This is a genomic window from Mesorhizobium sp. M1396, assembly GCF_040317725.1.
Lineage (GTDB): Bacteria > Pseudomonadota > Alphaproteobacteria > Rhizobiales > Rhizobiaceae > Mesorhizobium.
Map to the genome: position 1 here is coordinate 1 of NZ_JAMYLA010000037.1, position 57,671 is coordinate 57,671.

The following is a 57,671-nucleotide window of genomic DNA, read 5'->3' on the forward strand; positions in this document are numbered from 1 at the left end:
CCATGATGGATCGCCCGGGTGGCAAATCCGGGGCTGGTGCGGTTGAGCGACCCCGTGGGAGCATCGGTTTCGGATTGATGGGAGCGGGTCATTCGGCCTCTGAGATCTTTCTTGGTTCCGAAAAGATTGACGGCAAACTGGCTAATGTGAAATATCCAGTTGGCGATGAAAGAGATGGTCCAGTCTTCAAGTGCCGGTTCTGCAGCGCGCTCGCATGCGTTGGGTGCACGCCAGATATACGAGGCCCTTCGCGAGCAAATCCTCGGCGGCGTCTACGAAACCGGCAGTCAGCTGCCATCCTCCCGGGCCCTGGCAAATGATCTCGGCGTTTCGCGAACCACGGTCACGGTCGCCTACGAGCAACTGGCTGCGGAAGGTTTCATCGAAGTCCGTCAAGGCGCACGACCTCGCGTTGCGTCTTCGTTGATCGGCCATGGGACGGGGCGCACTCACGCGCAACGGGTCGGCCCGATCCACCTGTCCGCATATGGCGAGCGGCTGCGCGCGACGTCACCCTGGCCAGATTATCTGCCGACTGGGCTGAAGGTCGATTTCCGCTATGGCGACCTGGCACCGTCGGATTTCCCTTCATTGGTCTGGAAACGCGCGATGAACGAGGCGATGGGGCAGCGCCCGCTGCGTCTTGCCTATGACGATCCTCGCGGCTCGCGCCGGCTTCGCCAGGCGCTTCAGGGCTATCTCTGGCGCGCCCGGACCCTGAGCTGCGACCTCAACCAGATCATAGTTGTGAACGGTTCGCAGCAGGGCCTTGATCTGTGCGCGCGCCTGCTTCTCGATCCCGCCGACCGTTTCGTCATCGAGGATCCGTGCTACAGGATGGCGCGTCAGGTCTTTGCCAGTACGGGAGCCTCACCCATCCCGGTCATCGTCGACGAAGACGGGATGAGGACCGAGTTGCTGGCGGGGATCGGGGCACGACTGGCTTATGTGACGCCATCGCATCAGTTTCCGCTGGGTGGCGTCATGCCGATCGCGCGCCGCCACCAACTCTTGGAATGGGCGCGGCACAACAATGCCTATGTGATCGAGGACGACTACGACAGCGAATATCGCTACGACATCAATCCGGTCCCTCCGCTGCACAGTCTCGAGGACCACGGGGCTGTCATCTACCTCGGCACGATCTCCAAAACGCTCTCGCCGATGCTGCGCATCGGCTACCTCGTCGTCCCGCCCGAATTGCAGGAGGTCTTCGCAACCGCCAAACAATTCGCAGACCGGCATTCGCCGGTCGCTGAACAGGAAGCGCTGGCATCGTTGATCGAGAGCGGCGGCTACGAAAGCCATGTGCGCCGTGTGCGCAGGCTGAACGGCGAGCGTCGGGAAACGTTGTTGGGTGCCTTGCAGCACAGCTTCGGGGATCGCATCACTGTCCAGGGAGCAGATGCGGGACTGCACGTCGCGGTTTGGTTCAATGGCCTGCCACGATCGCGGGAAACGGCCTTGGTCGAATCCGCCCGCGACGCTGGCCTGGGGCTACACCTGATCTCGCCGCTCTACGAACGGCCATCGGACGAAGGCCGCACCGATCGCATCGGACTTGTCATGGGCTATGCCGCCTTGAGCATTCGGCAGATCGGGAAGGGCGTTGAGGTCCTGCGAGAGGTTGTCAAGCAGGTGCAAGACGCGATGCCGGTGCGGAACAACTGAGACGGGACGACCCCCGAAAGCTGGCGCTGAAAACGGTCCGAGGGCCCCCCGTATTCTTTCCAAACAGCCAACTGGACCGGGAAAATGCCATGCAACTGGCGCTGTTGATCAGGCCAGTTTTGCAGCAGGTTTTCACGAGACGAATTTCCGAGAGCGATGATGACCTGGCGAGGAAAGCTGCTTCACGTCCATATCGCGCCTGCCGCCTCCTATGAAATGGAGGAGCTGGCGCAGGCGCAGCTTATTGCCGGCCAAGGCATTGTCGGAGACCGCCACTACCTGGGGATGGGGACCTATTCCGCGCGTCCCGACGTTCGCGAAGTGACGCTGATCGAAGCTGAAGTTCTGGAAGCCATCGCGCAGGGCGAACCCAGGATACCGGGCTTCAAGGCCAAGCTGGCGCCCGAAGATCACCGGCGCAATCTGACGACACGAGGCGCTCCGCTAGGCCATCTTGTCGGCAAACGCTTCCGGGTCGGGGAAACGATCCTCAGGGCCGCCCGGATGAATGTGCCGTGCAAGTATATCGAGGAGTTGCTCGGGCTTCCGGGTCTCTACGAGGGGCTTCTGAATCGCTCCGGCCTGAACTGCACAATCGAGGTCGGGGGCGTGATCCGCCCCGGTGATCTGATCTTGCCCATCGACGAGTGAAACGCCATGGCCTCGCCGCGTATTATCATGAAGCTGACCGTGACCGCCGTCCGCAAGGAGCCGGGCGACGTGCTGGTCATCGACCTGACACACCCACGCAAACCTGTGCTGCCGGCGTTCGAAGCGGGTTCTCACGTCGACGTCCCTCTGCCTGAAGGGAAGGTGCGTCAGTATTCACTTTGCGGCGACCCGACCGAGCTTGGCCGCTACACCATCGCGGTGAAGCGCGAGAATGACGGCCGTGGCGGCTCGGCGTGGATCCACGAAACCATTGCCGTCGGCTCCACACTGCCTGTCTCCGCGCACGCAACCATTTTGCGCTCAAGCCAGGCGAGGGGCCGACTTTGCTGCTGGCAGGGGGGATCGGGATCACCCCGATTCTGGCCATGGCGCGCGCGCTCACCCGGCAGGCCAAGCCCTTCGAGTTGCACTATTTCACCCGCGGCCGGGCGCTCACGCCACTCTTAGAGGTAATCGAGGACGATCTTCCTGGCGATAATGTTCGGTTCCATTTCGACGACGAGCCGGCGACCCGCCAGGACATCGCCGCGCTGCTGGCGAACCGTTCGGCCGAGGCTCAGGTTTACTATTGCGGACCGCCTGGCTTCATGGCGGTTGTGGGGCGCGCGGCCGAACACTGGCCCGAGGGTACTGTTCATTTCGAAACTTTCCAGCCTCCCGAGTTTGATGGCGCGCCACCGGAACCATTCGTCATAGAACTGGGTGAGGGCAGGATGGTCGAGGTTTCGGCGCAGACCACGGCGCTCGAGGCCCTGCGCGCGGCCGGTGTGCCCTTGCTGGCCTCATGCGAGAACGGGGTTTGCGGGAGCTGCGAGTGCGGGATGTTCAGTGGACAGCCAATCCATCGGGATTCCGTCCTGTCCAAGGAGGCACGCGGCCACCGCTTCATCCCCTGCGTGTCGCGCGCGACAGGTGTGTTGAAGCTCGATCTTTGACGACCCGGGATGCTCGGTCCGGCCGCTGATTTTCGGGGAGTTCGATGACGCCGAAACTTGCATATCTGGACGAGATCGAGCGTCAAGACGCTTCGGGTCGAGCATTTCGGCCAGACCGGCCAGATCTCTACCGCCCCACGGCCTCGATGCGAATGCCATCGTGCATGCCGCCCAGGCGGTCAGTGCCGGCCTCCAGATCCGATATCTGAAGGCGCTTCCTTGGCGGTTGCAGGATCAGGGTGCCAGTGTGAGTAGCCGTGCAAGGCGCCATTATCCCGAAGGCCTTCGTGCTGGTAGGTCAAGTTTCCTCGCTGCGTTCGAGCACAGCCATGGAAAATGAAACGGCATGATCGTCGGCAGCCGCATACGAATGCCGGCTGATCGGTGAGGAGCCGCGCAGCTTCGCCGGCTTGCAAGACAATGGTCTCGGAGCCGACAGTGATCTTGAGGCTTCCCTGCAAGACCGAAACAAGTTCGCGAGCGCCGCGGCTGTGGGCGTCCGACCAATGGACATCGCCGGGCGCAATGGTCCAGGACCACATCTCGAACATCGTTCGGCCTGATGTTGATGCCACGAGTTTCGCCTCGCTCCCTTGCGGCGTTTTCCAAAGCGTTGCTGGATTGGTCCGTTTCGATCGGATCGTCTGTGCTGTCTTGCGAAGATTCACTCAACAAGTCCGTGACGGACAAAGAGAACGCGAGAGCCAGTCGACACAGGACTCCGATGCTCGGATTTGCCTTTCCCTGCTCAATGGCCACGACAGTGCCCTTCGATAGGCCCGCGCGCTTTGCAAGTGCATCAAGACTCATATTCTTCAGTCGCCGCAGATGCTGCACTTTGGACGAGAGCGCTGTCGCTATGGCTGCCGCGTCGCCAGGGCCAAGGCATCGGATGATGCGGCGCTGATCGCACATCAGGATTTGACGATCCGCAAGCTACAGCGGGCGCTGCATGGTCAGAGTTCTGAACGTTCCGCCCGCCTGCACGACAGATGGAACTCATCTTCGAGGAACTCGAGAGCACAGCGACGGAAGACGAGGTCCCGGCGAACAGGCCGCGGCCCGGACCACCGAGATGGCCTGGACTCGGCCGAACAGGCCGATGTAAGAGCTGCCGCATGAACGTCCGCGCCTTTGACAAGCCGGCGAGCTTCAAGAAGGAAGCGGCGGCATGTTCTGCATGGCGCAAACCCTACGCGGCGATGGCGCCGCTCCCGTTCAAACCCGTGGGGCTGGGACTGCCATGTTACAGTCCCAGCCGTCTCTTCAGTTCGGCGTTCTCCGCGCGCAGGCGTTCCGCAAGCAGGCTCTTCAACCGCTTGTTTTCTTCCTCCAGCGCCAGAAGATCTTTGAGATCGTCACTCGCCGGCGCGGCAACCGCGGCCTTCTTCTTCCATTGATAGTAGGTCTGCTCCGATGTGCCGGCCTGCTTCACGGCGCTTTTTAGAGTGGCGCCGCCACTGAGCAACTTTTCGATTTGACGGAGCTTTTGAGCGCGCTCCTCTTCGGAGTACATTTTGCGGCCGAGCCGCACTGCACCGACGCTCTTATTGGCCTCGGATGAAGCGCCGTCCTTACGGGCCGACATCAAATCCGCCTTTGTGTTTCGCTGCGGGCGGCCCTTCTTCTTCGTCCCTAGAGCCTCGATCTTCGCAGCGCCTTTCGTAGCGGCGTTTAACGGTTCAGTATGCTCGGTCTCTGTCATGTGATGCTCCACTTTTGCCTGGTCCAAACGTTCAGCATTAAAAGTCACGATATTGGAATCAACAAACTGACGGTTTGACGTGTCCATCTCCTCGAGTTGCCGTGTTGTCTCGGCGAAAGCAGCTGAGAGATCCATGTCGCCCCAAAGGGAATTGTCACGTTTTTGATAGGCGCGCCTTTGCTTGACTTCCACAATAAACGGTCGGGGTTGCCGCCTCATAGTTTCTTCCTTGATTGCATGCCACTTGAACAGGGAAACCACTGCTGAAGAGAGCAGCACCGTGCGGGCGCTTCCCAGTATTGGTACAGAGCTTTACCCAAGGGAGCGATTTTTGCCGAAAACGTTCGATCAGGCTTTTGGCTTCCGATTGCCCGATTTCTGCACCGGCGGTCCTTTTGCAGCTTGCTGGGGTTTTCGCCCTAAGCCCGCCTTTTTTGCCAAAGACGAGCGAGTTGCCGCGTAATTCGGCGCCACCATTGGGTAGTCGGATGGCAGTCCCCATTTCGCACGATAATCGGCAGGCGTCATACCATAGCTCCTAGCCAGGTGACGCTTGAGAGACTTGAACTTCTTGCCGTCTTCCAGCGAGATGATAAAATCCGGCGTGACCGATTTTCTGATCGGAACCGCGGGCTTCAACGGCTCTGCCTCTGGTTGGGATTGGGCACCAGACGGCAACGAGTGCAACGACCGGTATACATGATCAATCACAGAGGGAAGTTCTCCCATAGGAACCGGATTGTTGGATACGTATGCCGAAACAATTTCGGCGGTTAGCTCTACAAACGCGTTGCTCGTTTCACCCTCAGCCAACGTTTTCCCTCCTAGTCAGACAAATCGCACAAATGCCAAGAATAGAGTAGCCCCGCGATGTCTGCAATCGCACCCCATACCGGGCAAATAGCCGGGCGCCCATGACTCCAGTGCACGCAATCGCCACCTCGCGCGTGCTGACCGCCGAACAACGTTGTGGTCCGATCACACGGCTCAGCTGCTGATGGCGTGCGTCTCTGGCGCTTCTGGCCTATACCGAGGCACTCCGCTTCGCGCCAAGGCCAGCCCCGCGGCAGTTTGACAACGCAGCCATCGGCGCGGTAGCACCGTCCAAGGCCAAGAGTCGCAGGGCAGACCGCACCCCCTCGGGCTGCGCGACCCAGACCAACTGACGCCAACCGGCACACACATCGCGCATCGGCACCGTTGATGCGACATCGGCTTTGTTGCGAGCGCGATATCTAACTTTGTTGTGACGCAGCTGGGCGCAAGCGCACCGCTGTCAGCAGGTGAGTGAGCGAAAGAACTACGTGGTGGAGGTGAGAAGTCATGCGTCGAGATTCCCGCCCCTTTACGGCAGCCACACTGATCCCGCTTCAAAATCCGGTCTTTCGTTCGATCTGGACAGCCACGCAGATATCCAGCCTTGGCTGGCTCGTGCAAAGCGTTGCCATAAGCTGGCTCATGGCAACGATTTCGGCCTCCGATCTGATGGTTGCGCTCGTACAGGCGGCATCGACGCTGCCCGCCTTCTTCTTGTCGATTGTTGCTGGAGCGATTGCAGACAGCTTCAGCCGCCGCGGGGTAATGCTTGCCGGCCATTGCCTGATTGCGACGGCATCCGCGGCGCTGGCGCTCTCTGTGGGGCTGGGCTTTGTCAGTCCATGGCTGATCCTGGGACTTAGTTTCCTGGCCGGGTGCGGCTTTGCCTTGAATGATCCAGCCTGGCACGCCTCCGTCGGCGATATTCTGGAAAAGCGCGAGATACCCGCTGCGGTGACGCTGATGTCGGTGGGGTACAACGTCGTTCGAAGCATAGGACCGGCGCTGGGCGGTGTGATTTTGGCGCTGCTGGGCCCCCTTTCAGCTTTTGTCTTCGCGGCGCTGAGCGATCTGGTCCCGTTGAGCGCAGTACTCCGCTCCAAATGGCAAGTTCGCTCTTCGCCTCTTCCGCGCGAGCGGATGACGACGGCCATTCATGATGGCATGCGCTTCACCGCGATTTCCTCGGAGATCAGAGTGGCGATTGTGCGTGCAACCCTGTTCGGGCTGTCCAGCATCTCAATTCTTGCACTGCTCCCCCTCCTGGTTCGCGACCAACTGGCAGGGGGGCCAATCGTTTACGGCATCCTGCTGGCCGGCTTCGGGACAGGCGCCTTGATCGCCGGCATTGGAAATAGCTACTTGAGAAGCATCACGTCCCAAAATCGATTGATCACGCTCGCATCCGTTGCTTGCGCAACGTGCTGCCTTTTGATGGCCCTCACATCGTCGGTGGCTGTGGCAGCGATCGCGCTTGCAATCGGTGGCGCAGGCTGGGTTGTCACCTGGACCGGAACCGACGTGTGTGTGCAGTTGGCAAGCCCAAGGTGGGTCGTTGGTCGCACTCTGTCGATCTACTACGCTTTGACTTACGGCGGCATGGCAGCGGGCAGCTGGATCTGGGGTACTGTCGCGCAGAACTATTCCCTGACCTGGGCTTTGGAAGGTGCTGCAGGCGCACTGCTGCTGGTTGCAGCAGCGGGAAAGCTATTGCCGATACAGCTATGGGAAGAATCGGATCAAGGGGCCTTCGACTTCACGCCGCCAGATCTGGCCCTCGATCTGAAGCCCAGGAGCGGCCCAATTGTGGTCAAGGTGGAGTACTCGATCCCCGAGGAGAACATCGAGGAATTTCTGCGCTGCATGCGCGAAAGGCGGCGCGTTCAGAGCCGTGCCGGTGCGCGGGACTGGACCCTCCAGCGCGACCTTCAGAAGCCCATGCTTTGGACCGAGACGTTCCGCACGCCGACATGGACGGACTATCTTCGCCTAAACCATAGGCTAACGGTGACTGACAGGGAGGTAAGCGAGCGCCTTGCCGCTCTGCAGGTCGATGGTTGTCTCCCTCGTCTGGCACTCTCGATCGAGCGGTCGACGAGACCGGCCCCGGGCAGCCAAATCCAGCCCGTGCCCTTTGTGTCCCGTCCGTAACGCCTCCGCAGTTGGAAGCTGGTCGTCAGTCCTGAGCGGTCCATCACCTTCGCTTTGTTTTGCGAGGAAGCGATGGCGGTGGGATGGACAACTAACATTGAGGGAAGAGCGAATTCGCGTTGCCGCCGGAACGTCCGGATTGACCGCCGACACCGCAAAGGGCGCTCGGCCGGCCGGAGCGAGGTCTAGGCAGCAAGCATTCCCAGTGGGTCGGGCTGTTTGGCTCTCGCATCCAGGAAAAAAGTCGGCGCCGCAAAAACTTGGTTGCCAGTCAAATTTTTGTTCTCTCGACGCTTCACGGATTAGGATTGGATGCTTCGCTGTTGGGCGTGATGGGAGGTAGGCTGGGGATGGCGCTGCCCGAGCGACCCAAAAAACTTCACACGATGCAGGTAAGGCAGGGGACCACGTCGAACGTGTCGGCGGCAGGCTGGCTGGCGTTGCTCACGACTGAGCGGAAAGAAACATGCTGAAAATGACGCGTGCCGAGCTTCATTTGCTGGTTTGGTCGAAACCAATGGTCGAGATCGCAAGACTACACGGCGTCAGGGACCAGCACGTCGCGCAGGCCTGCGAAGCCCATGACATCGTCCGGCCGCGTGCCGGCCATTGGCAAAGAGTACAGCACGGCAAGACGGTGGAAGCCGTCGCGCTCGACAACAAGAACAATTCTCCAGAGGCGATGGTCATTATCGATCCGGCGGTCGGGAGGCCCGGCCGGCTTAAGCGGAGCGTCGACGATGAGGCATCTAAGAGATAACCGGCATGATCCGCTCAAGGGTGGCGCTGGAACTGCCACCCGAAAATGGCATCTTGGCCCAGGAATCGAGCCGCCATCGCGGACTTTGCACGAATGCAGAGCAGGAAGCGTTTCAAGTCCGGACGGCGAAGTGCGGAGCAGGTAAGCTCCGGCCGGTTCAGGAAAGTACGACATAGATGATCACGATCCTTGGGGCGCCTGGAAGACATTTCGCGCGACGCAACGATTCACCTTGCTCCAATCCATTTCATCGTTGATTGTCTGACTTTAGGCGCCGTAATTCGGAGAGCTTAGAGCGTTCGACTAGTTCGATCAGACGTCAAGACGATTTCTGTAGGACTAGGACCGTCGGAATTATGTCTGCGTAATATTCAAAAAACTGTCTATCTGCAAGAGGATGCTTGGGCAATACAAAGAGATACTTTTATCAACGGTCGAAAGTCGCGTAATATCTGTTATGGAACTTGCCGGCAGTTCCAGAAGTGTTGCAATTTAGGCCGCGAGCGTATCTGCGCATCGGCCTCCTTTTTCCGGCGCAAAACTGGTTCGGTCAACGCGTTCGCATCGTTGAATGAGGTGGTTGCGGGCCGCGAAGCGGAGCTCCTCAATAGAGGAGCGTAGCGGCCCGTAATCACCGCCAGGCTGGGGAAATTGCAACGAAGGTATGTTTTTCGTTGCAGTTTGAAGTTACCTTCGAGTCATGCCGTGTTTGAAGCTGCGCCATCCATCGATGCCTCGGGTCGTTGGTCGTGTCCCATCAGGTGGTGTAGCTCGGCGGTAGCGAAGCCGCTCACGAGCGCGCCGTTAGTAGCGCTGTAGCGAGCGAGCGGCGTGTGGGTGGTCATCGGCGCTTTCCGGTAGGGTTTGGTTGTTGACGCCAACCCATTTCGGAAGGACCACCGATGACCGACGACATGATGAACCTGCGCACGCTCGTGGAGAAGACCCCGGATGCCGATCTGCTGCGGGAGGTGATCGGCTTTGCCGCCGAGCGACTGATGGAAATGGAGGTGGGCGCGGCCACCGGCGCCAGCTATGGCGAGAAGAACCCGCTGCGGCTCGCCCAGCGCAATGGCTACCGCGACCGGGACTGGGAGACGCGGGCCGGCACGGTCGAGCTGCGCATCCCGAAGCTCAGGAAGGGAAGCTACTTCCCAGGTTTCCTCGAACCGCGCCGCATGGCCGAGAAGGCGCTAACCGCCGTCATCCAGGAAGCTTATGTGCAAGGCATCTCGACCCGGTCGGTTGACGACCTGGTCAAGGCCATGGGTATGAGCGGCATATCCAAGAGCCAGGTCTCGCGGCTGTGCGAGGAGATCGACGGGAAGGTGAAGGCCTTCCTCGAGCGGCCGATCGAGGGCGATTGGCCATACCTGTGGATCGACGCCACTTACCTGAAGGTCTGCCGCGGTGGGCGGATCGTCTCGGTCGCCGTTATCATCGCCGTCGGCGTCAACGCGGACGGCCGGCGCGAGGTACTGGGCATGGAGATTGGCACCTCGGAGGCCGAGCCGATCTGGACAGAGTTCCTGCGCAAGCTGACACGTCGCGGCCTGCGCGGCGTCAAGCTCGTCGTCTCCGATGCTCACGAAGGCCTCAAGGCGGCCGTCACCAAGGTGCTGTGCGCGACATGGCAGAGGTGCCGCGTCCACTTCATGAGGAACGTGCTGGCCCATGCCGGCAAGAGCGGCCGCAGGGTCGTCTCAGCCTTCATCGCCACCGCTTTCGCCCAGGAAACGCCCGAGGCCGCGTCCGTACAATGGCGCGCCGTCGCCGACCAGATCCGGCCGAAGGTGCCGAAGCTGGCGACAATCATGGAGACGCCGAGCCCGACGTGCTGGCCTACATGACCTTCCCCAAGGAACATCGCGCCAAGCTCCACTCGACGAATCCGATCGAACGTCTCAACGGCGAGATCAAGCGGCGCACCGAGGTCGTCGGAATCTTCCCGAACGACGATGCGGTCGTGCGCCTCGTCGGCGCAATCCTGCTCGAACAGAACGATGAATGGGCAGTGCAGCGGGCCAGATATATGACTCTGGAAACGATCAGCCAGATGAGCGATAATCCCCTGATCAGCCTGCCAGCCGTGGCGCGCTGATCAGCCCGGCCCATGCCGGAGAGCACGGCGACTAATGCCGCCAGCTACACCACGCCGCGGGAGTACGTCATGCCAAGCTGATGATTGCTTGTGGGTGCAAGTCCCATCCGGCCAAAGCCGTAGCAGGCAAGCCGGGACCGAGTCTTGCGGGCGTCGCGGCAACGCGGGGTCTGAAGTGTAGACAGGAGCCATGCGGGGTGCGGGAATGAGCCTCGAAAGGTGGATGTTCGCGGAGGCCGAGTGTGTTCCCTATTCACGAAGGCAATATGAGCATCGTCGCTACGCGAGACGATGCCGCTCCGCCGGGGTCGATGGCCGGATCACGCATGGAAGGTAATCATCGGAACATGAGAGGCCCGACCGGGTCCGCTGGATTGATCTCCAGCGGGGGACAGCAGCAAGGTACTGCCAGAGCTGCCGTCTGAGCTGAGGTCGGGAGTCGGACTGGTTCATAGTACCCGTGAAGCCGTCGAAGGAAACGAGGCGAGTGGAGGGAAGGGACCAGCCTGAGGGGAGCCTGCGCGAGGAGGCCAAGGTCCGGACACAGAGCCGGGTTGCCTTGCCGCTGAACCTCGAGCGGGTGAACGCGGCGGCCAAGCAGGCTGCCCAAACCCGGTTCACGGCCCTGCTGCATCACGTCGACGAAGAAGCCCTTTACCGGGCGTTTCGGCGACAGAAGCGACAGGTGAGTGCTGGGGTCGATGGGATGACCGTGGCGAAATACGAAGAGGGTCTGACGGATAACATCCGTGATCTCTGCGAACGGGTCCACACCGATCGCTACCGGCCACAGCCGGTGCGGCGGGTTGTGATTTTTCATGGAATGAGGACCCTGTTTGAGGGGTGATTTTCGTCCAAACGGGACCCCTTAACGAAGGGGTCATCAAGATGCCTCCGGTTTGGTCGGAGGCATTTGTGTTTTGGATGTTGGTTGTGGAGACGATTGCAAAGATACGCCGGCTGTCGCTGGTGCAGGGAAAGTCGATCAAGGCGACCTGCCGGGAGCTGAAGATCTCCCGGAAGGTGGTGCGCAAGGTTTTGCGTTCCGAGGAGACAGAGTTCCGTTACGAGCGCAAGCATCAGCCTTATCCCCGGATGGGCGCCTGGCGTGACGAGTTGGATCGGCTGCTGTCGGCGAATGCGGCCAAGTCTCAGCGGGAGCGGCTGACACTGATCCGCATCTTTGAGGAGCTTCGCGGCCTCGGCTATGACGGCAGCTACAGTTCGGTGTGGCGGCATGCTCAGAGTTGGGAGGCGAATCGCGGCAGCGCCGCGGCCGAAGCCTACATTCCGTTGAGCTTTGCGCCGGGCGAGGCCTACCAGTTCGACTGGAGCCACGAGATCGTTCTGCTCGACGGCGTGACGGTAACGGTGAAGGTGGCGCACATGCGGCTTTGCCACAGCCGTATGTTCTTCGTGCGGGCCTATCCGCGCGAAACGCAGGAGATGGTGTTCGACGCCCATGACCGGGCGTTCAGCTTCTTCCGCGGCGCCTGCACGCGCGGCATCTACGACAACATGAAGACGGCTGTGGACGCGATCTTCATCGGCAGGGACCGCCGCTACAATCGCCGCTTTGCGCAGATGTGCGGGCATTACCTTGTCGAGCCGGAGGCCTGCACGCCGGCGGCCGGCTGGGAGAAGGGGCAAGTCGAGAACCAGGTCGGGCTGGTGCGCGAGCGCTTCTTCACGCCGAGGCTGCGCTTCAAGACGCTGGAGGATCTCAACGGCTGGCTGGCCGACAAATGCGTTGCCTATGCCAAGGCGCATCGGCATCCCGAGCAGGGCGAGCGCACGGTCTGGGAGGTGTTCGAGGAAGAACGCGCCAGCTTCATTCCCTATGCCGGTCGCTTCGACGGCTTCCACTGCATTCCCGCGTCGGTGTCGAAGACCTGCACGGTGCGCTTCGACAACAACAAATACTCGGTGCTGTCGAGTGCCGTCGGCCGGCCGGTTGAGATCCATGCTTATGCCGACCGGATCATTATCCGCCAGGACGGCGTGGTCGTGGGCGAGCATGCCCGCTGCTTCGGCCGCAACGAGGTCATCTACGATCCCTGGCACTACGTGCCGGTGCTGGCCCGCAAGCCGGGCGGATTGCGCAACGGCGCGCCGTTCCTTGGCTGGGTCCTGCCGTCGGCAATGGAGAAGGTGCGCCGCAAGCTCAAGGCGGTTGATGACGGGGATCGGCAGATGGTGTCGATCCTCACCTGCGTGCTGACCGACGGATTGAGCGCGGTCGAGGCCGCCTGCCAGGAAGCCATCGAGCACGGCGTCTCGTCGTCGGCGGTGATCCTCAACATCCTGGCCCGCAGCCGCGATCCGGCGCCGGGCACGATCCTTTCCATTCCCCAGGCGCTGAAGCTGGCTCACGAGCCGATCGCCGACTGCGCCCGCTATGACAGCCTCAGGAGGACGAACAGCCATGGAACGCACCGAAGTACTGGAACTGATGGGGGCGCTGAAACTCTTCGGGATGCGCGCGGCCTATGACGAGATCATGGGCGTCGCCATTAAGCGGCAGCACGAACCGCCGAAAATCGTCGGCGATCTGTTGCAGGCCGAGATATCGGAGAAGCAGGCCCGCTCCATCAAGTACCAGCTCACCGTCGCCAAGCTTCCGCTGGCCAAGGATATCGAGGACTTCGATTTTGCCGGCACGCCTGTCAACGAGAGCCTGATCCGCGACCTCGCCGCCGGCGCTTTCGTCGCCGATCAGCGCAATGTCGTCCTGGTCGGCGGGACAGGCACCGGCAAGTCGCATCTCGCGATCGCCATTGCCCGTTCTCTCATCCGCAACGGCGCACGCGGGCGCTTCTTCAATGTCGTCGACCTCGTCAACAGGCTCGAGACCGAAACCCGCTCCGGCCGCCAGGGCCGCATTGCCGATCACCTGACCCGGCTCGACTTCGTCGTGCTCGATGAGCTCGGCTATCTGCCCTTCGCTCTGGCCGGCGGGCAATTGCTCTTCCATCTGGTCTCGAAGCTTTACGAACGCACCAGTGTCATCATCACCACCAATCTCGCCTTCGGGGAATGGCCGAGCGTCTTCGGCGACGCCAAGATGACAACCGCGCTGCTCGACCGTCTCACCCATCACTGCGAGATCGCCGAGACTGGCAACGAATCCTGGCGCTTCAAGAGCCGATCTCAAAGCTAAGGCCGAAAGCCAATCAGCCGCGCCCGATCAGGCTGTGCAACCCCGACCAGCTCCGCCTGATCGGGCACTTACCGGCGTGCCCTTCACCGCCCCAAAACCGGGGTCCCTTTTGGGGTCTGACGCACTCTCGATGAAGTTCGGGATCATACGGCACCGATCAGCCTGGCTTGCAGGAGATCGAGCTTTCCGCGTCCATACATCTGCCGTTTCACAAGCTTGAGCTTGGTGATCTGTCCCTCTGTTTGACCGTTGGACCATGGTTCGGTGATCGCGGCGCGGACGGCGGCATGGTCGCGAATGATGCCCTTGGCGAAAGATGCGATGAGGCTTTTGCCGGCGTCGGCGATCCACGGCTCGAGATCATCGGCAAGCTTCTTGCAGATCATGGAATGGAAACCGGCGATCAGATTGCGTGCTTCCACCAGCAGGGGCACGCCCGCCTCGATGGCGGCGATCATGACCGTGTCGGCTTTGCTCAGATGATCACGGGCCGTCGTCATCAGCCGCGCGATCGTTCTGGCTGACGGCACCTTGTGGAGTTGCTGATCGGATGCCTGCTCGGCACGACGCCGTCGCCTTGCCCATTCGCTGACGACGCCCAGGCGTCCCCGAAAGCCTTTTGTCTTCAGCCGCCGCCAGAGCTCGCTTGCATTGTGGCAGCCCGATATCCATTGCCCATCCAGGAACGGCAACCATGCCTCGAGCGAACTCTGCCGGACGCGGAAAATATCGGTTCGCTGGCCACGGATCACTTGGCGTACGAGTTTGCGACTGTGACCGGTGCGGCGCACGATCTCCTTGATGGGGATGCCTTCGCCGGCAAGTTTCATGATTGCCGCGTTTGTCTCCTCACGCCGTAGATAGCCTTCGTATTGCAGCTTCTCTACGTAGGTGAGCAAGTCGGGATTGATCGTCGTAGCGCCGATCGCAGTTCGGATTGTCCGCATCGACTTGCGAACGGCGTCGAGGAAAGCCGCGCTCGCATTCTCCATGAGATGCCAGCGGTCGGGGACCTGAACCGCATTCGGCAATGCCTTGGCGGTGGCTTCGCCGTAGCCGCCGCCGCGGTCGCGCGAGACGGTTTCGATCTCAGGGTGATCGGCAAGCCAAGCCTCGACGGTGGCAACTTCTCGGTCGGGCAACAACGTCACGATCCGCCGTCGCTCCAGATCGCAGACGATCGTGCCGTAGCGATGGTTACGGCGATAGGCCCAGTCGTCAATGCCGACAATCTTGATAGGGTCTGTTCGTAAACAGGCCCGTCGCCGCACTACCCGCAGCAATGTGTCATTGCTGACCGGAACCATCAGCCGCTTTGCAAAACTAGCCGCCGGCCGGCCGCCGAGCGCCAGTCCAAGATGATGAACGATACACTCCAATCGCGAGGTCAGGCGCGATCGCTCGGTGACAACACTGTCGTCAAAGCGCTCGGCGAAGATTCGTCGTCGGCACAACGTTGCATCGCAGACGAAGCGCCGCGCGACGAGGCGGAGCTCTACCTTCGTCCCGGTACAGGGAAGATCGGACATGCGTCGAACATAGCGGCTGTGGACCCGGCTCGACACTCTGCGGCAAAGAGGGCAAGGCCGCGCCGGCGTCCCTGACCGCGCGGTAATGACGATCACTCCTTCGTTCTCAGCGATGGCCTCGACGACCAATCCCGCCGGGATCAAGGACGACAAACGCAAATTTCTTACCATGGTGCTGATTCCCCTCAGAAAACAGCACCACGCCGCCATGCAAAATCATCAAATGTGAGTCAGACCCCCTTTTGCGCGAAAAAGCAGGGTCCCGATTCCGTGGTCATTGACAGTCTGAGAAGCGCGGGTAGCTATTATCCCGCGCTTCTCAGGGGCTCACTTTCACGGCGATCCCGTTGGCACAAAAAGTCCGCGTTTGTACACCTGCAGTCCCACGCTTGTGGTGAGCCGCCGGACGTTCGGGTTATCCTCCAATAGCCGTTGCGTTAGTTCGTCGTACGCCTCGATGTCAGGCGCTATCACAGTAAGAATGACATCGGCCGCGCCTGTAACGTAGATAGCCTGCTGGATTGCCTCTTCTCGTTCCAGCCATTGTTTGAGCCGCACGAGAAGCTCTTTGCGCTCACGTTCGACTTCGAGTGCCGCCACGAACGTAAGGGGAAAGCCCAGCTTTTTTGCGTCTACGACCGCGACTTGTCTCTCAATGACACCCTCAGTCCTCATCCTCCGTACCCGACGTTGCACAGAAGATGCCGACAGCCCGGTCTCGAACGCGATTTGCTCGACAGGTCTTAGGCAGTCCCGCTGAATTATGTTCAGGATTTGGCGGTCTTCCTTGTCTAGCTTGCTGCTATTTTCTCGAGCCATCGTCTTCCCCTCACTGCTTGCCGAGAACGACGGCGTGTAACATTTATCGGCGACGTAAGCCCGATGATAGTGGGAGATCAGCGTTGTCGCGGCCGCCTATTACTGCTCTTCGTTCAAGCGAAGGATCGAGCATACATTCTCTGCAGCACCCATAAAGCCTTGTCCCAAATCTCTATTGAGACGCTACGATTGGCTCAGCAAAGAATTGCGCTGGGAAGTCAGGCAAAGCGCGGTCGTACCTCCCTTGAGGCATGCCTAGCCGCAACCCTACGACCCAAGGTCACAGTGTTGCGTCGTTGTTGTGGACATGTCGATGGACGACGGCCGCATGTCTGGTATCCACATCGAGACTGCCATGACGCCACGCCGGAAGGCCATGGCAGGACTATCTTGCAACGGGCGGCGTGCTTCGCGACAATCCCTGACGTGATAAAGCGGACATAAGCGACCAACACCGTCCTTTCCGGCGGCCAGCCCAACACCACATCCTGGCCTTCGGCCAACCTCTCGATGCCAGTGTTCTGCACATACCTTCAACGTCTGGCCGGCGCGCTCGACGAAGTACGTGCTTTTATTGCCGGCGAAGATGCGCTTGGAAACCTGGCCCTTCAGCATGTTGGCATTGGCCGCATCCGGGACATCGGCGTCGGTGGCAATCCGAATGCGCTCCGGCCTAACGGCAGAGCTCGCCTTGGCCCCTGCGGCAAGCGTCGGGCCCACGCCGGCAGTTATCGCCGTGCCATCGGGCAGCCTGATGCCATTGCCCGTCGGGTGACGCGAAAGATGTTGGCTTCACCAAGGAAGGTGACAGCGGACTCGCTTTTCCGCCGGTCGTAGATTTCCTCCGGCGGCCTTCCTGCACCAACCGGCCGTCGCGCAAGATGCCTAAGCGGTCGCTCATCGTCAGCGCTTCCTCTTGGTCGGGGGTGACGAAGATGGTGATGATGCCGATCTCGCGCTGGATGCGCTTGAGCGCGATCTGCATGTCGACACGCAGCGGCCTTGTCCAGCGCGTCCAATGGCTTATCGAGCAACAGAACACGCGGCTTGGTGACGATCGCACGGGCGAGAGCCACACGCTGCCGCCGGCCGGATGATGACGATTTAATCGAACTTGTTGGCTACCTTAGAGCGCGCTTCGCCCCTGGTGAGCCTGCGTGGGATGCCATACCAGACGCGCTCGATACCATCCGCTCGGTTCAGCATTGATCCAAGATGTCGCACTGCACTTAAATGTGAGATTGCGCCCACCTCGCCAAACCGCTGCACCTAATCATGAGATTCAATGCCCCCTGAGTCTCAATTCACCTGCAGCGGTTGAGAGTTTCTCGAAACCGAGATGCCGGCGTCGATTACAGCGAACCGCGTATAGTGGGCTCCAAGCGTTTGGCGCTTGAGTTCGGAGGCTAACGCCGGACCTGCCTGATAGACGATTGAGACGCCTGCGAGGAGCGCCATGCGAAGCCCAATAGGCAAGATCGGTCTTGCAATCGTAGGTCTTGGGAGTCCCTGTTCGGCTACAAGTTCATCGAAACTCGGAACGACGGCGCCAAGGACGGTGCAGTGGCCAATCGATGCCTGATGACGGGATGGCTTCGGGCATCGTCTGATGAGGAGTAAACGGACTATGTCGATTGGCGACACCCTACCGACCAATGGTACCGTTAGCGACCGATCGATGAGGCGCTCCCCGTGGACGGCATTTACCCAAAGATCCTCGAACGGCGATGACGTGCTTGTGAGGGCAGATGCCCCCACCCTCGTCTCTTGCAGCCGTTGTCTACAAACGGGACAAGTTATCCGCCAACCCTCGATCCAGCTTCTTTGTACCGCAGTGGCGGCTCCTCGCGATCTGTTTTGCTCACAGCAGTGGATGCAGCATTGAATGGCACGTGGCGCGACGAACCGCGCTGCAGATTTCGGGTACCCGGACGTGGTCATTGCCAAGATTGTCGAAGCTTGGGTTCGAAACAGCCTCGCAATGTGAACGGCGACGGTTGGCCCCACGTTTGTATCGGTTTGCCGCAATGATGTTGCCTCCGGAACGGCATGGCGAAGCATCGTGAACGGTGCGACGCCATAGAAATCGCCATGGCGCGTCGCCTGTGGTGCTCCAAGTGTAGCGAGGATCTCGGCATATAAACGGCGCTCACCTGGCTTGCCGGTCATCTCGATTGCCAGAACCGGCATAGCCTGAACGCCGGTCGTCGGATCAAAATAGGAGGGGTTATTGTCGCAGAATTTTTCCATGATCATCGTCTTGCCCATGCCACTGTCGCCGTAGATGGCGACTGAGGGCATGCGCGTGCCGCGCGGATGGCCGACCAGCAGGTTGAGACGATCGAGTGCCTGCTTGGCGCGCGGATAAAATATCCATCGGCGAGCCTGAATCGCGCGAACTCGGACAATATCGGGCTCGCCGAGGAGCTCTTTGGCCGCCTGCGTCAGATGGATGTTATCCGTGCTCAAAGGGGCTCAATCCAGATCTTCGACGGAGGGAACAGGTTTGCTTGAATCGACGCCCCGAAGCGAGCCCACTTCATCGTCATCCACATTCGTTTTCGCAAGCCGCTGGCGCCCTTGTGTCTTGTGTTTCGCCTGCTCGATCAGTTCTCGCTGTGAGAGCGCAGTGCGAATAAGCACGTGCATCTCAATTTCGCGTTTGCCCTGAGCGTTGAGTTTGCGCCGGGCAGCCTGCGCCTCCCAGAGCGTAATCGGCGCGAGTGTCACATCGGCTAGCGAGCCTCAACAAAGCTGCCTGAGGGACGCTTAACAAAGACGCGCGACAAATCGCGGGGGTCGTATTTCACAATCAGGCGGGCCCTGGTTCGCCCAATGTCCGCGGCCAGAGCAGGCGACCAGTAGCGGATGTTAAAAAGATGGATGCCTGTCGGGCGCAATGTTCGCTCTGCCTCCGGCAGGAAGGAAATCCAGAACTGCATACGATCGTTCGGCAGGCGCAACACCAACTCGCTCTCCTGCTGTCGCCAGACCGCAATCGGTGGCCGACGGAGTGCGCCATGGATAGCATGATGGTATTGCCCAACGATCTCGAGTGCGATGTAGCGCTCAAGCTCTCGAAGCGTCAGTGTCGCATGGCGTTTGGCATCATACTCGCGCCGTTCCTCGATGTTGCTTGAGGTCGATCCTGGCAGCAGGTGAACCGCGCCCATCTGCGTTCCGATCAACCGTTCGATGTGGCCGCCGAAATGGGGCGTTCCCGGCGGACGCCAATCAATCTTTATGCCGTTGTCCCGGCAAGCACGTTCGAATGCATGACTTCGAAAGTCCGCGCCGTTGTCAACATGTATCGTTCCCGGCAAACCGGCCACGGGCCACGCTTCATGGATACCCCTCTCCTGCAACCATTGGGTTTTGTCGAATACCGAGTGTAGTATGCCCAGGCTTGTCGATAATCGCGACGGCGCCTCCATGGTCAGGTAGAGGCCCGTCACCATCCGAGAAAAGATGTCCAACGCCAGTGTCAGCCAGGGCCGTCCAAGCGGCAGACGCGTTTCTTCGTTGACAACGAATACGTCAACTTTGGTATGATCGATTTGCACAAGTTCAAGCGGCCGCGCCGCCGATAGGGCACCTGGCGTGGCTGTTGTAGCTTTGACGACCTCGATCTCGCCGCGCTTACGCCCCCTCACCTGTAGATCGATCCCTTCAACCCGCGATTTGATAGTGCGCCAGTTTGGCGGAGCAAGGCCGGCTGCTGCGCAGGCTATTTGGACCCGCCGAACCAACTGCGCGAAAGAAGGGCGTGTCGGCTTGAGATAAAAGCTTTCAATCGTTCGTCGCACGAGGGCTTCTCGATCTTTGTCGAGGGCGCGATGTCCCTGGCGCCGACCGCGCTTGCGGTCCATCAGTGAACTTACAGTGCCACCTGCTCGAAACAGCTTGATCATCCTGTAGAGAGTGGCCCGGCTGAGGTCCAGTTCCCAAGCCAGATCCGCTACAGCCTGACCGCTCAGACCTTTTGGATACCGCTCCACGAGTTTGCGGATTGCGTCTTCGCGGCGGCAAGCCTCGTTCCAACGCGCTCGCTCCCCATGATCATTGCTGTCGTCGCCCATGCTGCCTGCGAACAATTCAAACTAACGTTAGACCGTCAGAATCTCACATTAACTGCAGCGAGCCAAGCGCGAATCTCAAATTAAACGCAAATTCTCAATTTAAGTACAAGGCTAAGGGCTTGCGATCATTAGGCGAGCAGTCTCACCTTTAAATACAGCGCGACAATGGGACCAGAGCACGAAACACAGGACTCTCACTCAAACCGGAGGAGATCAGGGTCTCAGGTCAAAAACTGTCCGGGAATTAGCGGAATCACTGTCCCGCAATTACTGAAATCGCTGTCCGCGAATTAGCGGAATGGATGCCGCGAATTTCTGAAACACGCAAACCGCGAGCGTCGCATCGTCCGTCTCCTTGATCGACGGACTCTATCCAAACCTGGAGGAAGTTCAGGGTTCTCAGGTCACATATGACCCTCGCGGGCGACGGATGGGTAGAGTTCGCAATCTCCGCGGAACCGATCGCATCACCTGTGGCGCACTAATAGCAGCCGGGTACCAAAGCCACGTTGAGTTGCCTCGATATCACTCATTGCGAACTATCCGCCCAACAGAACTTTATACAACTCCGCGTCAGGCAACTGCGCCAATCGTCAACTTGCATAGGTCCGTAATGTCGTAGATTGGAAGCTTTGTGCTACGGCGTAGAGCACCAGTGACGACCGGAAACCCAGTGCACTCAAAGAGTAGCGCTCCGATCTCAGGATGCTCAGCGCGGAGTCGAGTGATGCAAGCCGCTACCTCCCGCTCGATCTGATCGAGACTGACTCGGACTAACGGGCGCGCAACCGCGTTACGCACGTACTCACCGCCTTCGATCCCGCCTACAACGACTCTTGCTCGATGTGCAGGATTGTCGATACCGAACAGGTCTTCACTGCAGTGCTTTGAGTCAGCCGTTATGACGGCAAGCTTTTGGGCAGGCGCCAGTTGTTGCAACAATGCCGGAATAAAGAGGAGGCTTGACATCGCCACGGGCACGTTCACTGCCGCGGACACTGCCGCCTGATGCCTGATCAAAAAACCACAGTCCCCCACAATCAAGCCAGCGCCGCGTTCGACCAATCGCCGGGCTGCTCGAACACAAGCTTCCTCTAGCGAGGGATCCCCGGCGATCACTACCTCCGCAAATGCACCTTCAACGATCTCAGTAAGAATTGGTCGGCCGAAGGTGGCCGGGTTCAGGAGGGAGTGGTCCCTAGGAGCGTGTAAGCAACCACTAAGTGCCTGCCCTTCGTCAAGCTCGAGAATTCCAATAGCGGTAAGTGTTTGCAATGTCATGACTTAATTGTCCAACCTATTTGGCGAATAGCTTGCGCGGCGTCATCGTCAAAGGCTCATGGCCTTGTTCGGTCACAGCAAAGCTCTGCGTAATTGTAACGCCGGCATCGTCGAGCCACAGGCCGGTCATCAGGTGAAATACCATACCTGGTTGAAGAACCGTTCTGTCGTCCTTTCGGATACTGGCTGTACGCTCTCCGCCCGATGGAGGAAATCCGATGCCCGTAGGATACCCGATTCTGCCTTCCCTTTCGATTCCATGGCGAGCGAGGGCTTCATGAAATGCGATGAACACCTCTGAACAGGTTCGCCCGGGTCGAACACTTTCAAGGCAGACGTTCAGGCCCTCTACGGCGATTTTTGACAGGTCTATAAATGCGGCTGAGGGCGTGCCAACAACAATCGTGCGGGCGAGGAAGACCGTGTAGCGGTGTCGGCATCCTGACAGCTCAAGATTAATCACGGTCGAATTCTGCACCGGCTGATCTGTCCAAACGGCATGCGGAGCAACAGAGCGCTCACCTATGCACAGAACTGGAGGGTAGCAAGGATAGTCACCTCCGAACTCAGGTGTGCCAGATATTTGTTGCTGATAGACAGCGGCAGCGATATCGCACTCGCGCACACCCACCTCAACCATATCATTCACACGCCGCATTGTCGCATCGGCGATCTGGCCAGCTTGACGCATGATCGCCAGTTCGGCCGGACTCTTGACGAGCCTGATCCACCCAACGAGCAGATCGGCATCCACAAACTCGGCGAGCGGGAGCGCCCGGACAAGATCTGCGTGTGCGCGAGCGGAGTAGTAGTATCCGCCCATCTCTACGCCGACGCGGGCCTTTTCGCCGCCAATTTCCTTAACAATGTCGGCCATAATGTCGTACGCCGAAAGCACGGGAGAATGCACATGCGACTCGGGATACGCTCTAATGTTGTCATCGGCAAGGTAGGTGGTCATTATCGCGGAGATTCGGTCCATCAATCGACCCACCCAAATAGGTTCCTTGCGGTCGAGCGCCACAATCACCATTTGCGGAGTATAGTATGAATCTGAATTGTAGCCCGTGAGATAATTCTGGTTCGGCGGTTCTGATAAAAGTAGGACATCGATCCCCCGTTTTGCCATTTCCTGTTTGACAGCCGCCAGACGAGCCTGGAACTCAGCAACCGTGAAATGCAGTTCTTTCATCATGTCGATCTTCCGTTAAATGTTATTGGTAAAGCGGCGCAATTGATTGAGGCTAACACCAACTGCACTAAGGGCGCTCTTTGTTGTCCGTTGTGGCTATCAATCGAAACCCATCGACGCTGAGCTCACCGACTTGCTCTAGCAACCTTGGCCATGCAGAAAGGCCTTCCGCCAACGAGGCCAACCGGAAGAATTCGTTGGGCGCATGGATATCCTCGTCCGGAAGGGCAAAGCCGAACATCAGCGTTTGAACCCCGAGCAACTCTTGAAAGATCACGGTGATGGGGATGGTCGCGCCTAGTCGCACGAGTACCGGCTCTTGTCCGGTCGCCTCAAACAAGACTCTCTTAGCGGCAAGCACGAGGGGGTGCCCAGTGGGCAGGTCGAAGGCGCGGCACCCAGTTCCCGGGTCATCGATCGAGAGTTCAACATCCGGGGGGCAAACAGCACGCAGATGAGCCTTAAGCGCGTTTAAAACTTCATCGGGGTTTTGTCCCGGCACGGTTCTCAACGACAGTTTGGCGTGGGCTGTACTTGGGATCACTGTTTTGTAGCCGACCCCGGTGTGACCTCCCCACATCCCGTTTACGTCCAAGGCCGGTCGAAGCGTTAGCTGTTCACGCATCGAAAGGCCCTGTTCCCCGTGGGCGCGCGCGCCAACACCCTTGACGAAAGCGGCCTCGTCGAAGAGAAATCTGGCCGTCTCCGCTCGGGCGTTCACAGAAACAGGCGGGAGGGCCGCCAGCAATCCCGGGATCGCGATCGCGCCATCCTCGTCATGTAACGAAGCGATTACCCTCGCCATCTCATGTGCGGCGTTCCGGATCGCGCCGCCGTACCGACCAGAATGAACGTCCTTATCGGCCGTTCGAAGCGAGATCTCAAACTCTACAATTCCGCGCGCGCCGACATTAATCGTCGGGATTTCGGAATGCGCTCGCGAGCCATCAGCGGATATCATTCCATCAGCCTGCAGCAAGTCGCCGTACCGTTCCACAATCGCCCGCAAACTTGGACTATTGGTTTCCTCTTCTCCCTCCAAAAATACTTTGATGTTCACGGGGCAGACGCCCCGGATTTTCAGAAAGGCAGCGATGGTTTCGAGCGCGATGACAGTCGAGCCCTTTACGTCCGATGCGCCGCGCGCGTAGAGCCGTCCCTCGCGGACGGTTGGTTCGAAAGGTGGAGTTACCCAAGCGTCTAGCGGGTCGGGGGGCTGAACATCATAATGTCCATAGATAAGCAAGGTAGGTTTTCCCAGCGCACCGTTCCAAGCTCCGTAAACGGCTGGGTGACCACCGCCATCGAGAAGCTGGACATCGCTGAGGCCAATGCGCTCGAGCCAGTTCACAAGAAACGTTTGCGCGTCGCGCATCCCTCCTATGAACGCCGGGTCCGTGCTTACACTTGGTATCCGTAAGAAGTCGCAAAGGTTATCCACAATCTCGCCCTGCCGGCCGAGCAGGTCATGAACGACTGCATCTATATGCATTGTAGTCTCCACGTACTGTCACGCAGCAAACGCAATTTGCCACAACGATACTCATTTCTAATGTCAATCTTAAGCGCAGCCAATAACCAATACTCAGGTGAACCACAAACTATCAGTGTTTCAAGATCTGGCTGAGGAACAGTTTGGTTCTTGGGTGCTGAGGGTTGGTGAAGAAGTCGTTTGGGGCGCCCACTTCGACGATTAGGCCGGCGTCCATGAAGATGACGCGGTCGGCAACGGATCGTGCGAAGCCCATCTCGTGGGTGACGCAAACCATTGTCATGCCGTCGCGCGCGAGACTGGTCATGGTTTCGAGCACTTCCGACACCATTTCCGGATCGAGCGAAGAGGTGGGTTCATCGAAGAGCATGACGGCAGGCTCCATGCAGAGGGAACGGGCAATTGCGACGCGCTGCTGCTGTCCTCCGGAGAGCTGACCCGGATATTTGTTCGCCTGCTCCGGTATGCGCACGCGCTCGAGGAATTTGAGCGCGAGCCTCTTTGCCTCGGTCTCTGGCACGCCCTTGATCCACATCGGAGCGGCCATGCAGTTCATCAGCACGGTCATGTGCGGGAAGAGATTGAAATGCTGGAACACCATGCCGACATTCTTGCGAACTGCAGCCAGGTCGCGCATCTTGCCGTGCAACCTGATCCCGTTAACGGTGATCTCGCCCTCCTGGTGTGCCTCAAGCCGGTTGAAGCAGCGGATCAGCGTCGACTTTCCCGATCCGGAGGGGCCGCAGATAACGACGCGTTCACCCTTTCGGACAGTGAGGCTGACGTCCGTCAATGCCCTGAAGCCGCCATACCACTTTGAGACGTTCCTGGCTTCGATGACTCTGTCGTTCAATTTGGCCTGCCTCCGGCTCGATGATTTTCTATCAGGACTTGACCCTGGAAGCAGCCCATCGAGGGGCGCTTTTAGAGAGCTTTGCCTGCCGCGCTCTACTTGGTGTATGCTGTCGACGGTCATCGTACCTTGCTCCTGGCAAAATAACGCTCAATCTTGGATTGGATCAACTCGAGGCAGACGGACAGTATCCAATAGATAATTGCCGCCGCTACCAGCATCTCCATGTGATGGAAGGTTGCTTGGCCAAGTGTGCGAGCAAGGAATGTCAATTCCCACACGCCGAGAACCGAGACCAGCGAGCTATCCTTCAGCATCCCGATGAAAGTGTTTCCCATAGGCGGGATGATCACAGGAAGCGCCTGGGGCATGATGATCTTGCGCATCGTAAGCCCAAAGCCAAACCCTAACGATCGCGATGCTTCCCATTGGCCGCGGTCGATGCTTTGGATTCCGGCGCGGAAGATTTCCGTCATGTATGCGCCAACGCACAGCGAAAGCGCTAAAATGCCTGATGGCACGGCATTCATTATAATGCCCAACTGCGGTAGCCCGAGATAGATTAGGTAAATCTGCATCAGAAGAGGCAGACCGCGAAAAAACGAGGTGTAAAAGGTGGCGATCCCGTAGGCAAAACCATTGCTTGACAGTTTCGCTATGGCAGCAATTATTCCGATGGTCGACGCAAAGACGAGCGAAATGGCTGAAATATAGAGAGTGGTCACAACTCCTTGCGTGATAAGGAATGGAAGATTCTGCAAAATAAAAGGCAGACTCAAGTTAAAAACAGCGAAGAAGGCGAGAAACAGAAGCAGCAGCTCTGCCCATACGATGGCGATTTGCACTTTCAGATGAGCAAAGCCGATCAGTGCAATGTTCAGACAGAAAATCATCGCGATCACAAACGCGATCGCGAAACGGCCGTAAAGGCCGCTCTCCAGCGGATCGCCGATGACTGGCCGCATAAGCTCGCCCATGGTCGTGCCAGTGAGGTTGACCATAAAACAAATCGAAAGCACGACTACAAAGACCGAGGCGATGAACAACGGCTTGTGGACGAGCACCTCTGATTCAACTGTATCCGCATAGAGCATCGACAACCCTTTCGAAAAGAAAGCGGTCCGGGCAAGGCCCGGACCGCTCCAGCTTCGCGACCTTTACTTGGCGGAGCGATCCACCCCGAACCACTTAATCGACAGCTTGGAGAGCGAGCCATCGTCCTTCATGCCCTGGACAATGGCGGCAATCTTGTCGCTAAATTCCTTGTCGCCCGGTGCAATTGCAATAGCTGCCGGCGTGTCAAATGCGACGCCGATCTCCTTAAGTGGGTAACCAGCCTTGATCGCATCCTGCACAAGCGAACCGTCACCAAGGACTGCATCAAGACGAACACCATCGCCGAGCCGAAGATCATCGAACGCCACATTGCTGCTCGCATAGGTCTTCACCTCCCCCGCCTTGAATTGGTATTCAACTGGCCTAGCGCCGATCCAATCCGCAGCCAGTTTGTGATTGGCATATTGCTCCGCCGCTGTGCCTGAACCAACGCCGACCACCTTGCCTTCCAGTTCGGAAAGCTTGGTTACTTTGCTATCCTTGTGAACGGCGCCCAGCACCTCATCGTTAATGTAAACGGCCGGGAAATCAAATTTTTCAGCTCGGGCTTTGGTCGGGGTCATCCACGTGGTCATGTCCCAGCGGCCCTCCCACTTGCCTGCCGCAACCACGTCCCAGCTGGGCGTCACGAATTTTGCTTGCACCCCCAAGCCCTTCGCAATGCTCTTCACCACCTCGATGTCGTATCCATCGAGTTCGTGCTTGTCATTCAAGAACGCCATCTTCCCCCAGTCAGTCCCGACCGCCGCGGTCAGTGTCTTGGTTTGGAGTACTTTATCGAGTACGGCCCCAGCATTGGCCGTAGCCGGAAGAGCCACGGAGGCAACTGCGAGCGAGGCGGTCGCCGCTATAGTCGTTATCAGCTTGTTCATTTGACGTTCCCCTATGTTGTTGGGCCTGGTCTGGCGCGGGCCCATTCCCGCACCCGAAAAGTGGATATGAAGACCAGTCTGATTCACAGCAAAGTGTACCTCATCGTGACCTGATATGCAACATATGTTTTCCATATGACGTATGTGGCGCAAATGGATCATACCGATATGTCTTGACGGGATGGAAGGTGCTACGGGGGGCAAGGCATTATGCGGCGAAAAGATCCGCTTCAAATACGAGGTAATAACTCTCCTATCCGTCGAACCGAGCGAGACGACGGGCTGAACTACGAGTTGCGTCATCTTCAACGTCTGTCGCAGTGCTTGTGGCCTTCGCTTGGTTGGCGCAGGCTATCTCGATCCATCAACGCTGTAGTCAAGTGCGGCATCCAGGGCATCGCCGAGACGTTCCACAATCGTATGGATCTGGCCTGCATTCGCGATGAATGGGGGCGCCAGAAGGATATGGTCATGTTGTTCAGATGGGGGAATTGCTCAACCGTCAGCTTCGAGAGCGCTTCCACAATCATCAACATGTCGGCGATATCCGCGGGCGCGGCTTTTTCCGTGGCATAGAAATCGTTGCTGATCGTGGGCACAAATCCGCCGTTAGACCCTTCGCGTAAGGTTCACGCAGCCGTGAAACGAGAGGCCATGGCCCGTGGACTGATGGTGTATCCGATGGGCGGTACGATTGATGGCGTGCAAGGTGATTGTCGAGAAGCTGATGCTCTCGGATCACGTCCTGCACGGCAAGAGCGGCCGCCGCAGCCGTCGGCTGCCCCATGTAGGTGTGGCCATGCTGGAAAAAGCCTGATCCGGCAGCGAAGGCGCATAGATACGGTGTCCGAACAGCACGGCACCGATCGACTGATAGCCTCCACCCAGCCCCTTAGCAATTGCGACAATATCCGGCACTATGCCTTCCTGTTCAAAGGCATGAAGAGACCCAGTCCGACCCATGCCGCACATGACCTCGTCCAGGATCAACAGAACGCCGTAGCGGTCACAAATCTCCCGGATTTTTTTAAAATAGCCCTCTACCGGCGGGACTGCCCCGGCCGTCGCGCCGACGACCGTTTCCGCGACAAACGCAATCACTTCAAGTCCGAGCTCGAGAAGTTTTGCCTCGAGTTCGTTGGCGACGCGCTCTCCGTACTGATACTCGCTTTCAGCGGCCAAGCGACCACGATAGGCATAGCTCGGCGTAATGTGGTGGGTTTCGATAAGCAGCTGTTTGAACTGGCTCGGCGCCGTTCATTGCCACCGGTCGCCAGCGCTCCCAGTGTATTGCCATGGCAGCTTTGGCGGCGGGCGATGATGTGCCGGCGCCGACCTTCTCCCCTCTCTACGAAGTACTGGCGCGCCATTTTCAGTGCCGCCTCCACAGCCTCTGATCTCCCGCTGACGAGATAGACCAAGTCGATGCATCCGGCGAATCGGCGACGAGGCGATCCGCCAGCCGTTCGGCGATTTCCGAGGTGAAGAACCCCGTATGAGCGTAGGCGAGCTTGTCGAGTTGGGCGTGCAACACCGCCAGCACCTCCGGATGACCATGACGCAGGCATGACACCGCGTCACCACCGGACGCGTCGATATATGTGCCATCGGCGTCGAACAACTCGATTCCACGCCCGCCGATAGCCACCGGCAGGGAGGCGTCAGTCGAGCGGTGCAAAATTCTGCTCATAATAGTCTCGTGTCTGAGTGTATGGCCGGAAGCCAGACGGCCCTGCAAAAACCAAGGCCTAGCCCAACGCTGTTGGTGTCAGTAGCAAAATCGAGGCAGGTTGCAACGTATGGTTCACTCTCGATTTACATGCTCCAAGCGGATCGTAGATTGCCGATGAAGCCATTTGACAAGGGAAGTCACCGCCCTTGAAATTGAGCGGGGCGCTTCTCAAGGAAGGCTTCCACCGCTTCAACATGGTCCTGTGTGTTGTGGCAAATGCCCTGAAATACCGCGCAGAGATCGAGGAAATCGGGGAGGTCCAATCGCCGCGCTGCCTTCAGCAGCCGTTTTGCGAGTCGAAGTGCCTGGGGAGGTTTTCCTGCAATGTTTGCAGCAAGCTGCAGCGCTCGCGACTGCAATTCGGACGCTGCCGCGATCTCAATCACGATTCCTAGTCGTAGAGCCTCCTCAGCGCGCACCAGACGCCCGGTGAAGATCAGCTCCGCCGCCCTTTGGGGGCCGAGCAGATCCTGCAGGAACCAGGCACCGCCATCTCCCGGTACGATGCCAAGATTGATGAACGTGGAGCCGAATTCCGCGTGCTCTGCTGCAATACGGATGTCGCACATGGTCGCCAGATCGAAACCAGCACCGATTGCCGCGCCGTTGACCGCAGAAATGACGGGTACCTCCAGCCGATGCATGGCAAGCGCAATTCGTTGGATGCCACTGCGATAGCGTTCCTGCACCTCAAACACATCGCCGGCGAAGCTTCCTCTACGGTCCCGCATGTCCTTGACGTTGCCGCCGGCGGAAAACGCCTTGCCAGCCCCCGTTATGACCAGAACCGAGACGGCCGCACCGCCATTGATCCAGTCAACCGTCCGCACGATGTCGTCTATCAGACCCGTCCCGGTCAGTTCGTTGCGGACGTCGTCGCGGTCAAGCACGAGCATGGCGACGCGGTCGCTAACCTCGAGTTTCGAGTCGATGAGCTTCGGCAGATCGGTCATGCCTCGATGCCTTCCTTCAGTAACGACCGCGCTCCGGAGGACTCGGTGAGAAGGATGCGGACATCGAGGACGGCCAGACCCTCGGGATAGGCAAGGACGGGATTGAGGTCGAGCTCGTCGATATCAGGGAACGCGTCAACGAAATCCGAAATACTCACCATCAAGTCTGCAAGCGCGTCTCGATCAACCGGCGCTCCCCCGCGAACGCCATCGAGAATCGCTTGCGTCTTGATTTCGTCCAGCATCGTAAAGGCATCGTTTCGTGAGATCGGAAGTGCACGGAACACCACATCCCTAAGAACTTCGACAAGGACTCCGCCCAGTCCGAACATCACGATGGGACCGTATGTGGCATCTCGCACGACGCCGACGATGACCTCGACGCCCCCCTTGGCTGCCATCGGAGTGACGAGGACGCCTGCAATGTTTGGATTGGTTACCGCAGCCTTGGCATTGGCGACGATCTCAAGAAAGCCACTGCGCACCGATGCGACGTCGAGGACGTTGAGATGGACGCCGCCCGCCTCCGTCTTGTGCAGGATGTCGCGACATACGATTTTCATAGCGACGGGCTTTGTGCCGAGACGGCGAAAAGCCTCTTCGGCCTCTTTTTCATCCCCAGTCAGCAAAGCCGGAGCGAGATCCAGACCGAAGTCGCGCAAGCTGGCTCGCCCTTCGTGCTCCAAAACTACCCGCCTGCCCTCGGCTCTGCATCGTGCTAGAACCTGCTCAAAGATTCTCCCGTGCTGAGCTGGCTTTGGCGGCGACAATGCGAAGGTGCGGTCCACCTCACCGCGCTCTGACAAAGCCTGCATACATCGCACAGCCGTTTCCAGGGAGCTGTGCACTGGGATACCAGCGCGGCGCATCTCCAGGAGCGCTAACGGCCGCTGATCTGCATGCAGCGCACTGTAGAGGCTGTGAACGACCACCGGCTTGCCGAACCGACGTGGCATTGCGCCGATGACGTTCGTGGCATCGATTTCTGCGGCGAGCAGGTCTTGTGAGAAACGGACCGCGTAGCCGCCGTAGAGACCGGATATCAGAAGTCCATCCACCATCGGATCCTGCAACAGAATCTCCGCGCAAGCGGCGAACACCGACGGATCCGTGTCCGTGGCCCCAGCCACGTCAACTGGATTGATGACCGACGCGGCCGAAGGGAGCATCATCGCAAGCCGCCGTCGCGTTTCTTCACTCAAGGGAGCTAGCAACAGTCCTCGTTCCGATAAGGCGTCGGCGGCAATTGTTGCGTGACCTCCGCCATCCGCCAGAATGGCGAGGCGGCGCGAACGCAGAGGCGGCAACAGCGACAGCGCTTCCGCGATCGGCAGGATCTCGTCGGACCGGTGTGCAAGGATTGCGCCGGCTTGCCTCAGAACCCCCTCACTGACCGCATATTCGCCAGCCAAAGCGCCGGTATGAGACTTCGCGGAACTGCGCCCAGCACTTGTCCGACCCGATTTGTAAATGACGACTGGTTTCTCTAGCGAGATTCGCCTCAAGGCGTTCAAAAAGCGACGACCATCTTTTAGTCCTTCAACGTAGGCGATCACCACGTCGGTGTCGGGATCGGCCGCAAAGTAGTCGAGGTACTCGTCAAACCGGATATCGGCCTCGTTACCTACCCCCACATAGGTGCTCAAACCCACATGCCCGTTGGCTTGAGCTTCCGTGACGAGCGACAGAGCCATATTGCCGGATTGGGACAAAAGGCCAACACTACCTTTCCGCAAGTCCGAAAAGCCGACGAGATTGCAGATTTTATGAGTATTGAACATACCCGAGGTGTTCGGCCCGATGATTCTAACACCGCCAGCCCGCGCAGCGGCTAGCATTGCATCCTGGAGCCGCCTACCATCGCCTCCGGCCTCCGCAAAGCCACCCGCAAGAACCACGGCGCCACGCACTCCTTTTGCGGCGCATTCGGCGATGACTGAAGCAACCGTCGCGGCGGGAGTACAGACCAGCGCAAGGTCGACGGGCCCCGGCAAGCTGCCCAAATCGGGCAGACACCTAATGCCGCAGACTTCACTCTCGTTTGGATTAATTGGGTAGATCGCTCCGGCATAGCCGTCATCCAGGAGTTTTCTTAGCGACCGATACCCCCTCTTTGCTCGGTTATTTGATGCGCCGATGATCGCAATGGAGTCGGGGGACAGAATATTGAGGAGTTCATTCGACGCCATGTTATTCCCCCCGAAAGGTCGGCGAACGCTTCTCGGCGAAGGCGTCGACGCCCTCCTGCCAATCGCGCGTCGTCGAACAAAACATCATGCCCTCAAGCTCAGCAGTAAGAGCAGAGTCGAACGTCCCGTGAGCAGCTGACGCCAACTGCTCTTTGGCAAGCTGCATCGAGAATGGCGCCTTCTTTGACAGTTCGCTCGCCAAAGTGCGAATGCCTTCAACGAACTCCTCGTCGGGGATACAGCGTGAGGCCAGCCCAATCTGGACCGCTTCCGCTCCGTCGATCTGCCGGCCGAAGAAGATCAGCTCACGCGCTTTTGCGAGGCCGACAAGTCGTGGGAGGATATTCGTAACCCCACCCCCGAGGAACGCGCCAAGGCCAATTTCGGGAAATCCGATCCGCGCCGATGCGGCCATGACCATAAAATCACAAGCGAGAGCCATCTCGGCGCCGGCGCCGAGGGCATAGCCGTTCACGGCGGCAATAACCGGCTTCGGATGTGAGACAAGACGTCTACACACCCTTTGTTCGCTCATCAGATATTGTCGCCTATCAAAGGACGTGCGACCAGCCTTGTGCTCCTTCAAGTCGGCGCCCACACAAAACGCCCGGCCTTCTCCGGTCAGGACAATGACGCGTACGTTTTTATCTCTTTCAGCCTGATCGAGAGCTGCCAAGACTTCGTCGTATAGTTTCTGAACCACTGCGTTCAGGCGGTGCGGACGATTCAGACGAATTTCGGCGACATTATCCTGGATTTCATAGGCAACCGTTTCAAACATCATTTCCTTCCTGTTATCCGCTGGACGGGGTGGTCGTGGTTGCGGGCACGATAACAGAGGCAATTTGATTTGCAACATATGTTTCAACATTGCAAAAGTGAGTTGCATGGATCATATTGGATTACAGAGGGTCGAGACGCCGGCGGGGAGGTGAGTCTTTAGCGCCAACTCGGGCGAGGAGACACAATTGGCTCGGAGGGGTGAAGAATGATCGAAATTGAATGGCCGACCGCAATTTGCGTTGCGCCCAATGGCGGCCGGCTAACCAAGGTTGACCATCCTTCGCTGCCGCTTGGATCGGCCGATCTGGCGCGGGACGGCCCGAGAGTGCCTCGATGCGGGAGCATGCCTTATTCATGTCCATGTGCGCGATCAGGATGGCCGTCATGTCCTCGATGCGTCTGCATTTCGAGATGTCATTGATGCGATCGGCCGGGCCGCTGGCGATAAAATGATCGTTCAGGTTACTAGCGAATCGCTTGGTCGCTACGCATCGCAGGAACAGATTGCGGTGATAAAGGAAACTCGGCCGGAGGCCGTTTCGCTGGCGCTGCGCGAACTAGTGCCAACGGAAGCTCATGAGACCGAGTTCGCGTCGTTCTTGTCTTGGCTCCAGGCCGAATCGATTGTGCCGCAGATAATCCTCTATGATGCAGACGAGACATTGCGCCTGGAGGAGTATCACCGCCGTGGTCTTGTTCCATGGAGCCAGTTCCGGTTCTTTTTGTGCTCGGACGTTACACCCTGGGCCAGAAATCGCATCCTGCGGACCTGTTGCCGTTCATCGACGCGAGCAAGCCCCGTTTTGCTCATTGGAGCGTTTGCGCCTTTGGCGAGCGCGAAGCCGCCTGCGTGACCGCGGCTGCCCTTCTCGGGGGCATGTTCGCGTCGGCTTTGAGAACAATCGCCAGCTCGCTGACGGGGCAATGGCCAAGTCCAACGCCGAGTTGGTCGCAGCTGTATCGAGAAGTCTGCTAGGACTTGGCCTCCGTAGAGCCAACGCAGCCGAACTGCGTCACGCCTGGCAACTGTAATTTTCCTCTTCTAGGGAAAGGCCGATCGAACGACAGCGCCTTCGACGCGTTCCTTACGCTCATCGAAAAGCGATTGCGGGGCATGGGCGGGCAAGATGCAACATATGTTGCGCATACAATAACGCTGCGCTAGGTAGGAGCCATGGCTGACGGACCTCTTTCGGAACGATTGATCGACGGCTTCGACACAATGTCGGAGCAGTTCCAATTGGCGGCGCGCTATATTATCGACCAACCGCACGACGTCGCGCTGTTGTCAATGCGCGACCAGGCGCGTGTGGCCGGGGTTCAGCCGGCTACCATGACGCGACTGGCCAAGCATCTTGGCCTCGCAGGTTACGACGAGCTTCGCGAAATCTATGCTGAGGCCGTTCGCGGCGGCGACGTCGGATTCGCCGGAAAGGCCGACGTACAAGCGATCGCGCAAAGGCGTAAAGGCGATCATGGCCTTGCGCGCGAAATTCTCCGGGCTCAAGCGGCTGAGATTGTCCATCTGGCCGAGTCTCAGCTTGATGCAATAGTATCAACGGCAAGACGCCTTGCATCCGCCAAGTGCGTATTCTGCATTGGATTGAGATCGAGCCACGCAACTGCTTGGCATCTGCATTATATTCTTTCGATGATTCGGGAAAAGTCGGTCATGCTTGATGCGGTCGGCGGCACCGGTTCTGACGCATTGGCCCATGCCTCCCGCAACGACGTGCTCTTCGCGACAAGCGTATTCCCGTACACTCGCGCCACGGTTGAGATTGCCGAATATGCACATCAACATCGCATTCCTATCGTCGCCATCACCGACAGCGAGGTTGCCCCGCTCGCTCGAGTGGCCGATGATGTCGTTCTTGTCCAGACGAAGAGTCCTTCGTTTTTCCACTCGATGACACCGGCGTTTGCAGTCGCTGAAGTGTTAGGCGCCTTAATCGCCGGACAGGGTGCGGAGGCCGCGCGTGAGTCTCTGCTCCGCTTCGATGCTCATCTTGCCGATTTCAGTACACACTTGAAATCGAGAACTTGGGACCGAAAAATCCGCCCGTCTCCTTCTGCCTCTTCAACGACAAAGAAAATGGATGGCAAGGGGCGCAAAGCGGTTCTGCCGAATCAGGACTGATGTCCATTTTTCAGAGCGTCTAACTAAGGTGATGCGGATGGCCCTGCCAGTCGAGTGGCCTGCCCTTCGCCAACGTCATAGAGTCCATCCTCGATCTCAAGCGGCAGCGAAATGCAGTTGTCTGGTGACAACTATCAGACGCCGGAAATCTGCCACTGCGGGGCCGACATCGTCGGCGACAGTCTGGCGCTTGCGCGCAGGGCGAAAGAACCAATGCCGATGTGAGCGTGCTCGCCGGGATGCATTTCATCGCCGACGCCGAAGCTGCTCAACCCGGAAACGACGGTGCTTACCCCGGATCTCGAGGCCGGCTGCTCGCTGGCCAAATCGATCACAGCACAGGATATCCGCCTGATGCGACGGAGGTGCCGATCGTAACATAGGTCAATACCGCGGCGGCCGTGAAGGCCGTTCCGCATCTGCTGCACTTCCAGGATCGCCACGGCCCTTGTTGAGCCGTTCGGCGTGCCGCGCGTCATCAAGCTGCCGGACGAATATCTGGCGAAGACCGCCACTGCGAAGACCAACATCGAGATCATCGCGTGGAAAGGCTATGGCGAAGAGCACGAACGCTTCAGCGGTGCAGATATCTGTGAACTGGCGGCGTGACACATATCCCGGGCGTCGTCGTCATTGCCCACCCCGAAGGCCCGCAGAGATGTCACCAAATTCTGCGGCTCGACCGCAGCCATGCATAGGCCTGGTTCTCCCATCCGCATCTTCCAACTTAGGCTTTCAAACCCCCGATACCCTAAGTTAGGAAATGAAACGATTGACTCATTTCGTTGGTCGATGTATCAAGTGAGGCATTAAGGTCAATGGAGGATAGGGGCCCGAATAGAGGGAGGGGATCGGCTCGCCCTCCTTCAAGGCGCGGGCGTTCTGTTTTTGGTTCTGTGCGCCTTGTGTCCTTTCGTAGCCCCGCAGGGACACGGAGGAGCCACAACATGAAAATCGATTTCTCCCGCAGCAGTCTGAAGGGTGCCTCTTGCGGCGCGCCCGCTCGGCCCTTGTCTCCCTGGGCGCGAGCGCCCCCTCGGGCTGGGTAATCTAATAGTGAACAGCGACCACGGAGAGCAGAGGCCTCATATGTCCCGAAATCCCATCTCTCGCGTCCGCGCCAAGGGCGACGCCTTCTTGATCGGCTTCGCGCTCGGTCAGGCCAGCGCCTCTAGCTTTCGCGAGCGCGCCATGCGCACCGAGCAGTTCCGAGCCCTAGACGCCCGCTGGCGGGGATCGGACTATCTGAATACACTAGAATCCGCCGCCCGCGCGGCCTATCCGCGCTTTGTGCGCGAGATCGAGGGAATCGCTGCGGGACTTGGGCAGGATTTCGAAACGGTCTTCCTGTGGAACTGCCGGGGCGACTTTCCCGAAGACCCGGGGATGAAAGCCGCTGCCGCCACAGGCTGTACCTCGCTCCTGATTCCGGCGGTAGGTGACGGCCCGGCGGTAATCGCCCATAACGAGGACGACGCGGCGGAGCTTCTCGGCGCCTGTCTCTGGGTCGAGGTCGAGGCCGACGAGGGCCGGGTCTGGAGCAGCTTCATGGATCCCGGCATGCTGCCGGGGCACACATTTGGCCTGAACGAGGCAGGGCTCGTCCAGACTATCAACAACATCACACCCAATGATCTTCAGCCTGGCGTGCCGCGGCAGATCATCTGCCGCGCAATCCTCGACGCGGGAGGGCTGGACGAAGCAGTCGAAATCTTGAAGCGCACGGACCGCGCCAGCGGCTTCCACCACAATCTCGGTGAGGCGAAGTCGCGCCGGCTCGCCTCTGTCGAGGCGCCGGCCTCAAGCTGCGCCGTTCGGGAGGCCGCCTCGCCCCGAGCCCACGCTAACCACCTTCTGTGCCGGGAATTCGATGGTCTGGGGCAGACCATCAGCCGCTCTTCGCGCGACCGGCAGGAGGCGGCGGACCGGATGATCGCGGAAGGCGCGCTTGCGGGGGGCGCGGAGGCGGTGCTCTTCGATGAGACCACCCCAATCTACAAGAACCGTCAAGACCAAGACTCCTGGACCCTCGCCACGAGCGTCTTCGCGCTTTTCCCTGACCGCGTCGAATGGCGCGTGCACGCCGCGCCGGACGCGCGCGACACGCTAAGCGGAAGGATGCGCGTCGTCTAATGCGGCGCGCCCGATCGTCGAGCCCGTAACATCTTCGTTTTGGAGTCTAAATCCTCGCCACGAAGAACCCGTCTACGTTTCGACCGATTCAAGCTTGCGGAAGGAGGGTGGCGCTTCGGCGTGTTTCTGACACATTTGCTTGTTGGGTTGCTCTTCTCCATTGGGAGACACGGCGGGTTCTCCTGGGATGTTGGGGGGCAGATCTTCATCCAACTGCTCTTTCCCTTCGCACTCGGCCAACTCTTTGAACCCGGATCGGCAACTGTATACGCTCAAAGAAGAAACTGCTGACGCCTGCTGATTGTAAGACCGTATGTCCGCCTCTGCTGGTGAGGTGGCTCGCCCTATACTGCGCACATCACAGAAGGACGAGCCGTGCCATATTATCGGGAAGCATTTGTCGGAATAGATGTCGCGAAGCTTAGGAACACGCCATCGCGATTGCGGATGCTGGCCGGGAGGGAGAGGTTTGTTTCTTCGGCGAGGTCGACGCATCGGATACGAGCACGCGCCGAGTTGTCCAGCGGATCGCCACCAAGTTCGACCAGGTGTATTTCTGTTACGAGGCCGGCCCGACCGGCCGGCTGATCCGTTCGCTCCGCCATGAATGCATGGTGGTCGCCCCGTCGCTGATCCCCAGGAAGCCTGGAGATCGGGTGAAGACGAACCGCTTGGACGCCCTTGCGCTGGCTCGACTGCTGCGCGCCAGCGAACTGACGGCAGTGTGGATCCCAGATGAAGGTCGCGAAGCCATGCGGGATCTCGTCCGCGCCCGGGCGGCCGCAGTCGAGACGCTTCGGGTCCACCGGCATGTGAGCGCTTCATGCTCAAGCACGGACAACCGCGTCCATCTCCCGCAACATCGTGTTGAATATGTCGACGTCGAGTTCCACCAGCTTGTTGGAGGCGAACCAGTGGTGCGGTCGAGGTACAGAATATAACGCAGACTGCCGAGTCGGCCATCCGCCGATCCTCGTCGGAATATCCTCGATAGACCCCGTTAAACCTCGAAAAGCTTCCGCGGCATATTGGTCAATACTTCGACGCCGGATTCAATTACGCGGAATGTCTCGCTAATGACATATCCAAAATCCTCTTCCATCCAGTTACCCAGCATCAGATGGAATGTCATGTTAGGCTTGAGTTCTGTCTTGTCAACATCGTTGAGGCTAGCGGTTTGTTCTGCCCAATCAATGCCTACGGAGTAGCCACATCGGGTGTCTTTCTTTAGACCCAGCTTCTCAATCGTGCGATAGAACGCTCCAGCGACGTCGCTGCAGGTGGCCCCAGGCCGGACTGTGTTCAGCGCGGCCTCCAGACCGGCAAGGTGTGCTTCGTGTCGGCGAAGCAGACGATCGGAGGGGGAGCCAACTGAAAAGGTGCGCATGAGCGGAACGACGTAGCCATGGCGGACGCCGGAAACTTCAAGATTGATTTGCGAACCATCGCGAATAGTGTCCTCGCTCCAGGGAATGTGGGCCGCACCCGTGCGAGGCGAGGAGCAGAAGAAGAGAGGAGCGGTCGGCGGGAAGCCCGTGCCGGGGTGCCCTTTCGCACCACGCACTTGCGTCGCTACGATATCAGCAACAATGTCAGTTTCACGCGCACCAGGCCGCATCACTTCTATTGCACGCATTATCGCAGCATCGGCGATAGCCGCAGCTTCCTTCATAACAGATATCTCGAAATTCGACTTAATGAGCCGGACCCAGTTTACCGCTTTCTTGGAATCCACTATCCTTGCTTGCGGCAGTCGCCTCTTGAACTTCTCTGCCGTTTCAGCGGGTATTTGATTTAATTCTAGGCCCACGACACCATTTGCCAGCCCAGCTTCATGGAGAAAGTCAATCACCGCGTCGTAGCCATCAATGTCAGGGGTGGCCACGCGATTTTCTGGAGAAACGATCAGGTTGTCGCGCTCCAGGTAAGTCTGATAGATGGCTGCTGCAAAATCCGCTCGTCGCACGATGAATGTCGGTCCTTCTTTGTGAATCGAAATCACAAGGCATTGTGGTCCGGTATGCCGGACGATGGAACCCGTAAGATAAGCAATGTTGGCCAGGCTGGATACTACCAACGTCTCGATGTTCTGACGCATCAATTCCGATTTTACTGCGGCAAGCCTTCGAAGGTACTCTGTTCGCGGAAATACCTGCGGTCCTTTGCTTAGTGGCATAGTCATAGCTCCGTATAATACGTTGGTTCTACTCGGCGAAGTCCTTAACTGGCAAAGTCGGTTTGAGTGGCGGTAAGGGTCAAGGCGGTTAGATATTCACATCCCTAGGGAGTTTGCGATACAACCGTGTTCCGAGCGGCCTCAAACCACCGGACAATGCGCGCCGCCAAGTCCATGCTGGCGGGGTAACCGCGCACGCCATGCCCCTCCTGCGGATAGATCACAAGCGCCGATTTGACGCCGTGCTCACGCAGCGCATTATGGAACTCCACCGTCTGGTTGGGCGGCGTGCACCGATCAAGCGCTCCCCCGATGTTGAGGCAGGGCGTGATGACCTTGTGGGCGTGCATGATCGCACTACGTTCGAAATAGCGGCCATTGGGGTTGTCGTATTTATCCGCGAGAAAGAGTGCGTCGAAATCAGGTATGTTGGAAACTAGATGCTGGCTCACCAGATTGGCGTGCGTCGCGATCGACACCGCGGCGGCGAACCGTTTGTCCTGGGTGATCAGCCACGAGGTCATGTTCCCGCCGTAGCTGGTGCCGGTGACACCGATGCATGCCGGGTCGGCGATACCACGCTCCACCAGATGATCCAGGCCTGACAGCAGGTCGTAGGTGTCTTTTCCGTTCAAGTCCCCCTTAACTTTACGAGCAAATTCTAATCCGCGGCCGGAACTGCCCCGCGGATTCGGCAGCAGGATCGCATAGCCCCGTTTTAGCAGCATGAGGTAGGCGAGGCCGGTTCCAGTCTTGCCAAACCATTGCGGTCGTGAAGACGAGACAGGTCCCCCATGGACATGCATGACTAGCGGAAACGGACCGCTCCCATTGGGTAAAAGCAGCCAGCCCTGAATCTCCAGCCCGTCCGGCGCCAGCCAACTTATTGGCTCCGCCGTGTTAATTCGATTACGAATCTCATCACAGTGTCGGCCGGCTAGAGAGCGCACAACGCTGTATGACCGATCTTTGATTGCAGCGATTTCGGGCGGATACTTGTAGCCTTCAGCGATCAGCACACAATCGCCAACACCCTCCCCAAGGGGGGCCGCAGGAGAGAATCGCCCGATAGCCAATTCGGTACTTGACCAGCTTTCGGTTAGGTTATCCTTAGCGGTGTCGTATTCCAGCACCACTGTCTCGAATCCCCGATGTGCGCCCAGAAATACCCGTTCTGGGCTGCGCCAACGGGTATGCGTTACGTCGGCGCCGTTCGTCGGGATGCGCCTTACCCGGCCAGTCTGGACCTCGATGATTCGCAACTCGCCCACCACGGACGAACGATCACTGCACACCGCTTCGACGACAGCGATCTTTGTGCCGGCGGGATCGGCTGACGGCCAGCCCAACTGGTCGCCGGATTCGTAAATCCGTCTCGTGCGACCCGTCTCCTTGTCGATGATGTCAAGGGTGGCAGAATACCACGCTCCTTCGTCCGCATCTGGAGATGTAACCGCGACAATCGAGTCCGGCCCGCACCAGTTCGCTTCCCACACGTTGATATCCGGGGTGGGAATCCGCCTGACGCAATCATCGCGCAGATCGTAGATCCAGACGCTGCGGCGTCTAAACTCCTCGTCGCCGACCTCAACCTGGGGCATCCAGGGCTGTGCTGGCACTTCACTCTGCTTGCTTGTGACAGCTCCATGGTTGCCGGAAGTATCTGCCCCATGCCCTGCAACGCCGAGCAGGATCTGGCTGCCGTCTACCGACCACTGTAGGTATTCTATCCATCCGTCCACGCGAGGCGCCGCCCGTCCCGCGCGTCCGTCCACGTCAAGCAGATAGAGCTGGAAGTCTCCTTTATTCGCGCGGTCGGAGACGAAGGCGATACTCTTGCCGTCAGGCGAAAACCTGCAGCCATGATCTGCATTCGGGCCGAACGTCAGCGGCCTGGTCGTGCCGTCCCGAAGATCGACGAGGCAGATGCGCCTACGGGGTTCCTCCTCCAGGTTATCCATGACAACCCCGGTGATTACGGCCAACAAGCCGTCGGACGAGACATCGATTTCTAGCGCGTCAACGATTAGCCCGGCGCCCGGCTGATACAGACGCCGGACGATCTCTTCCGCCTCGTGGAACTCAGGGATGCCACGTAGATCGCGTTTCATCTTTGTCATTTCAAATTTTTCTTTCGGATCTTGCGGCCGCCCTGGTCACCTCCAAAGTCACGAAGATCCGAGGCGATAAACCATGGCTTCCGGAAGAAAATGAATTCAATTGGGTCTGCATAAGAGCATGGCTGCCCTCGCTAAAAAGCGGCCTGAGCCTAGCCCAGGCCGCGGCAGACCCCCTATTGGTCGACGGTGTAATCCACCCCGTACCACTTGATCGACAGTTTGGAGAGAGTACCGTCATCATTCATGTCCTTGATGGCGGCGGCAATCTTGGAGCTAAATTCTTTGTCACCAGGCTCTATTGCAACGGCTCCCGGCGAGGAGTAGAGGTTGCCGCCGAGAAGCTTCAATGGATAGCCAGCCTCAATGGCATTGAGCGCTATAGTTTTGTCAGTGACGACCGCATCGAGACGAACGCCATTGCCGAGCCGGAGGTCGTCAAACGCAACGTTAGTGCTTTCGTAAGTTTTCACCTCTCCCGGCGTGAATTGATATTGTATTGGTTTAGCACCCTTCCAATCCGGGGTCAGTTTATGACTAACATAAAACGCTGAATCAGTGTTTGCCGCAACACCGACTACCTTGCCATCTAGATCCGAAAGCGTGGTCGCCTTGCTATCCTTATGAACGACCGCGACGGTCGGCGCCCAGAAATACTCGACCGGGAAGTCAAATTTTTCGGCGCGTGCGTTAGTCGGCGTCATTTGGATTGTCATGTCCCACCGGCCTTCCCATTTGCCGGCGGCTATGACATCCCAACTCGGCGTAACGAACTGGACCTGCGCGCCTAAACGTTGCGCGATACCCTTAGAAACCTCGACACCAAAACCATCAAGCTCGTGTTTGTCGTTCAAAAATGACAATTTTCCCCAGTCTGTGCCGATCGCTACTTTCAGCGTCTTTGTGGCGAGCACTTTGTCGAGTACGGGGCCGGCATTTGCCGACGCCGGATGAGCCAAGGACGCTGCTGCGAGCGATGCTGCCGCTGCGAAGATCGACATAAGCTTGATCATTGGACGTTCCCTTACTTTGATGACCATGGTCTGGCGCGAGCCCATTCCCGCACCTGAAGCGTGGATATGGCGAACAGTCCCCTGAACGACGCCTGATCCGTAGCAAGGGTTATCCCACGTTGGCTGAAGTTGCAACAGATGTATTCCAACTTTGATTCGTGATGCAACTGGATCATATTGGGCCGAAAGCCCAGTCAGCTGCTCCTAGTTCGTGCTGAAGGTAGAAGCTCGTCTGCCAGATCGGTGACCACCTCATCATCCGCGGCGTAGCCGAACTCTTCCAACACCGGAGCGAGTTTTTTCTCAGTAAGCAATGCGTCCCCGGGCCGGGCTGCCAGCCGGCGCCAGGCAATCAGCAAAAGCCGGCGGGACCGACGGACAAAAAATCACCCGGTCGTGTGTGCAGCACGGCGTCACGCAGCGCGCCTCCATCCTCGACGCGGCCGGCGTGCTTTGCCGTTGCCGCGCAGCGCCAGTCGCTGCCGCCAGGCGCCGGCCCGCCCCTCCTGCTGGCCGGCGCCGGCAGCGATTGCAATATCCTCGAGCTCTTTTCCCGCAAGGCTTTGCGCATCGGGGACGGCGCGGCGCAGCCAGGCCGGCACCCTTGCCATTGGCGCGGTCGAAGCGGCGCCGGCAAGCGTGGCGAAGTGGCGCGGTGAGGGTTTGGGGCGCAGGATCATCGCAAGCACGATGAGTCATGGCGGCGCTTTTGGCAATTGTTGTGCGAAATAACCGCCGCGCCTGTCGCAGACATACAACGAGTGATAATGTTGCATTATCGTTCGTTTTGGTTTCTTCATGAGAAATGGCCATTGTCGCTCGTCCTGGATGGGTGGAAAAGCCCGCATTTTCGCGGTTTCAGGCGTCGTTCTCGCCCTTATCCGGTGGATTCTCACCCTAATTGAGTGGACAGATCGGCCAGGATCGGCGGATTCGGAACGGTTTTCATGAGACTGCGTGCCATGCGACATGGCCGTGTTGCTGCTAACTAATTGAATTGCCTCGCTTCTACTGGCTGATGCCAGTGCCAAATCCGCTGTGTCGCGTAGTCTCACTATTTCCGACTCGGAATCACGTAGTCCTCTCATCAAATCTGCTCCGCCCGCCGGGTGAAACAGGACCAGATCCGCGTTTCTGGTCCTCCGACGCCGATCTTTCGCAATGTCCGTGGCTCCAAACCCCGGGTTTTACCCATTCTCGGCCATAGCGGCCTCGTGGGCGCGATTTGGCCCCCTTTCGAGTCCACGGGCACCTCCGGAGGCCTCGATCACGCTCTACGGGCCTGTAAATCGGTCGATAAAACACGCCTGCAAAGGTTCCTTTTCTGACACATTGCAACTTTGTAAAAATCGACCCAAAATGCGCCGCAAATGGCCAATCCGCGCACCACACCTCCTCCCCGCCCACGCCGCCTGATCGGCTATGCACGGATTTCCACCGAAGACCAGCTCAACGACGCCCAGGTCGACGAGCTCAAGGCCACCGGCTGTCATGTGGTTCACCAGGAGCATGGTTCCGGCGCCTCGCGCTCCCGGCCGGTGCTGGCGAAGCTGATGCGTGAGATCGCCGCCGGCGACGTTCTCGTCGTCGTGCGGCTCGATCGCCTCGCCCGCTCGGTCAGCCATCTGCTGGAGGTCATCGAGCAGCTCGAGGCGCGCGGCGCGCACTTTCGCTCGCTGCGCGATCCGATCGACACGTCGACACCGCAAGGCATGTTCTCGCTGCAGGTGCTCGGCGCCGTCGCGCAGCTCGAGCGTGCCCTGATCGCTGAACGCACCAAGGCGGGGATGAAGGCGGCCAAGGCGCGCGGCAGGCTGGCCGGCAACCCCGGGCTTCGCGAACGCCGTCCCGACGCTGTCCGGGCGATCGCGGCGGCGCGCCAGCGCGCCTATCTCGACGATCTCATCACCTCGGCCCAGACCTGGTTGCCGACCGTGCGCCGCTTGCGGCCGCAGCACAGCTGGGACGATGTGGCGCGGGTTCTGAACCGAAAAGGGCACAGCTGGACGATCGAGCGGCTGCGCCGCGCCGTGCATCGGCTGGTTTGCGAACGCATCGCCGAGCCGGCCCTCATCAAACGAGCCGCTCGCCGGCCGCCGGAGGACCGGCTGATGACGCTCGTCGCCGGCATCGCGCTTGCCGATCCGGATCTCACGCTGCTCGAGATCGGTGCCCAGCTGGAACGGATGCACGAACGCACGCCGCGTGGCGGTCGCCAATGGCAGCCATCGTCGGTCAAGGCGCTGCTGGATCGCGCCCGGCGGCTCGGCCTCGTGGTGCCCGATCCAGCGCCTCAGCCATGAGGCGCGTTAGCGTTCGTTCTCGCGCAACCGAGCCGGCGCCCTGAACGGCTTTCCATTGATGGCTGGCAAGGATCTGTTCGGCCAATGAACGGTATTCGGCGTCCGAGCGGAGCGCGCACGTCGTGGCGTGGCGCTCGACATTCTGTGGCTGCGGCACCACCCGGCGTGCGGCAGACCACGACGGATCGCCCGCGGCGAATTTTTCCGCCAGGAAGAAAGGCGGCAGCCCGATGCGGCTTCTGGCATCGGCCAGATCCAGCAGCCGTGCAATTCCGAACAGGGTCAACATGCGGCCTTGCAATGAGGCGGTGGCGAGCGGCTCGTCGCGATCGGCCGGCATGTCGTTGCCGCTCAGGCGCGGCTGTCCCAGCCATGCGATGAAGGGCTTTCCGCCTGCCTGCGACGACGACCACAACAATCGCGCGGCCCGCATGATGTCTTTGGCCACCGTGCCCTGAGGCCCCTCCTCAATGGCCAATGTGACGGTGTTCGTAAGCGCCAGGAGGAAGCTTTGCCATTCCGAAACGACACTATCCGCGCGGCCGAAAGACACGGGAGCCGAACAGCTCCCGCAAACGAGACGCCCCCTCCCCTCTCGGCAATCGAAGCGAAATCCGGTACGGGCAAAGCAATGGCCACACATGTCCCGCAGCATGGTCAGATGCCGGGGGCAGACGATTGCTTCGATCCGAGACCACGCACGGCGAAAATAATGATCCCGGCCGTTAGTGTGATCCTCATCGAGGCAAGCAGTACAGACGCCCTGATGCCAGCGATCCTGGATGTACCAGTTGGAGGCGCGCGCGTGCCGGCGCAGCGCCATCTGAGCAAGCCGCCCCGCATCCATGCGGCAAGCGCGGGCCCAAAAGGTGATCATTGCGTCGCCCGGATCGAAGTCACGCCCGATCAACCCGCCGCGCCGCCCCGGATCGATGTCCGCGTCGAGCCAGCTTTCAACGTCGCGCAACGTGCATCCGTAGCGACAGGCCACCCGCCCCTGCCAGGAGGAAAGCAACTCGTCGTCGAATGGCCGGGGCGCAAGGGGGAGGACGCGGACAGGCCTCACCGGCTCGCCCGGCGCTGGAGTCCCTTTTCCATGTGGCGCGTCATCGTCACAAGCGGCAGGACGAGATTGTCGCCGTCGAAACTGTCGATGGTGATGCACTCACTGCCGCTGCGGACCGCCTCAACCGCCACCGTCTCCATCAGGCGAAAGATCCGCACCGTCACGCCGTCGGTTAGATCGAGCACTTTTCGGCGGACAGCCGCCGTTGCCAGCTCCGAGGGGCGGCGCAGCGGCAGGATCCCGCCCAGGCTTGTCAAAAGCTGGGAAACCCGGAAGTCATCCGTCCAACGGTCGAGGTGGAAGGCCTCGAAACGCTCGGCAAGCTGCGGGTCGGTCAGCAGCGCCTGCCGGGCCAGCTCGGTCCCGGCGCAGATCAGCGGGACCCTCAGGTCATTTGCCAGAAACCGGATGATGTTGAGAAAAATGCGCTGCTGGCGGAAGCTGCCCGCAAGCAGCGCGTGGATTTCGTCGATGATCAGCATGCGCACTCCCATGCTGCGCAAAAGGCTCCGACAGACCTCCTTCAGGCGATAGGTCGAGTCCGTCATCGGTCCCGGCGTGCCGAGCGCGCTGAGAAGTTCGCCATAGACATCCCGCTCCAGCGGTTCGGCCGGCATCTGCATGGCCACGACGGGCATGGTGGTGATGCCTGTGCCCCGATCGAAACAGGCCGGATGGTCACGCAGGAACTTGCGGATGATCTTGGTCTTGCCCATGCCGGTGTCGCCATAAAGCAGCAGGCAGGGCATGCGGTCGCGCGCAGGATAGGACAGCAGGTCCTCCAGCCTCGCCAGTGCCGCGCGCGCCTGGGCGGTTTCCAGCCAGCGGTCGGCCCGGATCCAGGCGATCCTGTCGGCATCGCCAAGAGCGGCATGCGAGCGATAGGCGGGCAGCAGATGCTGGTAGTCGCTCAAGACCATTCTTCCACGACCAACGAGGGTAGATCGGTATCCCATTCTTCGTCGTGGTCGATCTCCGGGGCGGAAAAGCTCCTGTTTTCGGTCGCCATCAGCGATCGGTCGCGGCGCTCGGCATGCCGGCGCGCGCTCCTGGTCCTATGTCCGGCTGCGTCGACCAGCTGCCGCTGCTTTTCGACCGTCTCGAAAATCAGCTGCTCGTCCACCGCCTTGACGCCGCGCTCCTTCAGCGCCGTGCGGGCAAGACGATGCTCGCCGAGCGTAATGCGCGGCCGCCTGAGATCGGCAAACCGGACCGGCCAGTTCGTGCCATCGGGGCCTTCCACAAACACGCACGACAGGTCGCGCGGGTCATATCTGACGCGCATCCGGCGAGGAAACCGGCCTGCCCAGGGACTTAACACATCGTCCCAATAGCGAAGTCCGAACAGATGCACGCCGTCGCGCCTGATGCTGCGCTCCTCGAAGGGCAGGAAATCCTGGAGAAACCGTTCGCGGTCATGGGGCAGCCGCAAGGGATGGCGACGTGCCGCAACGGCGTCGTCCCACGCGCTAGCGGGCGGCAGATGCAGGCTGCTGTGGATTTCCGCATGATAGCGGCCGACAATCTGCAGCGCGAGCCACCCTTCCAGTTCGTCGAGCGTCATGGCGGCATGTTTTTGCGGATCGTAGGAGCCGCGCGCGGCGATGTTGCTGGACGTCGTGCCCGGAAGCAGATGGACCGCACCCATCATCGTCCCGATCAGCCGCTCGATGTGCCCCCCATAATGCGGCCTTGCGACGGGCCGATATTCAAGGGCGATGCCGTGCTCCGCGGTTCCTCGGGTCAGCGCCTTTCCATGGAATTCCCTGCCGTTGTCAACGTGGATCACATCAGGCAACCCGGAAACCGGCCACGCCGCCTTGATATCGCGCGCCTCAAGCCAGAGTTCCTTCGGCATCACCATGTGCTGGACGCAAAGCGCTACAGATGCCGACGACGGACTTTCCAGAGTAAGGTAGAACCCCGCCACCATGCGGCTTGCAATGTCGATGGCCAGCGTCAGCCAAGGCCGCTGAAGGGGCCGGCGATGCACGGCATCAACGATAAACAGATCGACCAATGTGTGGTCGATCTGGACGATGTGAAGGGCATGATCGGCGCGATATTCCTGCACCACAGGCTCAAACCGTTCACGCGCCGCCTTTGCCCCTTCCCGATCACGCATCAGGAGCCGCGGATCGGCAAGCTTCACACGGGCCCTTACCGCCTTCCAGGAAGGCGCCACCTCTCCACAAGCTCGGCACAACTCTCGAACGCGGTCATGCAGGGCGGTGATCGAAGGCCTCTCCCGCCTGCGGTAGGTGTCGCGCATCGCGGTCTCGATGAGCGCCTCCATCTCTTCCGACAGGCGCCGCCGCCCTTCTCGTCGAGCAGAAGCCCAAAAATCACGCTGATCGTCGCTGCGGGCCGTCCCACAGCAGGACGGCCTCTCCTGAACGACGGTGAGGGTTTAGTGCATATCTCCCCACCGACGCTTTCAACCCTTACGGATGCAACCCTGGCGCCGACCGGTAGAAGATCACCCCCACCGACGGAACAAGCTGGCTGAGGTAATCGAAATCTCCAACATTGCCCGTCAGGACTGTCGCTCCCAAAAGACCGGCTTGGTGAAAGATCAGCGCGTCGTTGAGGAAGCGGCGTTCGTGTCCCTCCCCTTTCGGCAGATGGCTGAGCCGGAACAGCAGACCGGCAAGCATGCCGGCCCGTCCCCAGGCGGTGGTGTCGGGCGCATGCAGCCGGTGCGCTGGAATATCCTCGATCGTGTCCGCTACCACTTTCAGGACCGACTTCGTCGTGGCGTGGGCCGGGTCGAGACGGCCGAACACATGGCTGAGCTCGGCAAGACATACGGCCGAGTGGTGGCAAAGCCGATAGGTGAGAAGGTCATCGACCGCTTCGGGCGTGCGCCCCTGCAGGACATCCAGATAGACGCTGGCGTCCAATAGCAGCGCGCCGCCGACAGGCGGCTCTTCCCTTGCCCAGGACAGCGCGGAATCCGGCCGCCGTTCCAGCCCCGCGGTGTGCCGCTGCGGTTTGAGAGAACGCAACGCGCTCCCGAGATCAAAGGCCAAGATCAATGTCCGCGGGGATGCTGCCCTTGCGGCCGACGAGCCGGATGCCAAAATCATCCTCGAGGGCCAGCCGCGACAAGGCGAGCTCCAGCAGTTCGGTATCGGAAGTCACATGGGCGCGCTTCTTCGCCGCCTCGATCAATTCCGACGGCACCCTGCCGGAAAGGCGTGTGTTCTTGGCCGTGCCAAGAAGGCCGACCGCCCTCGCCTGCTCAAGCACCAGACGGTTGCGGGTGTGGGCAATCCGCTCCTCGCTTTCGGCTGCTGCTGCGCCACGATTGCTCATCATGGGTTCTCCTCTGTTGAACGAAACATAGAGGATGTTGAACGCGAAGGCAAGCCGTGGAAGCGATCGCCGCATCGTCCATAAGTGCCCGCCCGACGCGGGGGAGCAGCGCGCCCGGCCCTTTGTCGTGTGTGGCGGGGAGCAAAACTCGGGGCTATCGTCAGGTGTCTCGCGGTGGACAATTCGGCGGTTGGGTCGCACGGTGTACTCTTAGAATCGCCCCACTGCGACATTCCAAGGAACGAGAGCCCCCAATGAGCAGTGCCCGTAATTTCATGACGCCCGTCGACGCGATCAACACCGACGACCTCCCTGACATTGTCGACGTCGTCATGGAAATGGGACGCCCGGATGAGGCTCCCTCCCCTCCCCCGCAGGTCCTTGATTCGCGACAAGCATTACTGCCTGCACATCTCGAAAAGCTGGCCGACCGCGCGCGCGATTACGTCGAGGCGGCGAGTTCGGCAAACACCCGTCGCGCTTATGCCGCCGACTGGAAGCATTTTTGCGCCTGGTGCCGGCGCCAGGCGTTTGATCCGCTGCCGCCAGATCCGCAATTTGTCGGCCTCTACATCACGGCCCAGGCTTCGGGATCGGCAAGGGACAAAAAGTCTGTGTCGACCATTGAGCGCCGCCTGTCGTCCCTGACCTGGAACTATACGCAACGCGGTCAACCGCTCGACCGGAAGGACCGGCATATCGCCACCGTACTCGCCGGCATCCGCAACAAACACGCCTCCCCTCCCCGTCAAAAGGAAGCCATCCTGCGCGACGATCTTGTCGCCATGCTGGAAACGCTCGACCGCGGCACGCTGCGCGGTCTGCGTGACCGCGCCATGCTGCTTTTGGGCTTCGCCGGCGGCTTGCGCCGCTCCGAAATCGTCGGCCTCGACGTTGCGCGCGATCAAAGCGAGGACGGCCGCGGCTGGATTGAGTTTTTCACGGACAAGGGGGTGCTGGTTACGCTGCGCGGCAAGACCGGGTGGCGTGAAGTGGAGGTCGGCCGCGGCTCATCTGATGCGACCTGCCCTGTCGTTGCCCTGCAGACCTGGTTGAAATTTGCAAGGATCGGGCATGGACCGCTGTTTCGGCGGGTCACCGGACAAGGCAAGGCTGTCGGCGCCGAGCGATTGAACGACCAGGAGGTCGCGCGGCTGGTCAAGCGCGCGGCGCTCGCTGCCGGCGTGCGCGGTGACTTGTCGGAAGGCGAACGCGGCCAAAAGTTTTCCGGCCATTCGCTTCGCGCTGGCCTCGCCTCCTCGGCCGAGGTCGATGAACGCTATGTGCAGAAACAGCTCGGCCACACCAGCGCTGAGATGACCCGCAGATATCAGCGGCGGCGCGACCGGTTTCGGATCAACCTAACCAAGGCGTCGGGATTATAGAGGAAGAGTCCCCTCCCTGCCATCCTGGCATACCTCTCCCAATTCGGGGGTTCCGTGCCGATAGCTCAACGCCGACCAATCTTGCCAGTCCGTCCTTGCAAATCAGAAATTGCACTCCGTAATTGCGAGGATGATCAAGCCCGGGCATCGAACGCAACTCGCCGAACTGATAGACACCAACCCGGCAGTGGCGTTTGGGCCGCGCCAAGTCGGCAGGACTACCGTTGGGTTCGAAATTGCCGGGACATGGCCGTCGATCGATCTCAATCTCGAATCCGATGCGGACAGAACCAAGTTCGTAAAGCCTGGAGCTGTACCTTGCGAGTATGAGGACGAGTTGGCAATCCAGGATGAGGTCCATCGCTTCGCAACCTCTTCCAGAATCTTCGGGGTTTGATCGACCGCCGGCGCCGCAGAGACAAGAAGGCCAGGCGCTTTCTGGTGCTTTGTTCCGCTTCCATCGATCTCGCCGGTGACTGGCGAGACGCTCGCAGGCCGCATCGCCTATCTTGAAATGCATGCGATTGCCGGCTGAACAGTTGAACCCCTTTGGGTGCGGGGCGGCGTTCCCGGCAGCTTTCTGGCGGCGAAGGACCGCCGGTCAGCGGTGGCGTCAGGCGAGCGCCCGCCCGCCCGTGTTGCGTTCCCTAAAGACAAGCCGCGCTTCGCAGGGTGTGCTTGCTCGGTCGTCGTGCTGACCGGGTCAAGACCATTCCTCGAGGAGCGGCGAGATTAGCTTGCGCATTCGATCCCGATCCCGCCGGATCGTAGCCTGCTCGATGACGACGTGCGGTGCAGGAACTGGGAGCGATCAGAGGCCAGTTCGACAGAATGGACTGGCTTGCGAGTCCGCTGACCGGCCAAGGCAATGCGGTATGGCCGGCTCGAAGAAGCAGTCGTCAGATACCGGATGTGCAGTGTACGCGTGAGGTGAACGAGCATCGCCTTCACGCACCTTCCGTCCGCTATTATAACCGGCAAGGCTCCGATCTCCTGCGCCACACCATTGACTCGTGGGTGACGCGACGGAGTACCCGGGCCGCCAATCGTTCGCTGCGCTGCGCCGCTCAATAGCCCGCAACGACATCGTCGAGTTCTACTCCACGTTTTGGCGAAGCGGAGCGCCGATAATCCGGCATAGCCGGCGAACATCGCAACGAAGGCATGCTTGAACTTGGGAGCATTTCGCAGGCGGAAATTGTTTATGGAGATATGCCGACAAAAGTCGGCAAGTTACACGAGGTCCTCGCATGGCTTATTTTTCTCGACGCCCAGACCGCACATAGGATTGGTCTGACCGCCTGCTCGCGCCTATGAGTGGGATTAGAGCTGACTAGCGGTTGGGTTTCGCGTGAGTCGAGTTGAGGCGGCTAAGTTGACTGCAGTCAACTTAGCCGAGAACTCGAGCTCGTTAACCTTTCGTTAACATTAAAATTCTTGCCGGATCGAAAGAATCGGAGCTACATGCGGTTAGTGGGCCGGAGTGGGCTTCAAATCGCATGTGCGGGATATTTCGATGAATATGAAGCCGTCGCTCCGTGAGGAGATCGCAGAGGTCGATGTGCTGTTGACTGAGCAGGCTCGTGAGTTGTCTGCCATGCTTCACGAGCATCGGCTGGAAATGTTCCCACCAAACGCCCAGAAAACTCTCCGGCCACTCCAGTTGTCGGAGGCCGCTCAATATCTCGGCGTAACAAGCGGGTACCTGAAAAACTTGTCACTCGAAGGCAAAGGACCACAGCCGATAGTAACACCGTCAGGCCGTCGCTCCTACACCGCCGATCAGCTCCTGGAGATGAGGCATTTCCTCGACAAAAACAGTCGCACGATGGCGAAATATGTTCCCCACCGACGCGGGATCGAACACTTGCAGATCATTGCGGTAGTAAATTTCAAAGGCGGCTCTGCCAAAACCACGACGGCCGCCCACCTGTCGCAGCATCTGGCGCTCACAGGGCATCGCGTGCTCGCCATCGACCTCGATCCTCAAGCCTCGCTCTCTGCCCTGCACGGTTTTCAACCCGAAATCGATCACAACGAATCCCTCTACGAATCCCTCCGCTACGATGACGAACGTAAGCCGCTATCAGCGCTTGTTCAAAAGACGAATTTCCCAGGTCTGGATATCGTTCCTGCGAACCTCGAGCTCCAGGAGTTCGAATATGACACCCCCCTCGCCCTGTCGCAGAAAGATGGGTCGATGGGACGGATCTTCTTTGGGCGGCTCGACGACGCATTGGCTGACGTGGCAGAAAACTATGATGTTGTCATCATCGATTGCCCTCCACAGCTCGGCTACCTGACGCTGACGGCGCTTTCTTCGTCAACAGGCATTCTGATCACCGTGCATCCGCAAATGCTTGATGTGATGTCGATGTGTCAGTTCCTTTTGATGATGGGCGAGGTCATGGGGACCCTGAAGCGGGCGGGTGCGAATATGCGGCTTGATTGGCTGCGGTACCTGGTGACCCGCTACGAGCCGACAGACGGACCTCAGAGCCAGATGGTCGCCTTCATGCGTTCGCTTTTCAAACAGCATGTACTCGTAAATGAGATGCTCAAGAGCACTGCTATTTCCGATGCCGGGATCACAAAGCAATCACTTTACGAGGTCGAACGGGCTCAATTCACCCGTTCAACCTATGACCGTGCAATGGAGTCCCTGCATCGGGTGAATACCGAGATCACGGGCCTGATCCACAGGGCATGGGGTCGATAATGTCCAGAAAGAATCTGCTGAGCTCGCTGACGGACCGAAAGTTGACTGCAGTCAACTCGGCTCCCGTCGCGGAAAATTCCGTCACACCAATGTCACCAGCGCTTGAGCGAAACCGGAGCCGCGGAGCCTTCGGGGCCATCACAAGGTCGATCGACGAGTTGGCTGAGAAGGCGCAGACAGCCAAAGAATTCGAAGCCCGGCTTCTCGAAGGCGAGACCGTTGTCGATCTCGATCCCGACACAATCGATGTCTCGTTCGTCGCCGACCGTATGGACGACGACAAGGAAGGCTTCGAAGAACTGGTAGAAGCCATCCGCCAGCGGGGGCAGGACAGCCCAATCCTAGTGCGACCGCATCCCGGAGTGAACGGCCGTTACATGACTGTTTTCGGCCATCGGCGTACACGAGCGGCCGAATTTCTCGGAAGACCAGTGAGGGCCGTCGTCAAGGATCTTAGCGACAAAGATCATGTAATCGCACAGGGTCAGGAGAACAGCGCGAGGGCGGATCTCTCGTTTATTGAGAAGGCCGTCTTTGCCAGCAACCTGGAGCGCAATAGGTACGATCGCGACGTCATCATGGCAGCGCTGTCTGTCGACAAGACCGTTGTCTCGAAGATGATATCGGTCACCAAGGACATTCCGGACGAAATCATCAAAGCTGTCGGAGCTGCCAAGAATAGCGGCCGAGACCGTTGGTATGACCTCGCCAAGAAAATCAGGGTAGGTGGTGTGTCTGTCAGGGAGCTCATTAGCTCTCCCGATTTCAAGGCTGCTACCAGCGATGACAGGCTGGAGATATTGGCTCGACATCTATCAGCAAAGAGCGCGGGCAAAGAGACGACGCTTGCTCAAAAGGCGTCGACCAAGTCCTGGGTTCCTGATGACAAAACAATTAGCGTCACCCTAAAGAAGACGGCGAAAAAGGCCACTGTCACGTTGGAATCGGCTGACGGCCCGCTTTTCGCCGAGTTCATCACCGGGCAACTGGACGACCTTTATAAGGCCTTCCGGAAGTCCAACATGGAAGCACCAGGAGAATAGAGACCGCAAAAGAAAAAGGCCCCCGAACGTCGCCGTCGCGGAAGCCCTTCTCGTGTTCTAGCAAGCCGAGAATCTCATTTCCGCGAATCAGTGTCAAGAGTTTTAAGCGTCGATTCGGCGGACGGATTTCTTTTGCCTAATTGAAGGCGAAGGAAGAAATGGAGACGGGTATTGCAACGACGCCCTTTGGGCGGCGGCCGATGTCGCTTGCCATGCTGGCAGTGCAAAACGAGTCACGCGAGATCCCCACGGGCAGGGTCGTCGACAAATGGCAGGTCTATCGCAACCTCTGCGAGGGCAAGAGCATCGTCGGTATAGGCGATCGCGCTCTGGCCGTCCTGAATGCGTTGCTATCATTCTATCCTGACAGCGAACTGAGTGAGGAAAACAGCCTCATCGTGTTTCCCTCGAACGCACAGCTGTCCCTTAGAGCTCATGGGATGCCCGAACCCACAGTCAGGCGGCACATGGCGGCCCTTGTGGGCAGCGGTTTAATCATCCGTCGGGACAGCCCGAACGGCAAGCGTTATGCGCGGAAGGGCAGGGGAGGGGAGATTGAGGAAGCATTTGGCTTCTCCCTGGCGCCGCTGCTGGCTCGTGCTAACGAGTTCGAGGCGGCGGCCGAGCATGTTCGCGCCGATAACAGGGCGCTCAGGCTTATGCGCGAGCGGATCACCTTGCACCGCCGTGACATCCACAAGCTGATCGAGGCGGCCGTTGAGGAAGATGTGCCGGGCGACTGGGGAGGCCTGTGGAAGCGTTTTCGCAGCGTTGTGGAGGGAATTCCGCGCCGAGCTTGCATTGCTGAGATGGAACCTATCGTTGCCGATTTGGCCGTGTTGCGTGATGATGTGGATAAGCTGCTGGAAATCCATATGAAATCCACGAATCCGAGCGGCAATGACTCCCAAAACGAGCGGCAGCAATCTGATTCAAATACCGACTCTATTTTTGAATTTGAACCGGCTTTCGAACAAAGCAGGGCGGCGGTCGAGTCAGAACGACGAGAGGCCGAGAAGCCGAGAGGGTATCCGCTAGGGCTAGTCCTGAAAGCTTGCCCGGAAATTGCTGACTATGCAGTCGACGGGATCGGCAACTGGCGCGATTTCATGATAACGACGGCCCAGGTGCGCGGATATCTTGGCGTTTCGCCTTCTGCCTATGAGGATGCCTGCCATACGATGGGTCAAGAAACCGCCGCGATTGTGATCGCGTGCATCCTGCAGAGAGCGCAGCACATCAACTCGGCTGGCGGATATTTGCGGGCGTTGACGGACAAGGCGAGGGAAGGGGAGTTTTCGGTCGGCCCGATGCTGATGGCTGCGTTGAAGGCGAATGGGGCGACGGTAAGGATGGCGGGATGAATGTGTGGAGACCACGATTTCGGGCTGCTGCGCGTGTCTCAATCAGGCTCGATCGCGCGAGTTCTTGACCGTCGAAGCTGGCCGAGCGTCTGATGCACCGGATCCGTGCTCCCGGACAATTTCCTCGCAGCCGGCTGCGAGGAGTTCTATTTGTTGCGCTTCCGTCGCTCGTTCGTCCGTTGAAACGCGCGCATTGCAATTTTCCGGCCCTGTGGTCGAGCAGAACGTTGATTTCGGAGACCGGTAGCCATTTGCTGCGTCTCTCAATTTCGAAAAAGGCCGTTTGTACAAACCCGGAAGCTGTGTCTCGGTGCATCGGCCATTGACTCTGCCCACCGATGGCTCATATATAACCCATTGGGTCATAGGAAGCCTATGCAGACCGTCGCCGAGACACCATTGTTCATCAAGCAGGCGGCGGAGCTGTTTAGCGAGGATGAGCGGAAGGAACTGAGCGACTTTCTCGCTGCAAATCCGCAGGCGGGTGATGAGATTCCAGGTGCCGGGGGCGTTAGAAAGATGCGATTCGGAGCCAAAGGCAAGGGCAAGCGCGGTGGCGCAAGGGTCATCTACTACTGGTACAGCGACGACGCACCGATCTACGCGCTGTTGGCGTACGGCAAGAATGAAAAGGTTGACCTGAAACCCGACGAAGCCAAGGCGGTTGCGGCATTCGCCAAAGCAATCAAGGCAGCGAACAGGAGCAGGACATGAGCGAGATGACAAAATTCGGCGCTGATCTGATCCAGTCTTTGTCGGAAGCTCTGGCGCACGCGCAGGGCAAGGACGTTGCCGGTGTTAAGGTACACAGCGTCGATGTTGGCGCGGTCGACGCCAAAGCCATTCGCAAGAAGCTCGACCTGACACAGGATGAGATGGCGACCGTGCTGGGAACAAGCCCATCCGGCTACAAGAAGTGGGAGCAGGGCAAGCGCCAGCCAAGTGGCGCTGCCCGAACTCTGCTTCGCGTCATGGACCGCGAGCCTGAGGCGGTGCTGCGTGCTCTATCGCCCAATGATGCCGAGGCCAACCGCAACAACAAAACTCCTGCAGCCGCGCACTGAGCAGGGGAGGGGGCTTTTCAAAGCCCGGAGGCCTTGGTGAGGTTGACGCGGAAGCGATCGCGTCGGCGCTGATATTTGCGTGTCATCTCGGCCGAGGAATGGCCGAGCTGCTTCTGCACGTAACGCTCCTCGATGTCGGCCGAGGAGGCGAGGCCGGCGCGCAGCGAGTGTCCTGAGAACAGCAGTTCACGCTCGCCTTCCGGCAGATCGGCGCGTATGCCTGCGGCGAGCGCGGTCTGCTTGACTAGGCGGGCGACATGCTTGTCGGAAAGCCGCTCGACGTCGACGGTCTTGTTGTCCTTGAAGATGCGGCGGAAGAGCGGGCCTCTCGCGATACGGCCGAAGCGGATCCAGCTCTCAAGCGCTGCGACGGGGCAGCTTTGGTCGGAGGCGCCGCGGCCGACCTCGACCTCGCGCCAGCCGGTTTTGCCGCGCAGCGTCACCAGGACACCCTGGTCAGGAAAAATCTCGATCCAGCCGGCGCCGTCGCTGTGGTCGTCGCGAACGACGTCGAGACCGACGATCTCGGAACGGCGCAGTCCGCCGGCGAAGCCGATCAGCAGGATCGCCCGGTCGCGCAGGCCCCTCAGATCGTGGCCGAGCGTATTGACCATCGCCTTGATGTCGTCGCCAAGCACGGCTTCCTTCTGCCGCGGAGGCTTTGCGTGCTTGCGGCGAATGCCGGCGAGCACGGTGGCGATGTGGCGATCGGCGCGGTCCATTGGCACGCCGCGCTGGATAAAGTTCCAGGCAAGGCCGGAGAGACGCCGCTCGATCGTCGCGACGGAGAGCGGTGGCAGGCCGCGTTTCGGATCACCGGCAGCGCAGGCGCCGATGTAGAGGCCGATGACCTGGCTCGATGGCGGCAGCGGATCGAAGCCTTCGCGACGGCACCAGGAGGTGAAATGCCGCCAGTCCTTGGCGTAGGCGTCGCGCGTGTTTTCGGAACTGGCGGCGTTGGCGTAGCCT

Annotated in this window: 44 protein-coding genes and 10 pseudogenes (1 of these 54 running past the window's edge); 23 read left to right on the plus strand and 31 right to left on the minus strand. The window is 59.4% G+C overall.

Annotated elements, in window-relative coordinates; genetic code table 11:
* The first annotated feature begins 174 nt into the window (after positions 1–174).
* The 3 genes from pdxR to NKH02_RS22590 all read left to right on the plus strand — a co-directional run bounded on the left by pdxR (position 175) and on the right by NKH02_RS22590 (position 3,278).
* Positions 175–1,671: a MocR-like pyridoxine biosynthesis transcription factor PdxR gene (pdxR, locus tag NKH02_RS22580; RefSeq protein ID WP_502913855.1), complete on the plus strand. Its 1,497-nt coding sequence runs from the start codon at positions 175–177 to the stop codon at positions 1,669–1,671.
* Between the two features lie 159 nt (positions 1,672–1,830).
* Positions 1,831–2,322, plus strand: coding sequence for an MOSC domain-containing protein (locus NKH02_RS22585; protein WP_352881588.1), 492 nt, complete (start codon positions 1,831–1,833; stop codon positions 2,320–2,322).
* 344 nt (positions 2,323–2,666) lie between these two features.
* Positions 2,667–3,278, plus strand: coding sequence for a flavin reductase family protein (locus NKH02_RS22590; protein WP_352881590.1), 612 nt, complete (start codon positions 2,667–2,669; stop codon positions 3,276–3,278).
* A 179-nt stretch (positions 3,279–3,457) separates the two neighbouring features.
* Here NKH02_RS22590 and NKH02_RS22595 read toward each other — a convergent pair whose 3' ends face one another.
* Positions 3,458–3,829 (minus strand): cupin domain-containing protein, encoded by a 372-nt coding sequence (locus tag NKH02_RS22595; RefSeq protein WP_352881673.1) that lies wholly within the window; start codon positions 3,827–3,829, stop codon positions 3,458–3,460.
* A gap of 175 nt (positions 3,830–4,004) precedes the next feature.
* Positions 4,005–4,193: pseudogene (locus NKH02_RS22600) on the minus strand (helix-turn-helix domain-containing protein); the annotation flags it as partial.
* On the opposite strand from NKH02_RS22600, the pseudogene NKH02_RS22605 reads away from it, so the two are divergent.
* Positions 4,107–4,380, plus strand: a pseudogene (locus tag NKH02_RS22605) (IS66 family transposase); the annotation flags it as partial. The pseudogenes NKH02_RS22600 and NKH02_RS22605 overlap by 87 nt on opposite strands.
* A gap of 144 nt (positions 4,381–4,524) precedes the next feature.
* Here the strand turns inward: NKH02_RS22605 and NKH02_RS22610 are convergent.
* Both NKH02_RS22610 and NKH02_RS22615 read right to left on the minus strand, forming a co-directional pair.
* The gene (locus NKH02_RS22610) at positions 4,525–5,202 is read right to left on the minus strand and encodes a transposase (RefSeq protein WP_352881591.1); all 678 of its coding nucleotides are present in this window, start codon (positions 5,200–5,202) and stop codon (positions 4,525–4,527) included.
* Between the two features lie 129 nt (positions 5,203–5,331).
* On the minus strand, positions 5,332–5,796 hold the full coding sequence (locus NKH02_RS22615; protein ID WP_352493669.1) for a Ros/MucR family transcriptional regulator: 465 nt from the start codon (positions 5,794–5,796) through the stop codon (positions 5,332–5,334).
* A 510-nt stretch (positions 5,797–6,306) separates the two neighbouring features.
* Between NKH02_RS22615 and NKH02_RS22620 the strand changes: the two genes are divergently transcribed.
* The 6 genes and pseudogenes from NKH02_RS22620 (at position 6,307) to istB (ending at position 13,971) form a co-directional block, all read left to right on the plus strand.
* The gene (locus tag NKH02_RS22620) at positions 6,307–7,950 is read left to right on the plus strand and encodes an MFS transporter (protein WP_352881594.1); all 1,644 of its coding nucleotides are present in this window, start codon (positions 6,307–6,309) and stop codon (positions 7,948–7,950) included.
* Positions 7,951–8,416: 466 nt separating this feature from the next.
* Complete coding sequence (locus NKH02_RS22625) at positions 8,417–8,710, plus strand: hypothetical protein (RefSeq protein WP_352881595.1); 294 nt, start codon at positions 8,417–8,419, stop codon at positions 8,708–8,710.
* Positions 8,711–9,612: 902 nt separating this feature from the next.
* A pseudogene (locus NKH02_RS22630) lies at positions 9,613–10,811 on the plus strand (IS256 family transposase).
* A gap of 487 nt (positions 10,812–11,298) precedes the next feature.
* Positions 11,299–11,658, plus strand: a complete 360-nt coding sequence (locus NKH02_RS22635; protein WP_352881597.1) for a hypothetical protein — start codon at positions 11,299–11,301, stop codon at positions 11,656–11,658.
* A 77-nt stretch (positions 11,659–11,735) separates the two neighbouring features.
* A complete protein-coding gene (gene istA / locus NKH02_RS22640) occupies positions 11,736–13,304 on the plus strand; it encodes an IS21 family transposase (protein ID WP_352881676.1) in 1,569 nt (522 codons plus the stop codon).
* Positions 13,237–13,971, plus strand: coding sequence for an IS21-like element helper ATPase IstB (gene istB, locus NKH02_RS22645; RefSeq protein ID WP_352881599.1), 735 nt, complete (start codon positions 13,237–13,239; stop codon positions 13,969–13,971). Before istA ends, istB begins: the two co-directional genes overlap by 68 nt.
* Positions 13,972–14,114: 143 nt before the next feature.
* Here the strand turns inward: istB and NKH02_RS22650 are convergent, their stop codons facing one another.
* Positions 14,115–15,653, minus strand: a complete 1,539-nt coding sequence (locus NKH02_RS22650; protein WP_352881679.1) for an ISL3 family transposase — start codon at positions 15,651–15,653, stop codon at positions 14,115–14,117.
* Here NKH02_RS22650 and NKH02_RS22655 point away from each other — a divergent pair.
* A complete protein-coding gene (locus NKH02_RS22655; RefSeq protein ID WP_245266861.1) occupies positions 15,586–15,729 on the plus strand; it encodes a hypothetical protein in 144 nt (47 codons plus the stop codon). The genes NKH02_RS22650 and NKH02_RS22655 overlap by 68 nt on opposite strands.
* Before the next feature lie 104 nt (positions 15,730–15,833).
* Here the strand turns inward: NKH02_RS22655 and NKH02_RS22660 are convergent, their stop codons facing one another.
* The 15 genes and pseudogenes from NKH02_RS22660 to NKH02_RS22735 form a co-directional block, all read right to left on the minus strand.
* Entirely contained in the window at positions 15,834–16,319 is a 486-nt protein-coding gene (locus NKH02_RS22660; protein WP_352881601.1) for an Lrp/AsnC family transcriptional regulator, read from the minus strand.
* 443 nt (positions 16,320–16,762) lie between these two features.
* A pseudogene (locus tag NKH02_RS22665) lies at positions 16,763–17,416 on the minus strand (ABC transporter ATP-binding protein); the annotation flags it as partial.
* Between the two features lie 202 nt (positions 17,417–17,618).
* Complete coding sequence (locus NKH02_RS22670; protein WP_352881603.1) at positions 17,619–18,788, minus strand: TniB family NTP-binding protein; 1,170 nt, start codon at positions 18,786–18,788, stop codon at positions 17,619–17,621.
* Positions 18,789–18,794: 6 nt separating this feature from the next.
* Entirely contained in the window at positions 18,795–19,049 is a 255-nt protein-coding gene (locus NKH02_RS22675; protein ID WP_352881605.1) for a hypothetical protein, read from the minus strand.
* A 5-nt stretch (positions 19,050–19,054) separates the two neighbouring features.
* Positions 19,055–20,398: a TnsB C-terminal domain-containing protein gene (locus tag NKH02_RS22680; protein ID WP_352881606.1), complete on the minus strand. Its 1,344-nt coding sequence runs from the start codon at positions 20,396–20,398 to the stop codon at positions 19,055–19,057.
* Between the two features lie 573 nt (positions 20,399–20,971).
* Entirely contained in the window at positions 20,972–21,679 is a 708-nt protein-coding gene (locus tag NKH02_RS22685; RefSeq protein ID WP_352881607.1) for an aspartate/glutamate racemase family protein, read from the minus strand.
* Between the two features lie 16 nt (positions 21,680–21,695).
* Positions 21,696–22,874: a M24 family metallopeptidase gene (locus NKH02_RS22690; RefSeq protein WP_352881609.1), complete on the minus strand. Its 1,179-nt coding sequence runs from the start codon at positions 22,872–22,874 to the stop codon at positions 21,696–21,698.
* Positions 22,875–22,938: 64 nt separating this feature from the next.
* Positions 22,939–24,363: a M20/M25/M40 family metallo-hydrolase gene (locus NKH02_RS22695; protein WP_352881611.1), complete on the minus strand. Its 1,425-nt coding sequence runs from the start codon at positions 24,361–24,363 to the stop codon at positions 22,939–22,941.
* 112 nt (positions 24,364–24,475) lie between these two features.
* Positions 24,476–25,216 carry an amino acid ABC transporter ATP-binding protein gene (locus NKH02_RS22700; RefSeq protein WP_352881614.1) on the minus strand — a complete coding sequence of 247 codons (741 nt, stop codon included), beginning with the start codon at positions 25,214–25,216 and terminating at the stop codon, positions 24,476–24,478.
* A 119-nt stretch (positions 25,217–25,335) separates the two neighbouring features.
* Positions 25,336–26,310, minus strand: a complete 975-nt coding sequence (locus NKH02_RS22705; RefSeq protein WP_352881615.1) for an amino acid ABC transporter permease — start codon at positions 26,308–26,310, stop codon at positions 25,336–25,338.
* 63 nt (positions 26,311–26,373) lie between these two features.
* Positions 26,374–27,204, minus strand: a complete 831-nt coding sequence (locus tag NKH02_RS22710) for a transporter substrate-binding domain-containing protein (protein WP_352881617.1) — start codon at positions 27,202–27,204, stop codon at positions 26,374–26,376.
* A gap of 351 nt (positions 27,205–27,555) precedes the next feature.
* Positions 27,556–28,894, minus strand: a pseudogene (locus NKH02_RS22720) (aspartate aminotransferase family protein).
* 179 nt (positions 28,895–29,073) lie between these two features.
* The gene (locus NKH02_RS22725) at positions 29,074–29,889 is read right to left on the minus strand and encodes an enoyl-CoA hydratase-related protein (RefSeq protein ID WP_352881619.1); all 816 of its coding nucleotides are present in this window, start codon (positions 29,887–29,889) and stop codon (positions 29,074–29,076) included.
* On the minus strand, positions 29,886–32,078 hold the full coding sequence (locus tag NKH02_RS22730) for an acetate--CoA ligase family protein (RefSeq protein ID WP_352881620.1): 2,193 nt from the start codon (positions 32,076–32,078) through the stop codon (positions 29,886–29,888). Before NKH02_RS22730 ends, NKH02_RS22725 begins: the two co-directional genes overlap by 4 nt.
* A 1-nt stretch (position 32,079) precedes the next feature.
* Positions 32,080–32,859, minus strand: a complete 780-nt coding sequence (locus NKH02_RS22735; protein ID WP_352881622.1) for an enoyl-CoA hydratase/isomerase family protein — start codon at positions 32,857–32,859, stop codon at positions 32,080–32,082.
* A 207-nt stretch (positions 32,860–33,066) separates the two neighbouring features.
* Here NKH02_RS22735 and NKH02_RS22740 point away from each other — a divergent pair.
* The 5 genes and pseudogenes from NKH02_RS22740 to NKH02_RS22765 form a co-directional block, all read left to right on the plus strand.
* Positions 33,067–33,893: pseudogene (locus NKH02_RS22740) on the plus strand (beta-keto acid cleavage family enzyme).
* Between the two features lie 142 nt (positions 33,894–34,035).
* A complete protein-coding gene (locus tag NKH02_RS22745; RefSeq protein WP_352881624.1) occupies positions 34,036–35,001 on the plus strand; it encodes a MurR/RpiR family transcriptional regulator in 966 nt (321 codons plus the stop codon).
* Positions 35,002–35,032: 31 nt separating this feature from the next.
* Positions 35,033–35,694 (plus strand): annotated as a pseudogene (gene nadA, locus NKH02_RS34565) (quinolinate synthase NadA); the annotation flags it as partial.
* Between the two features lie 396 nt (positions 35,695–36,090).
* On the plus strand, positions 36,091–37,134 hold the full coding sequence (locus NKH02_RS22755; protein WP_352881625.1) for a C45 family autoproteolytic acyltransferase/hydrolase: 1,044 nt from the start codon (positions 36,091–36,093) through the stop codon (positions 37,132–37,134).
* Positions 37,135–37,509: 375 nt separating this feature from the next.
* A pseudogene (locus NKH02_RS22765) lies at positions 37,510–37,984 on the plus strand (IS110 family transposase); the annotation flags it as partial.
* A gap of 150 nt (positions 37,985–38,134) precedes the next feature.
* Here NKH02_RS22765 and NKH02_RS22770 read toward each other — a convergent pair.
* The 4 genes and pseudogenes from NKH02_RS22770 to NKH02_RS22785 all read right to left on the minus strand — a co-directional run.
* Positions 38,135–39,310 (minus strand): M24 family metallopeptidase, encoded by a 1,176-nt coding sequence (locus tag NKH02_RS22770; RefSeq protein ID WP_352881626.1) that lies wholly within the window; start codon positions 39,308–39,310, stop codon positions 38,135–38,137.
* Between the two features lie 104 nt (positions 39,311–39,414).
* Entirely contained in the window at positions 39,415–41,430 is a 2,016-nt protein-coding gene (locus NKH02_RS22775) for a S9 family peptidase (RefSeq protein WP_352881628.1), read from the minus strand.
* A gap of 173 nt (positions 41,431–41,603) precedes the next feature.
* Positions 41,604–42,440 (minus strand): transporter substrate-binding domain-containing protein, encoded by an 837-nt coding sequence (locus tag NKH02_RS22780; protein ID WP_352881630.1) that lies wholly within the window; start codon positions 42,438–42,440, stop codon positions 41,604–41,606.
* Positions 42,441–42,664: 224 nt separating this feature from the next.
* Positions 42,665–43,120, minus strand: a pseudogene (locus tag NKH02_RS22785) (DUF1403 family protein); the annotation flags it as partial.
* Positions 43,121–43,810: 690 nt separating this feature from the next.
* Here NKH02_RS22785 and NKH02_RS22790 point away from each other — a divergent pair.
* Entirely contained in the window at positions 43,811–44,743 is a 933-nt protein-coding gene (locus NKH02_RS22790) for a recombinase family protein (RefSeq protein WP_352881633.1), read from the plus strand.
* Here NKH02_RS22790 and NKH02_RS22795 read toward each other — a convergent pair.
* The 5 genes from NKH02_RS22795 to NKH02_RS22815 all read right to left on the minus strand — a co-directional run bounded on the left by NKH02_RS22795 (position 44,676) and on the right by NKH02_RS22815 (position 49,127).
* Complete coding sequence (locus NKH02_RS22795; RefSeq protein WP_352881636.1) at positions 44,676–45,908, minus strand: TniQ family protein; 1,233 nt, start codon at positions 45,906–45,908, stop codon at positions 44,676–44,678. The genes NKH02_RS22790 and NKH02_RS22795 overlap by 68 nt on opposite strands.
* Positions 45,806–46,723, minus strand: a complete 918-nt coding sequence (locus tag NKH02_RS22800) for a TniB family NTP-binding protein (RefSeq protein ID WP_352881639.1) — start codon at positions 46,721–46,723, stop codon at positions 45,806–45,808. The genes NKH02_RS22795 and NKH02_RS22800 overlap by 103 nt, the downstream gene beginning before the upstream one ends.
* The gene (locus NKH02_RS22805) at positions 46,720–48,117 is read right to left on the minus strand and encodes a TnsB C-terminal domain-containing protein (protein WP_352881681.1); all 1,398 of its coding nucleotides are present in this window, start codon (positions 48,115–48,117) and stop codon (positions 46,720–46,722) included. Before NKH02_RS22805 ends, NKH02_RS22800 begins: the two co-directional genes overlap by 4 nt.
* 136 nt (positions 48,118–48,253) lie before the next feature.
* Positions 48,254–48,841, minus strand: a complete 588-nt coding sequence (locus NKH02_RS22810) for a type II toxin-antitoxin system VapC family toxin (RefSeq protein WP_352881641.1) — start codon at positions 48,839–48,841, stop codon at positions 48,254–48,256.
* Positions 48,831–49,127 carry a hypothetical protein gene (locus NKH02_RS22815; RefSeq protein WP_352881683.1) on the minus strand — a complete coding sequence of 99 codons (297 nt, stop codon included), beginning with the start codon at positions 49,125–49,127 and terminating at the stop codon, positions 48,831–48,833. Before NKH02_RS22815 ends, NKH02_RS22810 begins: the two co-directional genes overlap by 11 nt.
* Before the next feature lie 254 nt (positions 49,128–49,381).
* On the opposite strand from NKH02_RS22815, the gene NKH02_RS22820 reads away from it, so the two are divergent.
* From NKH02_RS22820 to repC, 4 genes are all read left to right on the plus strand, one after another.
* Positions 49,382–50,512 (plus strand): site-specific integrase, encoded by a 1,131-nt coding sequence (locus NKH02_RS22820; protein ID WP_352881685.1) that lies wholly within the window; start codon positions 49,382–49,384, stop codon positions 50,510–50,512.
* A gap of 1,516 nt (positions 50,513–52,028) precedes the next feature.
* Complete coding sequence (repA, locus tag NKH02_RS22825; protein ID WP_352754128.1) at positions 52,029–53,231, plus strand: plasmid partitioning protein RepA; 1,203 nt, start codon at positions 52,029–52,031, stop codon at positions 53,229–53,231.
* Complete coding sequence (gene repB, locus NKH02_RS22830; RefSeq protein ID WP_352881643.1) at positions 53,231–54,274, plus strand: plasmid partitioning protein RepB; 1,044 nt, start codon at positions 53,231–53,233, stop codon at positions 54,272–54,274. Before repA ends, repB begins: the two co-directional genes overlap by 1 nt.
* Positions 54,275–54,432: 158 nt before the next feature.
* Positions 54,433–55,638, plus strand: a complete 1,206-nt coding sequence (gene repC / locus NKH02_RS22835) for a plasmid replication protein RepC (protein ID WP_352881686.1) — start codon at positions 54,433–54,435, stop codon at positions 55,636–55,638.
* 75 nt (positions 55,639–55,713) lie between these two features.
* On the opposite strand, the pseudogene NKH02_RS22840 reads toward repC, so the two are convergent.
* Positions 55,714–55,889, minus strand: a pseudogene (locus NKH02_RS22840) (recombinase family protein); the annotation flags it as partial.
* Positions 55,890–56,013: 124 nt separating this feature from the next.
* Here NKH02_RS22840 and NKH02_RS22845 point away from each other — a divergent pair.
* Both NKH02_RS22845 and NKH02_RS22850 read left to right on the plus strand, forming a co-directional pair.
* Positions 56,014–56,352: a type II toxin-antitoxin system RelE/ParE family toxin gene (locus NKH02_RS22845; protein WP_352881645.1), complete on the plus strand. Its 339-nt coding sequence runs from the start codon at positions 56,014–56,016 to the stop codon at positions 56,350–56,352.
* The gene (locus NKH02_RS22850; protein WP_352881647.1) at positions 56,349–56,702 is read left to right on the plus strand and encodes a helix-turn-helix domain-containing protein; all 354 of its coding nucleotides are present in this window, start codon (positions 56,349–56,351) and stop codon (positions 56,700–56,702) included. The genes NKH02_RS22845 and NKH02_RS22850 overlap by 4 nt, the downstream gene beginning before the upstream one ends.
* Positions 56,703–56,719: 17 nt before the next feature.
* On the opposite strand, the gene NKH02_RS22855 is transcribed toward NKH02_RS22850, so the two are convergent.
* A protein-coding gene (locus NKH02_RS22855) for a tyrosine-type recombinase/integrase (RefSeq protein WP_352881649.1) crosses the window boundary here: on the minus strand, positions 56,720–57,671 show its 3' portion. Its footprint extends 173 nt past the window's final position; 952 of the gene's 1,125 nt are visible here — the last part of the coding sequence; its start codon lies beyond the right edge, outside the window; it ends in the stop codon at positions 56,720–56,722.

What these genes read in the sequence shown, in the direction of transcription:
- NKH02_RS22625 (WP_352881595.1), top strand. Translation starts at nt 8,417, where the DNA reads ATGCTGAAAATGACGCGTGCCGAGCTTCATTTGCTGGTTTGGTCGAAA.
- NKH02_RS22690 (WP_352881609.1), bottom strand. Translation starts at nt 22,874, where the DNA reads ATGATGAAAGAACTGCATTTCACGGTTGCTGAGTTCCAGGCTCGTCTG.
- NKH02_RS22595 (WP_352881673.1), bottom strand. Translation starts at nt 3,829, where the DNA reads ATGTTCGAGATGTGGTCCTGGACCATTGCGCCCGGCGATGTCCATTGG.
- repC (WP_352881686.1), top strand. Translation starts at nt 54,433, where the DNA reads ATGGAGACGGGTATTGCAACGACGCCCTTTGGGCGGCGGCCGATGTCG.
- NKH02_RS22755 (WP_352881625.1), top strand. Translation starts at nt 36,091, where the DNA reads ATGTCCCGAAATCCCATCTCTCGCGTCCGCGCCAAGGGCGACGCCTTC.
- NKH02_RS22710 (WP_352881617.1), bottom strand. Translation starts at nt 27,204, where the DNA reads ATGAACAAGCTGATAACGACTATAGCGGCGACCGCCTCGCTCGCAGTT.
- NKH02_RS22745 (WP_352881624.1), top strand. Translation starts at nt 34,036, where the DNA reads ATGGCTGACGGACCTCTTTCGGAACGATTGATCGACGGCTTCGACACA.
- NKH02_RS22730 (WP_352881620.1), bottom strand. Translation starts at nt 32,078, where the DNA reads ATGGCGTCGAATGAACTCCTCAATATTCTGTCCCCCGACTCCATTGCG.
- NKH02_RS22655 (WP_245266861.1), top strand. Translation starts at nt 15,586, where the DNA reads ATGACGATCACTCCTTCGTTCTCAGCGATGGCCTCGACGACCAATCCC.
- NKH02_RS22735 (WP_352881622.1), bottom strand. Translation starts at nt 32,859, where the DNA reads ATGTTTGAAACGGTTGCCTATGAAATCCAGGATAATGTCGCCGAAATT.
- NKH02_RS22685 (WP_352881607.1), bottom strand. Translation starts at nt 21,679, where the DNA reads ATGACATTGCAAACACTTACCGCTATTGGAATTCTCGAGCTTGACGAA.
- NKH02_RS22850 (WP_352881647.1), top strand. Translation starts at nt 56,349, where the DNA reads ATGAGCGAGATGACAAAATTCGGCGCTGATCTGATCCAGTCTTTGTCG.
- NKH02_RS22815 (WP_352881683.1), bottom strand. Translation starts at nt 49,127, where the DNA reads ATGAGCAATCGTGGCGCAGCAGCAGCCGAAAGCGAGGAGCGGATTGCC.
- NKH02_RS22705 (WP_352881615.1), bottom strand. Translation starts at nt 26,310, where the DNA reads ATGCTCTATGCGGATACAGTTGAATCAGAGGTGCTCGTCCACAAGCCG.
- repA (WP_352754128.1), top strand. Translation starts at nt 52,029, where the DNA reads ATGAATATGAAGCCGTCGCTCCGTGAGGAGATCGCAGAGGTCGATGTG.
- repB (WP_352881643.1), top strand. Translation starts at nt 53,231, where the DNA reads ATGTCCAGAAAGAATCTGCTGAGCTCGCTGACGGACCGAAAGTTGACT.
- NKH02_RS22790 (WP_352881633.1), top strand. Translation starts at nt 43,811, where the DNA reads ATGGCCAATCCGCGCACCACACCTCCTCCCCGCCCACGCCGCCTGATC.
- NKH02_RS22770 (WP_352881626.1), bottom strand. Translation starts at nt 39,310, where the DNA reads ATGCCACTAAGCAAAGGACCGCAGGTATTTCCGCGAACAGAGTACCTT.
- NKH02_RS22780 (WP_352881630.1), bottom strand. Translation starts at nt 42,440, where the DNA reads ATGATCAAGCTTATGTCGATCTTCGCAGCGGCAGCATCGCTCGCAGCA.
- NKH02_RS22695 (WP_352881611.1), bottom strand. Translation starts at nt 24,363, where the DNA reads ATGCATATAGATGCAGTCGTTCATGACCTGCTCGGCCGGCAGGGCGAG.
- istA (WP_352881676.1), top strand. Translation starts at nt 11,736, where the DNA reads ATGTTGGTTGTGGAGACGATTGCAAAGATACGCCGGCTGTCGCTGGTG.
- NKH02_RS22725 (WP_352881619.1), bottom strand. Translation starts at nt 29,889, where the DNA reads ATGACCGATCTGCCGAAGCTCATCGACTCGAAACTCGAGGTTAGCGAC.
- NKH02_RS22585 (WP_352881588.1), top strand. Translation starts at nt 1,831, where the DNA reads ATGACCTGGCGAGGAAAGCTGCTTCACGTCCATATCGCGCCTGCCGCC.
- NKH02_RS22820 (WP_352881685.1), top strand. Translation starts at nt 49,382, where the DNA reads ATGAGCAGTGCCCGTAATTTCATGACGCCCGTCGACGCGATCAACACC.
- NKH02_RS22660 (WP_352881601.1), bottom strand. Translation starts at nt 16,319, where the DNA reads ATGGCTCGAGAAAATAGCAGCAAGCTAGACAAGGAAGACCGCCAAATC.
- NKH02_RS22775 (WP_352881628.1), bottom strand. Translation starts at nt 41,430, where the DNA reads ATGACAAAGATGAAACGCGATCTACGTGGCATCCCTGAGTTCCACGAG.
- NKH02_RS22620 (WP_352881594.1), top strand. Translation starts at nt 6,307, where the DNA reads ATGCGTCGAGATTCCCGCCCCTTTACGGCAGCCACACTGATCCCGCTT.
- NKH02_RS22845 (WP_352881645.1), top strand. Translation starts at nt 56,014, where the DNA reads ATGCAGACCGTCGCCGAGACACCATTGTTCATCAAGCAGGCGGCGGAG.
- NKH02_RS22610 (WP_352881591.1), bottom strand. Translation starts at nt 5,202, where the DNA reads ATGAGGCGGCAACCCCGACCGTTTATTGTGGAAGTCAAGCAAAGGCGC.
- pdxR (WP_502913855.1), top strand. Translation starts at nt 175, where the DNA reads ATGGTCCAGTCTTCAAGTGCCGGTTCTGCAGCGCGCTCGCATGCGTTG.
- istB (WP_352881599.1), top strand. Translation starts at nt 13,237, where the DNA reads ATGGAACGCACCGAAGTACTGGAACTGATGGGGGCGCTGAAACTCTTC.
- NKH02_RS22680 (WP_352881606.1), bottom strand. Translation starts at nt 20,398, where the DNA reads ATGGGCGACGACAGCAATGATCATGGGGAGCGAGCGCGTTGGAACGAG.